This is a genomic window from Geobacillus uzenensis (genome assembly GCF_002217665.1).
In the GTDB taxonomy this organism is placed as follows: domain Bacteria; phylum Bacillota; class Bacilli; order Bacillales; family Anoxybacillaceae; genus Geobacillus; species Geobacillus subterraneus.
The window spans coordinates 624489-680130 of the sequence record NZ_NEWL01000002.1; the positions used below are offsets into that span (position 1 = coordinate 624489).

59 protein-coding genes (2 of these 59 only partly in view) are annotated in these 55642 nt (G+C 55.3%); 56 read left to right on the top strand and 3 right to left on the bottom strand.

What is annotated here, in order from left to right; translation table 11 throughout:
• From cmk to rpsA, 3 genes are all read left to right on the top strand, one after another.
• Positions 1 to 296: the final stretch of a (d)CMP kinase gene (cmk, locus tag B9L21_RS04735; RefSeq protein ID WP_063165450.1), read on the top strand. It extends 379 nt beyond the left edge of the window; only the last 296 of its 675 coding nucleotides appear in the window; its start codon lies off the left edge, out of view; its stop codon occupies positions 294 to 296.
• A complete protein-coding gene (locus B9L21_RS04740; protein WP_063165451.1) occupies positions 293 to 880 on the top strand; it encodes a lysophospholipid acyltransferase family protein in 588 nt (195 codons plus the stop codon). The genes cmk and B9L21_RS04740 overlap by 4 nt, the downstream gene beginning before the upstream one ends.
• Positions 881 to 1019: 139 nt before the next feature.
• Positions 1020 to 2183: a 30S ribosomal protein S1 gene (rpsA, locus tag B9L21_RS04745; protein WP_063165452.1), complete on the top strand. Its 1164-nt coding sequence runs from the start codon at positions 1020 to 1022 to the stop codon at positions 2181 to 2183.
• A 527-nt stretch (positions 2184 to 2710) separates the two neighbouring features.
• Here the strand turns inward: rpsA and B9L21_RS04750 are convergent.
• Positions 2711 to 2845 (bottom strand): YpzI family protein, encoded by a 135-nt coding sequence (locus tag B9L21_RS04750; protein ID WP_082816529.1) that lies wholly within the window; start codon positions 2843 to 2845, stop codon positions 2711 to 2713.
• A 315-nt stretch (positions 2846 to 3160) separates the two neighbouring features.
• On the opposite strand from B9L21_RS04750, the gene B9L21_RS04755 reads away from it, so the two are divergent.
• From B9L21_RS04755 to ypjB, 36 genes are all read left to right on the top strand, one after another.
• Complete coding sequence (locus tag B9L21_RS04755) at positions 3161 to 3757, top strand: hypothetical protein (RefSeq protein ID WP_063165453.1); 597 nt, start codon at positions 3161 to 3163, stop codon at positions 3755 to 3757.
• Positions 3754 to 4656 (top strand): YIEGIA family protein, encoded by a 903-nt coding sequence (locus B9L21_RS04760; RefSeq protein ID WP_063165454.1) that lies wholly within the window; start codon positions 3754 to 3756, stop codon positions 4654 to 4656. Before B9L21_RS04755 ends, B9L21_RS04760 begins: the two co-directional genes overlap by 4 nt.
• Positions 4646 to 4831, top strand: a complete 186-nt coding sequence (locus tag B9L21_RS04765; RefSeq protein ID WP_063165455.1) for a capping complex subunit for YIEGIA — start codon at positions 4646 to 4648, stop codon at positions 4829 to 4831. Before B9L21_RS04760 ends, B9L21_RS04765 begins: the two co-directional genes overlap by 11 nt.
• A 276-nt stretch (positions 4832 to 5107) precedes the next feature.
• Positions 5108 to 6418, top strand: a complete 1311-nt coding sequence (gene der, locus B9L21_RS04770) for a ribosome biogenesis GTPase Der (protein WP_063165456.1) — start codon at positions 5108 to 5110, stop codon at positions 6416 to 6418.
• A gap of 141 nt (positions 6419 to 6559) precedes the next feature.
• On the top strand, positions 6560 to 7591 hold the full coding sequence (locus B9L21_RS04775) for an NAD(P)H-dependent glycerol-3-phosphate dehydrogenase (RefSeq protein ID WP_063167312.1): 1032 nt from the start codon (positions 6560 to 6562) through the stop codon (positions 7589 to 7591).
• A 182-nt stretch (positions 7592 to 7773) separates the two neighbouring features.
• A complete protein-coding gene (locus tag B9L21_RS04780) occupies positions 7774 to 7977 on the top strand; it encodes a DUF2768 domain-containing protein (RefSeq protein ID WP_063165457.1) in 204 nt (67 codons plus the stop codon).
• 19 nt (positions 7978 to 7996) lie between these two features.
• Positions 7997 to 8719 (top strand): hypothetical protein, encoded by a 723-nt coding sequence (locus B9L21_RS04785; protein WP_063165458.1) that lies wholly within the window; start codon positions 7997 to 7999, stop codon positions 8717 to 8719.
• Positions 8720 to 8879: 160 nt separating this feature from the next.
• Positions 8880 to 10358: a stage IV sporulation protein A gene (gene spoIVA, locus B9L21_RS04790; protein ID WP_063165459.1), complete on the top strand. Its 1479-nt coding sequence runs from the start codon at positions 8880 to 8882 to the stop codon at positions 10356 to 10358.
• Positions 10359 to 10945: 587 nt separating this feature from the next.
• Positions 10946 to 11218, top strand: coding sequence for an HU family DNA-binding protein (locus B9L21_RS04800; protein WP_008879623.1), 273 nt, complete (start codon positions 10946 to 10948; stop codon positions 11216 to 11218).
• 133 nt (positions 11219 to 11351) lie between these two features.
• A complete protein-coding gene (gene folE, locus B9L21_RS04805; protein ID WP_063165460.1) occupies positions 11352 to 11918 on the top strand; it encodes a GTP cyclohydrolase I FolE in 567 nt (188 codons plus the stop codon).
• 12 nt (positions 11919 to 11930) lie between these two features.
• The gene (gene mtrB, locus B9L21_RS04810) at positions 11931 to 12155 is read left to right on the top strand and encodes a trp RNA-binding attenuation protein MtrB (RefSeq protein ID WP_063165461.1); all 225 of its coding nucleotides are present in this window, start codon (positions 11931 to 11933) and stop codon (positions 12153 to 12155) included.
• Between the two features lie 113 nt (positions 12156 to 12268).
• Complete coding sequence (locus tag B9L21_RS04815) at positions 12269 to 13048, top strand: heptaprenyl diphosphate synthase component 1 (protein WP_063167314.1); 780 nt, start codon at positions 12269 to 12271, stop codon at positions 13046 to 13048.
• Positions 13049 to 13052: 4 nt separating this feature from the next.
• Positions 13053 to 13757 carry a demethylmenaquinone methyltransferase gene (gene menG / locus B9L21_RS04820; RefSeq protein WP_063167313.1) on the top strand — a complete coding sequence of 235 codons (705 nt, stop codon included), beginning with the start codon at positions 13053 to 13055 and terminating at the stop codon, positions 13755 to 13757.
• A 15-nt stretch (positions 13758 to 13772) separates the two neighbouring features.
• Positions 13773 to 14735: a heptaprenyl diphosphate synthase component II gene (hepT, locus tag B9L21_RS04825; protein ID WP_063165462.1), complete on the top strand. Its 963-nt coding sequence runs from the start codon at positions 13773 to 13775 to the stop codon at positions 14733 to 14735.
• A gap of 98 nt (positions 14736 to 14833) precedes the next feature.
• Positions 14834 to 15283, top strand: a complete 450-nt coding sequence (gene ndk / locus B9L21_RS04830; RefSeq protein ID WP_063165463.1) for a nucleoside-diphosphate kinase — start codon at positions 14834 to 14836, stop codon at positions 15281 to 15283.
• Between the two features lie 78 nt (positions 15284 to 15361).
• A complete protein-coding gene (locus tag B9L21_RS04835) occupies positions 15362 to 16132 on the top strand; it encodes a CheR family methyltransferase (protein ID WP_063165464.1) in 771 nt (256 codons plus the stop codon).
• A 99-nt stretch (positions 16133 to 16231) separates the two neighbouring features.
• Positions 16232 to 17398 (top strand): chorismate synthase, encoded by a 1167-nt coding sequence (gene aroC / locus B9L21_RS04840; RefSeq protein ID WP_063167315.1) that lies wholly within the window; start codon positions 16232 to 16234, stop codon positions 17396 to 17398.
• Between the two features lie 2 nt (positions 17399 to 17400).
• Positions 17401 to 18501, top strand: a complete 1101-nt coding sequence (gene aroB / locus B9L21_RS04845) for a 3-dehydroquinate synthase (protein WP_063165465.1) — start codon at positions 17401 to 17403, stop codon at positions 18499 to 18501.
• Positions 18498 to 18878 (top strand): chorismate mutase, encoded by a 381-nt coding sequence (gene aroH, locus B9L21_RS04850; protein ID WP_063165466.1) that lies wholly within the window; start codon positions 18498 to 18500, stop codon positions 18876 to 18878. Before aroB ends, aroH begins: the two co-directional genes overlap by 4 nt.
• Positions 18879 to 19117: 239 nt before the next feature.
• Positions 19118 to 20644 carry an anthranilate synthase component I gene (gene trpE / locus B9L21_RS04855; RefSeq protein WP_063165467.1) on the top strand — a complete coding sequence of 509 codons (1527 nt, stop codon included), beginning with the start codon at positions 19118 to 19120 and terminating at the stop codon, positions 20642 to 20644.
• Positions 20638 to 21657: an anthranilate phosphoribosyltransferase gene (trpD, locus tag B9L21_RS04860; RefSeq protein WP_063165468.1), complete on the top strand. Its 1020-nt coding sequence runs from the start codon at positions 20638 to 20640 to the stop codon at positions 21655 to 21657. The genes trpE and trpD overlap by 7 nt, the downstream gene beginning before the upstream one ends.
• Positions 21650 to 22426, top strand: coding sequence for an indole-3-glycerol phosphate synthase TrpC (gene trpC / locus B9L21_RS04865; RefSeq protein ID WP_063165469.1), 777 nt, complete (start codon positions 21650 to 21652; stop codon positions 22424 to 22426). Before trpD ends, trpC begins: the two co-directional genes overlap by 8 nt.
• Positions 22413 to 23054: a phosphoribosylanthranilate isomerase gene (locus B9L21_RS04870; RefSeq protein WP_082816530.1), complete on the top strand. Its 642-nt coding sequence runs from the start codon at positions 22413 to 22415 to the stop codon at positions 23052 to 23054. Before trpC ends, B9L21_RS04870 begins: the two co-directional genes overlap by 14 nt.
• Before the next feature lie 112 nt (positions 23055 to 23166).
• Positions 23167 to 24384: a tryptophan synthase subunit beta gene (gene trpB / locus B9L21_RS04875; RefSeq protein WP_063165471.1), complete on the top strand. Its 1218-nt coding sequence runs from the start codon at positions 23167 to 23169 to the stop codon at positions 24382 to 24384.
• Positions 24359 to 25174 carry a tryptophan synthase subunit alpha gene (gene trpA / locus B9L21_RS04880; protein ID WP_172796449.1) on the top strand — a complete coding sequence of 272 codons (816 nt, stop codon included), beginning with the start codon at positions 24359 to 24361 and terminating at the stop codon, positions 25172 to 25174. The genes trpB and trpA overlap by 26 nt, the downstream gene beginning before the upstream one ends.
• Positions 25175 to 25205: 31 nt before the next feature.
• A complete protein-coding gene (gene hisC / locus B9L21_RS04885; protein WP_063165473.1) occupies positions 25206 to 26303 on the top strand; it encodes a histidinol-phosphate transaminase in 1098 nt (365 codons plus the stop codon).
• 88 nt (positions 26304 to 26391) lie between these two features.
• Entirely contained in the window at positions 26392 to 27495 is a 1104-nt protein-coding gene (locus B9L21_RS04890) for a prephenate dehydrogenase (RefSeq protein ID WP_063165474.1), read from the top strand.
• 27 nt (positions 27496 to 27522) lie between these two features.
• On the top strand, positions 27523 to 28806 hold the full coding sequence (gene aroA, locus B9L21_RS04895; RefSeq protein WP_063165475.1) for a 3-phosphoshikimate 1-carboxyvinyltransferase: 1284 nt from the start codon (positions 27523 to 27525) through the stop codon (positions 28804 to 28806).
• A 284-nt stretch (positions 28807 to 29090) separates the two neighbouring features.
• Complete coding sequence (locus tag B9L21_RS04900) at positions 29091 to 30347, top strand: tetratricopeptide repeat protein (protein ID WP_063165476.1); 1257 nt, start codon at positions 29091 to 29093, stop codon at positions 30345 to 30347.
• Between the two features lie 56 nt (positions 30348 to 30403).
• A complete protein-coding gene (locus B9L21_RS04905) occupies positions 30404 to 30937 on the top strand; it encodes a ReoY family proteolytic degradation factor (RefSeq protein WP_063167316.1) in 534 nt (177 codons plus the stop codon).
• A gap of 86 nt (positions 30938 to 31023) precedes the next feature.
• On the top strand, positions 31024 to 31479 hold the full coding sequence (locus B9L21_RS04910; protein WP_063165477.1) for a YpiF family protein: 456 nt from the start codon (positions 31024 to 31026) through the stop codon (positions 31477 to 31479).
• A gap of 145 nt (positions 31480 to 31624) precedes the next feature.
• A complete protein-coding gene (gene qcrA / locus B9L21_RS04915) occupies positions 31625 to 32134 on the top strand; it encodes a menaquinol-cytochrome c reductase iron-sulfur subunit (RefSeq protein ID WP_063165478.1) in 510 nt (169 codons plus the stop codon).
• A 3-nt stretch (positions 32135 to 32137) separates the two neighbouring features.
• Positions 32138 to 32812: a menaquinol-cytochrome c reductase cytochrome b subunit gene (qcrB, locus tag B9L21_RS04920; protein ID WP_020960305.1), complete on the top strand. Its 675-nt coding sequence runs from the start codon at positions 32138 to 32140 to the stop codon at positions 32810 to 32812.
• 50 nt (positions 32813 to 32862) lie between these two features.
• A complete protein-coding gene (locus B9L21_RS04925; protein ID WP_063165479.1) occupies positions 32863 to 33627 on the top strand; it encodes a menaquinol-cytochrome c reductase cytochrome b/c subunit in 765 nt (254 codons plus the stop codon).
• 78 nt (positions 33628 to 33705) lie between these two features.
• On the top strand, positions 33706 to 34326 hold the full coding sequence (locus B9L21_RS04930; protein WP_063167317.1) for a DUF1405 domain-containing protein: 621 nt from the start codon (positions 33706 to 33708) through the stop codon (positions 34324 to 34326).
• Between the two features lie 453 nt (positions 34327 to 34779).
• The gene (ypjB, locus tag B9L21_RS04935) at positions 34780 to 35568 is read left to right on the top strand and encodes a sporulation protein YpjB (RefSeq protein WP_063165480.1); all 789 of its coding nucleotides are present in this window, start codon (positions 34780 to 34782) and stop codon (positions 35566 to 35568) included.
• 110 nt (positions 35569 to 35678) lie between these two features.
• On the opposite strand, the gene B9L21_RS04940 is transcribed toward ypjB, so the two are convergent.
• Positions 35679 to 36551 carry a YitT family protein gene (locus B9L21_RS04940; protein ID WP_063165481.1) on the bottom strand — a complete coding sequence of 291 codons (873 nt, stop codon included), beginning with the start codon at positions 36549 to 36551 and terminating at the stop codon, positions 35679 to 35681.
• 159 nt (positions 36552 to 36710) lie between these two features.
• Between B9L21_RS04940 and B9L21_RS04945 the strand changes: the two genes are divergently transcribed.
• The 17 genes from B9L21_RS04945 (at position 36711) to nth (ending at position 52862) form a co-directional block, all read left to right on the top strand.
• A complete protein-coding gene (locus B9L21_RS04945; RefSeq protein ID WP_063165482.1) occupies positions 36711 to 37046 on the top strand; it encodes a nucleotide pyrophosphohydrolase in 336 nt (111 codons plus the stop codon).
• Entirely contained in the window at positions 37043 to 37840 is a 798-nt protein-coding gene (gene dapB, locus B9L21_RS04950) for a 4-hydroxy-tetrahydrodipicolinate reductase (RefSeq protein WP_063165483.1), read from the top strand. The genes B9L21_RS04945 and dapB overlap by 4 nt, the downstream gene beginning before the upstream one ends.
• A 31-nt stretch (positions 37841 to 37871) precedes the next feature.
• Positions 37872 to 38306 (top strand): methylglyoxal synthase, encoded by a 435-nt coding sequence (gene mgsA, locus B9L21_RS04955; RefSeq protein WP_063165484.1) that lies wholly within the window; start codon positions 37872 to 37874, stop codon positions 38304 to 38306.
• Between the two features lie 5 nt (positions 38307 to 38311).
• Positions 38312 to 39022: a bacillithiol biosynthesis deacetylase BshB1 gene (gene bshB1, locus B9L21_RS04960; protein ID WP_063167318.1), complete on the top strand. Its 711-nt coding sequence runs from the start codon at positions 38312 to 38314 to the stop codon at positions 39020 to 39022.
• Positions 39019 to 40155: an N-acetyl-alpha-D-glucosaminyl L-malate synthase BshA gene (gene bshA, locus B9L21_RS04965; protein ID WP_063165485.1), complete on the top strand. Its 1137-nt coding sequence runs from the start codon at positions 39019 to 39021 to the stop codon at positions 40153 to 40155. Before bshB1 ends, bshA begins: the two co-directional genes overlap by 4 nt.
• Positions 40152 to 41366 carry a CCA tRNA nucleotidyltransferase gene (locus B9L21_RS04970; RefSeq protein WP_063165486.1) on the top strand — a complete coding sequence of 405 codons (1215 nt, stop codon included), beginning with the start codon at positions 40152 to 40154 and terminating at the stop codon, positions 41364 to 41366. Before bshA ends, B9L21_RS04970 begins: the two co-directional genes overlap by 4 nt.
• Positions 41324 to 42313, top strand: a complete 990-nt coding sequence (locus B9L21_RS04975; protein ID WP_063165487.1) for a biotin--[acetyl-CoA-carboxylase] ligase — start codon at positions 41324 to 41326, stop codon at positions 42311 to 42313. Before B9L21_RS04970 ends, B9L21_RS04975 begins: the two co-directional genes overlap by 43 nt.
• Positions 42314 to 42573: 260 nt before the next feature.
• Positions 42574 to 43413, top strand: a complete 840-nt coding sequence (gene panB / locus B9L21_RS04980; protein WP_063165488.1) for a 3-methyl-2-oxobutanoate hydroxymethyltransferase — start codon at positions 42574 to 42576, stop codon at positions 43411 to 43413.
• Positions 43410 to 44279: a pantoate--beta-alanine ligase gene (panC, locus tag B9L21_RS04985; RefSeq protein ID WP_063165489.1), complete on the top strand. Its 870-nt coding sequence runs from the start codon at positions 43410 to 43412 to the stop codon at positions 44277 to 44279. The genes panB and panC overlap by 4 nt, the downstream gene beginning before the upstream one ends.
• Positions 44280 to 44292: 13 nt before the next feature.
• Positions 44293 to 44676, top strand: coding sequence for an aspartate 1-decarboxylase (gene panD / locus B9L21_RS04990; RefSeq protein WP_063165490.1), 384 nt, complete (start codon positions 44293 to 44295; stop codon positions 44674 to 44676).
• A 49-nt stretch (positions 44677 to 44725) separates the two neighbouring features.
• Positions 44726 to 47464 carry an ATP-dependent DNA helicase DinG gene (gene dinG, locus B9L21_RS04995; RefSeq protein WP_063165491.1) on the top strand — a complete coding sequence of 913 codons (2739 nt, stop codon included), beginning with the start codon at positions 44726 to 44728 and terminating at the stop codon, positions 47462 to 47464.
• A 509-nt stretch (positions 47465 to 47973) separates the two neighbouring features.
• The gene (locus B9L21_RS05000; protein ID WP_008879583.1) at positions 47974 to 48144 is read left to right on the top strand and encodes a YpmA family protein; all 171 of its coding nucleotides are present in this window, start codon (positions 47974 to 47976) and stop codon (positions 48142 to 48144) included.
• A gap of 5 nt (positions 48145 to 48149) precedes the next feature.
• Positions 48150 to 48629, top strand: coding sequence for a DUF5590 domain-containing protein (locus tag B9L21_RS05005; protein WP_063167319.1), 480 nt, complete (start codon positions 48150 to 48152; stop codon positions 48627 to 48629).
• Between the two features lie 21 nt (positions 48630 to 48650).
• Positions 48651 to 49832, top strand: a complete 1182-nt coding sequence (locus B9L21_RS05010; protein ID WP_063165492.1) for a pyridoxal phosphate-dependent aminotransferase — start codon at positions 48651 to 48653, stop codon at positions 49830 to 49832.
• 215 nt (positions 49833 to 50047) lie between these two features.
• Positions 50048 to 51340, top strand: coding sequence for an asparagine--tRNA ligase (asnS, locus tag B9L21_RS05015; RefSeq protein WP_063165493.1), 1293 nt, complete (start codon positions 50048 to 50050; stop codon positions 51338 to 51340).
• 67 nt (positions 51341 to 51407) lie between these two features.
• The gene (locus tag B9L21_RS05020; RefSeq protein WP_063165494.1) at positions 51408 to 52115 is read left to right on the top strand and encodes a DnaD domain-containing protein; all 708 of its coding nucleotides are present in this window, start codon (positions 51408 to 51410) and stop codon (positions 52113 to 52115) included.
• A 75-nt stretch (positions 52116 to 52190) separates the two neighbouring features.
• Positions 52191 to 52862: an endonuclease III gene (gene nth, locus B9L21_RS05025; RefSeq protein WP_063165495.1), complete on the top strand. Its 672-nt coding sequence runs from the start codon at positions 52191 to 52193 to the stop codon at positions 52860 to 52862.
• 142 nt (positions 52863 to 53004) lie between these two features.
• Here nth and B9L21_RS05030 read toward each other — a convergent pair whose 3' ends face one another.
• On the bottom strand, positions 53005 to 55642 hold the 3' portion of the coding sequence (locus B9L21_RS05030) for a penicillin-binding protein 1A (protein WP_063165496.1). It continues 14 nt past the right edge of the window; the window shows 2638 of its 2652 coding nt (coding positions 15-2652); its start codon lies off the right edge, out of view — the gene reads right to left on this strand; it ends in the stop codon at positions 53005 to 53007.

Below are 55642 nucleotides of genomic sequence, written 5' to 3' on the forward strand. Positions count from 1 at the left end.
TGGACGGGCGCGATATCGGGACGAACGTGCTTCCGAATGCCGAGGTGAAAATTTTCTTAAAAGCCTCGGTCGAGGAGCGGGCGCGGCGTCGGCACGAAGAAAATATCGCCCGCGGCTTTCCATCTGACCTCGAAAAGCTGAAAGAAGAGATCGCCCGCCGCGACCGGATCGATTCAGAGCGGGAAACGGCGCCGCTTCGCAAGGCGCCGGACGCGGTGGAAATTGACACGACGTCGCTGACGGTCGAGGAAGTGGCGGCGCGCATTATGGAAATTGTCAACGAAAGGATTGGATGAGGGTGGATTTTTATTCGGTGGCTAAAGGAGCGGTAAAAAGCATATTGACTCCTTTGTACCGCATTCAAGTCACAGGGCTTGAGCAATTTCCAAAAGAAGGCGCGGTGCTTCTTTGCGCCAACCATATCAGCAACTTAGATCCGCCGGTCGTCGGCATTACGGCGCCGCGGCCGGTCCGGTTTATGGCGAAAGAAGAATTGTTTCGCACCCCGGTGGTGAAAACGCTCGTCAAAAACTTGCGCGCGTTTCCAGTGAAGCGCGGCATGAACGACCGCCAAGCGCTGCGCACAGGGCTTGAGGTGCTGAAACAAGGCGAAGTGCTCGGCATTTTTCCCGAAGGGACGCGCAGCAAGGACGGCCGGCTGAAACGGGCGCTGCCCGGCGTCGGTTTTTTCGCCTTGCGCACTGATGCGGCTGTCGTCCCGTGCGCCATTATCGGCCCATATCGGCCGTTTGTGCCGCTCAACGTCGTCTACGGGGCGCCGATTGATATGGCGCCGCTGCGTGAGCGGAAGGCCAGCCCGGAAGAAGCGGCCGATTGCATTATGGAGCATATTCGCCGCCTGCTTGAGCAGCATCAGTAAGCATTATAGTACATGTTGATTGAGAAAATATGGTATACTAATTAGAAAAGCGTCCTTATTTTTGCCGACAGCCGGCCGCGGCCTCGGCGCGAGGCGCGCTTTTGCAGGATCGTCAGTCGATGAAGGAGGGGTTTTTACGATGACAGAAGAGATGAATGTGCAAGTGAATGTGTATGAGGTGGGCGACATCGTCCGCGGCAAAGTGGTGAAGCTCGAAGACAAGCAAGTGCTTGTTGAGGTGGAAAACAGCAAGCAAAGCGGCATCATTCCGATCAGCGAGCTGTCCAACTTGCATATCGAGAAGCCGAGCGATGCGGTCGCCGTCGGCGATGAAGTGACGGCCAAAGTGAAAAAAGTGGAAGAAGGCAAAGACGGGGAAGAAGGGCTGCTCATTTTATCAAAAAAAGCCGTCGACGCCGAGCAGGCATGGGAGGAGCTTGAGCGCAAGTTCGCAAGCGGCGAAACGTTTGAAACGGTCATTAAAGACATCGTCAAAGGCGGGCTTGTCGCCGATGTCGGCGTGCGTGGCTTTATCCCGGCCTCGCTTGTCGAACCGCATTATGTCGAGGATTTTTCCGACTACAAAGGAAAAACGCTCGCTGTCAAAGTCGTTGAACTCGACCGCGAGAAAAACCGCGTCATCTTATCGCACCGGGCGGTCGTTGAGGAAGAGCAAGAGCGCCAGCAAAAAGAACTGCTTTCCCGTCTTGAGCCGGGGCAAGTGCTGGATGGCGTCGTCCGCCGCATTGCCGATTTCGGCGTCTTTGTCGATGTCGGCGGGTTTGACGGACTCGTACATATTTCCCAGCTTTCTCATACGCGTGTCGCCCATCCGTCCGAGGCGGTGAAAGAAGGCGATGCGGTAAAAGTGAAAGTGTTGGCTGTCGACCCGGAACAAGGCCGCCTGTCGCTGTCAATTAAAGAAGCGTTGCCGGGTCCGTGGGAAGGCATCAGCGAGAAGGTAAGACCGGGCGATGTCGTCAAGGGTACGGTGAAGCGGCTCGCTTCATTCGGCGCGTTTGTGGAAATCTTCCCGGGTGTCGAAGGGTTGGTTCATGTGTCGCAAATCGCCAACCGCCGCATCGGCTCACCGCATGAAGTGCTGAAAGAAGGCGATGAAGTGAAAGCGAAAGTGCTCGATGTGAACGAATCCGAGCATCGCATTTCCTTAAGCATCCGCGCACTGCTCGAGGAGGAAACGGCCGCTCCGGCGGAAGATTACAGCCAATATACGAAAACGGCGGAAACGCGCGGCTTCCAGCTCGGCGAAGTCATCGGCGAGCAGCTGAAAAAATTAAAATAATCCATCGTCAGTCAACCCCATTTTGGTGGCACTTGCCATCAAAATGGGGTTTTTTGTTTTGCCCGTCCAACACTAGCAAAGATCAATGACTTTCTAGCAACATGGCCGAGCCGCCCTGTCTCCAAACAAAATGAAAGTAAGAGAGGCTAATCTAGTTTGAAGCGGCCATTATCATTTTGTCCCATTGCTTCTTCTATTGATTGCGAAATGGCAAAAACGGGCGGTTTTTTCAAGACAAAATGGGAAATAACGAAGGTGTCCCTGCCGTTTTGGGACACCTTTGTTGGTGAACTACCCGCCACCTACGCTTCGCTTGGAGGTGGAGGCTTCAAGCGACTTGTGCGTGTTCGCCGAACGGTAAGCCACACACAAGAACCCTTTACGCTTTCCTTCGCTCCGAAGGCGTCCGTTCTAACCATAGATGACCACATCAGTTGGCGATCGCCAACCGACATTCATCTCCCATCTACTCATTGGGCTTTGCCCTGCACATTCCTTGAGGAGGGAGACTTCTGTCGGAAATTACGTTAAAATCCGTTCCGTTCGCGCGCTTCTTCCGGCGTATCGAGCCGGCTTGCCCCTTTATAGGAGAACGACTGGTCACGGTCTGACTGAACTTGCCGCGACTGTTTCAGCTTTTTCTCCTGCCGGTCTTTTCCCACCAAACCCCGCTCCTTTCTATGTGAGTATCATTTGTTACTATGGCTGGGCGCGGTTTTTTCTATGCATGTTTCGACAATGGAAAACGCCGATTCATCGCCTGCTTTCGTCCTGAAATAAGGGAGGATCGTGATTTAAGGAGAAATACTGCTCTCCAACAGTGTTTCTCAAACGGAAAAACCTTGCAACGTCATCCTTTCGTTCGTTGTGATTTCTCACCAGTCAAGCGAATCTGTTGTTTTTCACCAGCCTGGAAGGCGTTCCCGATTAGAAGAGGATAAAACATGGCATAATGAACATAATAAGGAGTGGAAAAGATGGAAGGGATGTATTTTTATTTCTTTTTTTGGTCGTTATGGCTTGTGGCAACGTTTTTTATGAAAAAGACCGCCGCCCGAACGAAGCTGGCGGTGTTCGCGCTTGTCATGATCAGTTCGGCCTCGCTGACAGCGGAAGTTGGCCGCATTCATATGGCGTTGTCCTTTTTTGTGCTTTTTTTCTTTTCTTGTTATACGGCGGTCGAGCAGAAGCCATGCCGCCCGCTGCTGATGGCGTTATCGGCGTCCGGCTTGGCGTTTGCTTACGCCGCCTTCCGTTTGCTCGCCTTGTTCGATCCGGTTTGGATTTGGCTCGATGGCCGGTGGATGCTCGCCTGGTGGCTCGCTCTCGTCAGTTGTCTGTTCCACCGCCGCCTTGCCGCCCGCCTTCTTTGTTTGGCGCTCGGCAGCTGTCAAGGGGAAGCGGTGTACGCCGCGGCCATTCACCGGATGGCGCCCGACTATGTGCTCGGTTCGTTTTCGTTTTTAGACGCGACGGCAATCGGTGCGTCATGTTTGCTCGCTTGGGAAACGATTCGCTTCTTCGCGCTTCAACTTGAGGAAAAACGGCCTGTAGGAGGGACGAGGCAGCCGTGAACGAATATACGTTTCCAATTTTATACGGCGTCGCCGCCGGGGTGTTGACACGCCTTTATTTGTTGCGCACTGATTACCGGCAATACCCGACATACTTGCACGGCCGGACGATCCATATCGCGTTGGGGGTCATCGCCGCCGGCTTAGGCACGGTCGCCGTGCCGGCGATTATGGAAAAAGAATTTGCGGCCATTACGTTTTTGGCGTTGGCGGCTTCGCAGTTTCGCGATGTGCGCAACATGGAGCGCAACACGCTGAATGAGCTGGATCAGTATGAACTAGTGCCGCGCGGAAAAACGTATATTGAAGGCATTGCGATTGTCTTTGAAGGGCGGAACTATTTAGTCATTTTCGTTTCCTTTTTATCCACGCTCTTTTATTTAGTCTGGAACGTTTGGGCTGCGCTCGTGGCCAGCGCCATCGGCATGATGGTGGCGCGGCGGTTTATGAGCGGAAGCCGGCTGAAAGATATCGCCGATGTGAAATATGTCAAACCCCATTTTGAGGGGGCAGGGCTGTATGTCGACAACATCTACATTATGAACATCGGCTTGCCGGCGCGGAGGGAAGAAATTTTGCGCTACGGGATGGGCTTTATTTTGACGCCGAAAAACTTCAACGCCCGAACAACGATCGCCAACCTCGGGCAGCGGCAAGCGATTTTGCACGATGTATCGACAGCGCTCGGCATTTATCGGGACTCGGGAACGCCGGCGCTCGTGCCGCTTGCCAAGCGCGATTTAAACGATGGACGCGTCGGCATTTTTATTTTGCCGCAAGTTGAGGATGTCGAGAAGGCGAAGGCGGTCATTGAAAACGTCCCGGTGCTTGAGAGCGCCATTCGCATGCCGGCGAAACGGCGGTGGAAACGGAGAGGGGGCGGCGGTGATGACGCATGAAAAAATGATTTTGGCCATCATTACGACCAACGGCGAAAACGTTGCCGGCGGCGCCCCGATTTTTATTTGCCGCACAAGGGAGGAAATGGAGCGGATCGCTGCCAATTTAGAGGCCATTTTAGACGGCATCGCCCATGAACTGAGCGACGGGCTGCTTGTGATCGTCAAGCATTAAAGCGGTTGTTGGACGTTTCGCTTTTTGATAAAATAAAGCAGTTGTAGCATGTCCTGGTTCATCGCCAAAAGTTATCCTTGATGTGTAAAACGAGGCACGTTCATGCCCCTTCAATGGACAAAACGCGCAAAAGAACGAGGGAGTTTGCCCCCGTAGCTTTAACCGTAAAAGAAATAGACCGTCAAGTGCACTTTGCGGTGATGAACCGATGCCCTAGGAGAAGGGCGTTTTTTTCAAGAGCAAAGCGAGGCAAAAATGAGGATAAAGGGTGGTAGCATGGCAAATCCAGTCGTGGCCATTGTCGGTCGTCCGAATGTGGGGAAATCAACCATTTTCAACCGCATCGTCGGGGAGCGCATTTCCATCGTCGAAGATGTGCCCGGGGTGACGCGCGACCGCATTTACAGCAGCGCCGAATGGCTGAACCATTCATTTTACTTGATTGACACCGGGGGCATTGACATCGGCGATGAGCCGCTGCTTGTGCAAATTCGCCAGCAGGCGGAAATCGCCATCGATGAGGCGGATGTCATCATCTTTATGACGAACGGCCGCGACGGCGTGACGTCCGCTGATGAAGAAGTGGCGAAACTGCTGCGCCGGTCGAATAAGCCAGTCGTGCTCGCCGTCAACAAAATCGACAATCCGGAGATGCGCGAGCTGATTTACGATTTTTACACGCTTGGTTTCGGCGATCCGTACCCGATTTCCGGAGCGCACGGGACAGGACTTGGCGATTTGCTTGACGCTGTCGTCCGCCATTTTCCGAAAGACGGCGGGCAAGAATACGAGGAAGATGTCATTAAATTTTGCCTCATCGGCCGGCCGAACGTCGGCAAATCGTCGCTTGTCAACGCCATTTTAGGGGAAGAACGGGTGATTGTCAGCGATATCGCCGGCACGACGAGAGACGCTGTAGACACTTCGTTTGTCCGCGAAGGCCAGAAATATGTTATTATTGATACGGCAGGAATGCGCAAACGGGGAAAAATTTACGAAAGCACGGAAAAATACAGCGTGTTGCGCGCGCTAAGAGCCATTGAGCGCTCCGATGTCGTGCTTGTCGTTTTAAACGCGGAGGAAGGGATTATCGAACAGGATAAAAAAATCGCCGGGTATGCGCATGAGGCGGGGCGCGGCGTCATTCTCATCGTCAATAAATGGGATGCCATCGAAAAAGACGATAAAACGATGGTGGAATTTGAACGGAAGATTCGCGATCATTTCCCGTTTTTAGACTATGCGCCGATTTTATTTGTGTCAGCGAAGACGAAGCAGCGGCTTCATAAGCTGTTGCCGCTTGTGCAACTCGTCAGCGACAACCACGCGATGCGCGTTCAGACGAATGTGCTCAATGAAGTCATTATGGACGCGGTGGCGATGAACCCGACGCCGACGCATAACGGGCGGCGCCTGAAAATTTATTACATGACGCAAGTAGCCGTCAAACCACCGACGTTCGTCGCTTTTGTCAACGATCCGGAGCTCATGCATTTTTCGTACGAACGGTTTTTGGAAAACCGCATTCGCGACGCGTTCGGCTTCGAGGGTACGCCGATCAAAATCATCGCCCGCCCGCGGAAATAAGAGAAGCGGAGGCGCCGCAACGGGCAAAATGTTCTTTGCTTGCCGAGATTGGCGGTCCGAAAGCGAAGGGGATTGGCCTCGAGCGGGGGCGCGCCGGGCGTTTTTCAGGAAAGCGACAATCGGACAAAGGAAGTGGGAACGATGGAGAATGTCACCGTACTGGGGGCAGGAAGCTGGGGAACGGCATTGGCGCTCGTTTTAGCTGACAATGGACATCGTGTCCGGCTTTGGAGCCACCGGGCTGAACAAGTAAGAGAGATCAACGGGCGGCGGACGAACGAAAAATATTTGCCGGGCGTCCGCCTGCCGGAGGGGATTATCGGTTGCGACGACCTTTGCGCCGCGCTTGATGGCATTTCCATTGCCGTGCTGGCTGTGCCGACGAAGGCGATCCGGGACGTGCTGAAAAGGGCGCGCACATGTTTGGCTGCGCCGATCACGATCGTTGCCGTCAGCAAAGGAATCGAACCGGGGACGCATAAGCGCGTGTCGGAAATTGTCGCTGAAGAAATGGGTGAGTGGCTAGAAGATGTCGTCGTTCTTTCCGGGCCGAGCCATGCGGAAGAAGTGGTGCTCCGCCATCCGACGACAGTGGCGGTGTCATCGCCGAACATGGAAGCAGCACGGCGCATTCAAGATCTATTTATGAACCATCACTATTTCCGCGTGTATACGAACCCGGATTTAGTCGGTGTCGAAGTCGGCGGGGCGCTGAAAAACATTATCGCGTTGGCCGCTGGCATCAGCGATGGGCTCGGCTATGGAGATAACGCAAAGGCAGCTCTGATTACGCGGGGATTGGCTGAGATTGCCCGTCTCGGCCGTGCGCTCGGCGCTAATCCGTTGACGTTTTCCGGGCTGGCCGGGGTCGGCGACTTGATCGTCACGTGCACAAGCGTCCATTCCCGCAACTGGCGGGCCGGCCATATGCTTGGCCAAGGAAAAAAGCTCGATGATGTGCTAGAAAGCATGGGGATGGCTGTGGAAGGGGTGCGAACGACAAAAGCCGCCTATGAGCTGGCGAAAGAGCTTGGCGTGAAAATGCCGATTACCGAAGTGCTCTATGAAGTGCTGTTTGCCGGAAAGGATCCGAAAGAAGCGGTCGATTCGCTTATGGCGCGCGGAAAAAAGCAGGAAATGGACGATTTAATGAACATTTTTGCCGAACAGTAACGCCGAAAATAGGCGGATGGCGGTACAAGTTGTCTTCGTTTTGCATACAATATGACGAACCATCATCGGCTTGAGCTTCCGGAAGGGTATAAGGCGATGCTGAAGTAAAGAAAGCCCCGCTTTACTTCAGCTTTTTTTATGGCGGTGCTATAATAGTAGTTGTCGAAAAAGGAGGAACGACTATGTCAACGGCTTTAGCGAAAATGTGGATCGCCATCGCCTCAATGGTATTTATGTTTATTTCGGTCGGCTTCATTTATTTGAGCCGTTATAAGATCAAGATCAAATGGTTACGCTTTCTTTTGGCGTCCATCGCCTATATTCTGTTAGTTTTAGCCGGCATCATCATCGTTTTCGTCGTGTTCAGCGGACCGACGCCGCAATAGGCAAAGGATGGAGGAACCTATGAAACAGATCGCTCGCTTGCTTTTAGCCTGCTTGTTTCTCGTGCCGCTTTCCGGGTGTTTATATCCGCAAGAGCGGCTAAAACAAAACCAAATTCCTTACAAAGATCAAGTGGCGGCCGTCCAATCGGCGGTCGACGAGTACCGGAAGGCGACCGGCGGACTGTTGCCGATTAAGACCCGCGATATGAAAACGCCGGTTTACTTAAAGTACCCGATTGATTTTCAAAAACTCGTTCCGCGCTACATGCAGGAACCGCCAGGAAACGCCTATGAAAGCGGGGGCGTCTTTCAATATATGATTATTGATGCGGAAACGAACCCGACGGTCAAGCTCCTTGATTTGCGCTTAGCCGAGGGCGTCCGTGACCTGAAGCTGCGGCTGAGAATGTATACGGACGAGCACCGTTATCCGCCGTTTAAAGACGTCGTTGCGCCCGGTGTGTTTACACTCGATTACAAAAAACTCGGCTACAAAGAGCCGCCGTATGCGGTCAGCCCGTTTTCCGGCAACAACTTGCCGTTTGTCATCGATGGCAGCGGTGAAATTTACATTGACTACCGTTCCGATCTATACGCCGCCTTGAAAAAATATCCGCACCGCTACAAGCCAGGGGATGATATCCGTGCTCTTTTGACGGATCACTCGCTCTTTGTGCCGGCGTACTCCCTTCCGTATACGATCGATGCCAAAACGAATGAACCGATTTTTTTCACGAAATAAGTCATCATCCCTTCTCTAGGAAAATACATTCTAGAGAAGGGATTTTTTCATCGCTTTTTAGTCATAACCGAATGGGACAACATCATATGCATATAGTGTCGTATCATACTAGTTGATTCCGTTGCTTCTCATAACGACCGAAGGACTGGAGGGGAGTCATTTGGAAAAGGTCGATCTTTTTAAAGATATCGCCGAGCGGACTGGCGGTGACATTTATTTAGGGGTTGTCGGCGCTGTCCGCACCGGAAAGTCGACGTTTATTAAACGGTTTATGGAGCTCGTTGTCATTCCGAACATTAAAAACGAAGCTGACAAAGCGCGGGCTCAAGACGAACTGCCGCAAAGCGCCGCGGGCAAAACGATCATGACGACGGAACCGAAATTCGTGCCAAACCAAGCCGTGACGGTAAAAGTCGATGACGGTCTCGAAGTCAATATTCGCCTCGTTGATTGCGTCGGCTATGCCGTGCCTGGCGCGAAAGGGTATGAAGACGAAAACGGCCCGCGGATGATTCACACCCCTTGGTACGAAGAGCCGATTCCGTTTCAAGAGGCGGCGGAAATCGGGACAAGGAAAGTCATTCAAGAACATTCGACGATCGGAGTCGTCATTACGACGGACGGCTCGATCGGAGAGATTCCGCGCCATGACTACGTAGAAGCCGAGGAGCGGGTCATTGGCGAGCTGAAAGAAGTCGGCAAGCCGTTTATTATGATCGTCAACACCGTTCGGCCGCATCATCCGGAAACGGAAGCGCTCCGCCGCGAGCTTGCTGAAAAGTACGACATCCCGGTGCTCGCCATGAGTGTGGAAAGCATGCGTGAGACCGATGTGTATAACGTGCTCCGTGAGGCATTATATGAATTCCCGGTGCTCGAAGTGAACGTCAACTTGCCGAGTTGGGTGATGGTGCTGCGCGAGGACCATTGGCTGCGTGAAAGCTACCAAGAAGCGGTGCGCGACACGGTGAAAGACATTAAGCGGCTGCGTGATGTGGATCGGGTCGTACAGCAGTTTGCCGAGTACGATTTCATCGAAAAAGCGCGGCTCGCCGGCATCGAAATGGGGCAAGGGATCGCTGAAATTGATTTGTATGCGCCCGATGAGCTGTACGACCAAATTTTAAAAGAAATCGTCGGCGTTGAAATTCGCGGCAAAGACCATCTCCTTCAGCTCATGCAAGACTTTGCCCATGCAAAAGCCGAGTACGACCAAATCGCTGATGCGCTAAAAATGGTGAAACAAACAGGTTATGGCATCGCTGCGCCCGCTTTGTCCGACATGAGCCTCGACGAACCGGAAATCATCCGCCAAGGATCACGCTTTGGCGTTCGTTTAAAAGCGGTCGCTCCGTCCATTCATATGATTAAAGTCGACGTCGAATCGGAATTCGCGCCGATTATCGGTACGGAAAAACAGAGCGAAGAACTCGTCCGCTATTTAATGCAAGATTTTGAAGACGATCCGCTGTCGATTTGGAACTCCGATATTTTCGGCCGCTCGCTCAGCTCGATCGTCCGCGAAGGCATCCAAGCCAAACTCGCGCTCATGCCGGAAAACGCCCGCTACAAGCTGAAAGAAACGCTCGAACGCATCATCAACGAAGGCTCCGGCGGCCTCATCGCCATTATTTTATAGAAAAGCGGAGGCTCGCGGATCGCCGCGACGGACAATTGTTCTTCGCCTGCAGGGGTGCTTGCCCCTAAAGGCCGTGCGCTCAGCTCCCAATTCGGGGGCTTTTTTTTTGACTGTTGATCTTTCAAAAGAGAAAAAATCGCTGAAACCCTTGAGAAATAAGGATTGGCACTTGATTATGCGCACGGCGTTATGGTAATCTTTTATCTGAAATCGTTGTTTTGGTGAAATATGCCTAAAATTGGCCGTTTTGGCGAAAAAGATGTTGAATTATCGCGATAAATTGGTTAAGATTAGGCATGTCACCGCATCTTGGCGAAGCGAAGGCAGTTTGCCGCCCCTTCCTTCGTCTTGAAGGGGCGGGCGGCGCTTGAACTGTCAAGGGAGCGCCCCGCTCGGCGGCGCGGGCGCATTTCCTGTCAGTCTTGCTGAACGAAAGTACAATCAGCGGCTGCGCCGATGCAGCGCTTGCCCTTCGTGCGCCAGCCTTTTCGCCGCCAAGAGCCGTCAATATCTATGTATAGAAAAGCAGAAAAGTGTGCACAAATGGTAGTAAACAAGATGAGCTCCCTTGGGAGGAGGTGAATGGCATGAACAAGACGGAATTGATCAACGCAGTAGCCGAAACAAGCGGTCTTTCCAAGAAAGATGCAACAAAAGCCGTTGACGCGGTATTTGACTCGATTACAGAAGCGCTGCGAAAAGGCGATAAAGTGCAATTAATCGGCTTTGGGAACTTTGAAGTGCGCGAGCGCGCTGCCCGGAAAGGACGCAACCCGCAAACGGGCGAAGAAATGGAAATTCCGGCAAGCAAAGTTCCTGCATTCAAACCGGGCAAAGCATTAAAAGATGCTGTGAAATAAGCCTACATAGCCGAAGCAGGAGCTTAGGAGGGAAGGGCAGGTAATCCACCGCCCTTCTTTTTTGTTTTTTTTCGCTCCCTATGCTAGAATCGGATTACATGCAGCTTTTATGACGCAGGAGGATGTTGTTTGTATGCCAGAGATCAATGTTGAGCAAATTGAATATGCGGTCCGCCTCATCCTGGAAGCGATCGGTGAAGATCCGAACCGCGAAGGGCTCATCGATACACCAAAGCGGGTGGCAAAAATGTACGCCGAGGTGTTCGCCGGGCTAAAGGAGGACCCGAAGCAGCATTTTCAAACGGTATTTAGCGAGGAGCACGAGGAGCTCGTGCTTGTCAAAGATATTCCGTTTTATTCGATGTGCGAACACCATTTAGTGCCGTTTTTCGGCGTCGCCCACGTCGCCTATATTCCGCGGGAAGGGAAAGTGACCGGGTTAAGCAAGCTCGCCCGAGCTGTCGAAGCGGTGGCGCGCCGTCCGCAATTGCAAGAGCGCATCACGGCGACGGTCGCTGATTCGATCGTCGAGGCGCTCGAACCGCACGGGGTTATGGTCGTTGTTGAGGCGGAGCATATGTGCATGACGATGCGTGGCGTAAAAAAACCGGGGGCGAAAACGGTCACAACAGCGGTGCGCGGCGTGTTTGAAACGGACGCCAACGCCCGGTCCGAAGTGTTTTCGTTAATTAAAGCGTAAGGAGGGCAAACGATGAACACGAACAGCGATTTTGTCGTCATTAAGGCGCTCGAAGACGGAGTGAACGTCATCGGGCTGACGCGCGGCGCGGACACAAGATTCCATCATTCCGAAAAGCTCGATAAAGGCGAAGTGCTAATCGCCCAGTTCACGGAACATACATCGGCGATTAAGGTGAGAGGCAAGGCGTATATTCAAACGCGCCATGGCTCCATCGAGTCGGAAGGGAAAAAGTAACCCGGCAAATTTCTAGCAAACTAGAGCGTTTTCGACAAAATTATGTTATAATGAGTCCGTCATTGCGGTGCGGATATTTTTCGGGGACAAGGGTGATTCGTGTGAATGACATCATGGTGAAATTGGCGTCATTGAAGGAACAAATCGAACAGCTGATTGACCATCCGTATTTGCGCGAGCATGTGCCGACGCCGGTTGTTGACGAGGACCGGCTGCTGTTGGCGCTGTCGATGGTTGCTGACGCTCCGGCGGCGCCAAATGAGACGGATCGGTACATCATCGCCATGATGCTCGTGCAGATCGCCCTTGATACCCATGATGAGGTGACGGATGGCGGCGATGACTTGCGGACGCGGCAGCTTGTCGTCCTCGCCGGCGACTTATACAGCGGACTGTATTACGATGTGCTGGCGCGTTCGGGCGATATCGCGCTCATCCGTTTGTTCGCCGAAGCGATCCGCGACATTAACGAACAAAAAGTGCGTCTTTATGAAAAAAAGGCGGAGCGGATCGATGCGCTGTTTGCGGCGATGGGCACGATCGAATCGGCGCTGCTTGCCAAGCTTGCCGACCGCATGGCGGTGCCGCAATGGGGGCAGTTTGCCTACCATTACTTGCTGCTGCGGCGCCTGCTCTCCGAGCGGGAAGCATTCGCCCGCACCGGGACGTCGATGCTCTTTGAGCAAATGGCGCATATCGCGTTCCCGCGGGCGAAGGGGCTGACGAACGAACAGCGGCGGTATTTGCTTCGCCTTTGCGATCGCTATATCGACCATTGCAAAGAAGCGCTGTTCGCGGCGGAATTGCCGCCGGCCGGCCTGCTGATGCTCCGCGTGACCGAGCTCTCCGGCGGATTTTCAGCCATCGCCAAAAAGACGGTGGAAGAAGGGTAGAATGATGCATCAGTCGAAAGAAGAACGAGTCCATCGTGTATTTGAAAAAATTTCTGCTCATTATGACCGGATGAACTCTGTCATCAGCTTCCGCCGCCATTTAAAATGGCGCGAAGACGTGATGCGACGGATGAATGTGCAAAAAGGAAAAAAAGCGCTTGACGTTTGCTGCGGGACGGCCGATTGGGCGATCGCTTTAGCCGAGGCGGTCGGGCCGGAAGGGGAAGTGTACGGCCTTGATTTTAGCGAAAACATGTTAAAAGTCGGCGAACAAAAGGTGAAAGCGCGCGGCTTGTGCAACGTGAAGCTCATCCATGGCAACGCCATGCAGCTTCCGTTTCCGGACAATTCGTTCGATTACGTGACCATTGGCTTCGGTTTGCGCAACGTCCCCGATTATATGACGGTGCTGAAAGAAATGCACCGCGTCACCAAGCCGGGCGGCATGACCGTCTGTTTGGAAACGTCGCAGCCGACGATGTTTGGTTTCCGTCAGCTTTACTATGTTTATTTCCGGTTTATGATGCCGCTGTTCGGCAAGCTGTTGGCGAAAAGCTATGAGGAGTATTCATGGCTGCAAGAGTCAGCGCGCGAGTTCCCGGGGCGGGATGAGCTGGCGGAAATGTTTCGCGCCGCTGGCTTTGTCGATGTCGAGGTCAAACCGTACACGTTCGGCGTGGCGGCGATGCATTTAGGCTATAAACGATGAGTTAAGGTGAACATCATGAAGTTAAAGGCGATGTATTCGTTTTTAGGCGATGATTTGGCGGCGGTCGAACAGGAGCTCGAGCGGACGGTCCGGTCGGAATATGGGCCGCTTGGGGAAGCGGCGCTGCATTTGTTGCAAGCGGGCGGAAAGCGGATCCGTCCCGTTTTTGTCTTGCTCGCCGCCCGTTTCGGCCATTATGATCTCGAGCGGATCAAGCATGTTGCTGTGGCGCTCGAACTCATTCATATGGCATCGCTCGTCCACGACGATGTGATCGACGATGCCGACTTGCGCCGCGGCCGGCCAACGATCAAAGCGAAATGGAGCAACCGGTTTGCCATGTATACGGGCGATTATTTGTTTGCCCGTTCGCTCGAACGGATGGCGAAACTTGACGACCCGCGCGCCCATCAAGTGCTTGCGAAAACGATTGTCGAAGTGTGCCGCGGAGAAATTGAGCAAATCAAAGACAAATACCGGTTTGACCAGCCGCTCCGCACATATTTGCGGCGCATCCGCCGGAAAACGGCGCTGTTGATCGCTGCCAGCTGTCAGCTTGGCGCTCTCGCCGCCGGCGCTCCGGAATCGGTGGCCAAACGGCTGTATTGGTTTGGCCATTATGTCGGCATGTCGTTTCAAATTACGGATGACATCCTCGATTTTACGGGCACGGAAGAGCAGCTTGGCAAGCCGGCGGGAAGCGACTTGCAGCAGGGAAACATCACCCTCCCGGTGCTGTACGCGCTTCGTGACGAACGAATGAAAGCGGCGATCGCCGCGGTCGGTCCAGAAACAAACGCCGATGAGATGGCGGCCGTCATTTCCGCCATTAAACGAACGGATGCCATCGGCCAGTCATACGCATTAAGCGACCGCTATCTCGAAAAAGCGCTCCGTCTGCTCGGCGAATTGCCCGCCAATCAGGCGCGCGCTTTGCTGCATGACCTCGCCCTCTACATCGGGAAAAGGGATTATTAACGCTTTCAAGGACATTGTTGCCAATGGCGCGAAACAATGATACTATGATGGAGGGGAACCCGTTTCCTAGTACATACGACAGTAGGGGTGGAGAGTCAATGACAGAACGGACATTTTTAATGGTAAAGCCAGACGGGGTTCAGCGCAATTTGATCGGCGAAATTGTCTCCCGCTTTGAAAAAAAAGGGTTCCAGCTTGTCGGCGCGAAGCTGATGCAAGTATCGCGCGAGCTGGCTGAACAGCACTACGCCGAACATAAAGAGCGTCCGTTTTTCGGCGAGCTTGTTGATTTCATTACGTCCGGACCGGTGTTTGCGATGGTGTGGGAAGGTGAAAACGTGATCGCCGCCGCCCGGCAAATGATGGGGAAAACGAATCCGCAAGACGCCGCACCGGGCACGATTCGCGGCGATTTCGGCTTGACGGTCGGCAAAAACGTCATTCACGGTTCCGATTCGCCGCAAAGCGCGGAACGCGAAATCAACTTGTTCTTCAAAGAAGAAGAGCTCGTTGCTTATACGAAACTGATGAACGAATGGCTATATTAATGTTCAGGCAAAGACCGGCCACAACGTGGTCGGTCTTTGCCGTTTTATGAAGGTGAGACAAGGAGAGGGATCGGGGCAATGGATGATTACGCGCAATTTATCGCGAAAGTGAAACGAAAAACCGGCATTGATCTTTCGCTGTACAAAGAGGCGCAAATGAAGCGGCGGCTGGCATCTTTGTACATGAAAAAAGGGCTGAACAGCTTTGCCGAGCTGTTTGCGGCAATGGAAAAAAACCCGGCGTTATGGAATGAGTGTTTAGACCGGATGACGATCAACGTGTCTGAGTTTTACCGGAACGCGAAGCGGTGGGACGTGCTTGAGCGCACCATTTTGCCGCGGCTGTTGGCGGAAAATCCGCGTCCAAAAGTATGGAGCGCCGCCTGCTCTACGGGCGAGGAGCCGTATACGCTCGCGCTGGTGCTTCTAAAACATATGCCGCTTCACCGCGTGTCGGTGCTGGCGACCGACATTGACGAAAACGCGCTCGCCCGCGCGCGTCTCGGGCTGTACAGCGAACGGTCGCTCGCCGAGCTGCCGGAGGAAATGAAAAAAAAGTTTTTTACGAAAGACGGCGAGTATTATAAAATAGACGAAAAGGTGAAACAGGCGGTCACGTTTCAAAAACATAATTTGCTCGCCGACCCGTTTCCAGGGCCGTTTGATTTGATCGTCTGCCGCAATGTGCTCATTTACTTCACCGAAGAGGCGAAACAGATTTTGTACCGGAAATTCCATGATGCGCTTCGGCCGGGCGGTGTGCTGTTTGTCGGCAGCACCGAGCAAATTTTCAATCCCGGCTTATACGGATTTGAAATGGAGGAAACGTTTTTTTACCGAAAAAGATAGCCGGTGCCGGCTTCTTTTTTTCCGGAAACTATTTTCATTTTTCAAATTTATGATATATTTTTACATAAACGCGTTAAAGAGCTGAAGGGAGAGACACATATGCGTTATTTGACAGCAGGGGAGTCGCACGGGCCGCAACTGACGGCGATTTTGGAAGGAGTGCCGGCGGGGCTGGAGCTGCGTGCCGAGCACATTAATAAAGAGCTGGCGCGCCGGCAAAAAGGGTATGGGCGCGGCCGGCGCATGCAAATTGAAAAAGACGAGGTGAAAATCGTCGGCGGCGTCCGCCATGGCAAAACGCTCGGCTCGCCGATTGCGCTCGTTGTTGAGAACCGCGATTTTCAACATTGGCAAACGATTATGGCTGTTGAGCCGATTGATGATGAGAGCGAAGTCAAGCGGAAAGTAACGCGTCCGCGCCCGGGCCATGCTGATTTAAACGGCGCCTTGAAGTATGGGCATCGCGATATGCGCAACGTGCTCGAGCGCTCATCCGCAAGGGAAACGACTGTGCGTGTAGCTGCCGGGGCGGTGGCGAAACGCCTCCTGGAAGAGGTCGGCATCCGCGTCGCCGGGCACGTGCTGGAAATCGGCGGTGTGCGCGCCGAAAACCTCGATTACCGCTCGCTTGAAGAATTGCAAGAAGTGACGGAAGCATCCCCGGTGCGCTGCTTTGACTCGGAAGCCGGGCAAAAAATGATGGAAGCGATCGATTTGGCGAAGAAAAACGGCGATTCGATCGGCGGCATCGTCGAAGTGATCGTCGAAGGCGTCCCGGCCGGAGTTGGCAGTTATGTTCATTACGACCGGAAGCTCGATGCGAAAATCGCTGCCGCCATCGTCAGCATTAACGCTTTTAAAGGCGTCGAGTTCGGCATCGGGTTTGAGGCGGCGCGCCGCCCGGGAAGCGAAGTGCATGACGAAATCATTTGGAGTCCGGAACAAGGATTTTCGCGCCGGACGAACCGAGCCGGCGGCTTTGAAGGCGGGATGACGACCGGGATGCCAATCGTTGTGCGCGGGGTGATGAAGCCGATTCCGACGTTGTACAAGCCGCTTCAAAGTGTCGATATCGATACGAAAGAGCCGTTTACGGCGAGCATTGAGCGCTCGGACAGCTGCGCTGTGCCGGCGGCGAGCGTCGTCGCCGAGGCGGTCGTCGCCTGGGAAGTGGCGGCGGCGATCGTCGAGCAGTTCGGTCAAGACCGGATCGATCTGATCAAAGAAAACATTGAGCGCGCCCGCCGCTATGCAAGGGAGTTTTAACGATGATCGAACGGACGATCGAAACGGCGACGAAACGATACCCGCTCCTGCTGGGCGATGGGGCGGCGCGCGCATTGCCGCGCCTGCTCCGGGCGCTTGCCTGCCCGCCGGGAACCAAGTTGTTTATCATTACTGACGATGCGGTGGCGCCCCTTTATTTGGATGAGGTGCGCGCCATGCTTGCCGCCGCTGAGTATGACGTCTACGCTTATATCATCCCGAGCGGGGAGGCGGCCAAGTCGTTTGACAACTATTACGCCTGCCAAACGGCGGCGCTTCAGTGCGGCTTAGACCGCCGCTCGGTCATGATCGCGCTTGGCGGCGGCGTCGTCGGCGATTTAGCCGGATTCGTCGCGGCCACTTATATGCGCGGCATCCGCTACATTCAAATGCCGACGACGCTTTTGGCTCATGACAGCGCCGTCGGCGGCAAAGTGGCAATCAATCATCCGCTTGGCAAAAATATGATCGGCGCCTTCCACCAGCCGGAAGCGGTTGTGTATGATACGGCCTTTTTGCGCACATTGCCTGAGCGCGAGCTTCGCTCAGGGTTCGCTGAGGTGATCAAGCATGCGCTCATCCGCGACTGCCGCTTTTACGAATGGCTGCGCGCGGAAGTGAAGACGCTCGCCGATTTGCGCGGCGAAACGCTCGCCTATTGTATTGAAAAGGGCATCGATATTAAGGCGTCCGTCGTACGTGAAGATGAAAAAGAAACCGGGGTGCGCGCCCATTTAAATTTCGGCCATACGCTCGGCCATGCGCTTGAAAGCGAACTCGGCTACGGCACGCTTACGCACGGCGAGGCGGTCGCGCTCGGCATGCTGTTTGCGGTGTTTGTCAGCGAACGGCTTTACGGCCGCTCGTTTGCCGAGCACCGTTTCGCCGAATGGTTTGCCGGATACGGTTTTCCGGTATCGCTGCCGGCAGCGGTGGAGGCCGACCGATTGCTCGAGAAAATGAAAGGCGACAAAAAAGCGTACGCCGGGACGGTGCGCATGGTGCTCTTGCGCGAGATCGGCGACGTCGAAGTCGTGGAATTAGAAGATGACAAGCTGCTCGCCTGGCTGGGCGAGTTCGCCGGACAGGGGGGAGGACGATGATTCGAGGCATTCGCGGAGCGATTACCGTTGAACGAAATGAGGCCGAAGAAATCGTGGCCGCAACCGAAACGCTGCTTCGGGAAATGATCCGAGCGAACGGGGTTGTCGCCGATGACGTTTCGTTTGTGCTTATTTCTGTCACCGACGACATCACGGCCGCGTTTCCGGCGCAGGCGCTGCGCCGGATTGACGGCTGGACGTACGTGCCGGTCATGTGCACAAGGGAAATTCCGGTGCCCGGCTCATTGCCGCGGTGCATCCGCGTCATGATGACGGTGGCGACGGAGAAAAAGCAAGATGAAATTTGCCATGTGTACTTAAAGGATGCGGCCGTGCTGCGCCCGGATTTGTCATTGACAAAAAAAACAGAAATGTAATATAGTTAAAATAACTTCTTTGCCCGCCGAATGGCGGGCTGTCAAAAGAAGCGGAGCGAGAGTTGAGAACGAGTGTAGGGTAGATGAGAATGAGCGAGTTTAGCTGAGGTGAGCGTTTGTTTTCTATTCGCTGACATCTGCCCAAAGACGGTCGTCTTTGGGCGTTTTCTTTCCCCTTTTTTCTTTTCGCCTCATAAACCCTCATTCTCCGCCCGCCGATCATGAAGGGAGGAGAAGGGATGTCCACTGAGAGGCTGGCCGCTTTTTTGGCGGATGCCAACAAGTTTCGCACCATCCCGATCGTGCGCAAATTTTTAGCCGATGTCATTGAACCGCTTAGAGTATTTAGCAATTTGCGCGATGAAGCGGTGTTTCTGCTCGAAAGCAAAGACGATGAATCGCCGTGGGCGCGCTATTCGTTTATCGGCGTCGCGCCGTTTTTAACGCTCGAAAGTGAAACAGGCGAGATGTTTTCCGTGAAAGATGAAAACGGAAACGAACAGGCTGCGGTGCCAACGTTGAAAGAGGCGTTTCAATGGGCCGAGCGGGCGCTCGCTGTCCGGCCGTTGGCCGAAGCGGTGCCGTTTACAGGCGGTGCGGTTGGATTTTTAGGGTACGATTTCATTTCCGCCATCGAAAACGTGCCGCGCCACGAAAATCGCGACCTAGCCATGAAAGCCGGCTATTTCGTATTTTGTGAATCGCTGTTTGCTTTTGACCATCAAAGGCGGGAGCTGTTGCTCATTCACTACATCCGTTTAGACGGCAGCGAGACAGAAGATGAGAAAATCGAGAAGTATCGCGCTGCCGAGCAGCGCATCGCCGTGTTGGCAGCGAAAGCGGCGCACGTCCGTACCGAGCAGCCGCTGCTGCCGGCAGAGGGCGAAACGGGGCGTACCGTTTCGTTTGCCGACACTACATCCAATTATGAAAAAGAACAGTTTTTGCGCGACGTGGAAACGGTCAAACAGTATATTGCGGCCGGCGATGTGTTTCAAGCTGTCTTGTCGCAGCGCTTTTGCGTGCCGGTTCGCGCGGGCGGTTTTGTCGTTTATCGGCTGCTCCGCCACATCAATCCGTCGCCGTACATGTTTTATTTTCGGCTGGATGATATGGAAATTGTCGGGAGCTCGCCGGAAAAGCTGATCCAAGTGCGCCATCGGCGCGTGGAAATCGATCCGATCGCCGGAACGAGACGGCGCGGGCGCTCGCCGGAAGAGGATGCGAGGCTCGCCGATGAGCTGTACAACGACCCGAAGGAGCGGGCCGAGCATTATATGCTCGTTGACCTGGCGCGCAACGATATCGGCCGGGTGGCGAAATACGGAACGGTCAAAGCACCGGTCTTGATGGAAATCGGCAAGTTTTCCCACGTGATGCACCTCATTTCGAAAGTCGTCGGCGAGCTGAATGACGATGTCCACCCGATCGATGCGCTGCTTGCCGCCTTCCCGGCTGGGACGGTGAGCGGTGCGCCGAAAGTGCGGGCGATGCAAATTTTGCAAGAGCTCGAGCCGACAGCCCGCGGATTGTACGCCGGAGCGATCGCCTACATCGGCTTTGACGGCAATATCGACTCGTGCATCGCCATCCGGACGGCGGTCATCAAAGAGGGGTATGCATATGTACAGGCCGGCGCCGGCATCGTCGCCGACTCCGTCCCGGAACTTGAGTGGAAAGAAACGCGCAATAAAGCAAGCGCCTTACTGAACGCCATTGAACAAGCGGAACGACTATTTGCCAAAGGGGAGAGGATCGTATGTTAAAGCAGCTGCTTTCCAAATGTGCGGAAGGAAAAACGTTAGGAGAAGAAGAAGCATATGAAGCGATGGCTGCCGTCATGGACGGGGCGGCGACAGACAGCCAAATCGCGAGTTTGTTGTCGATGCTGCGTCTGCGCGGGGAGACGGTCGATGAATTGGCCGGGTTTGTGCGGGCGATGCGCGACCGGATGACGGCGATTGATGCCGGTGACGATGTGATCGACACGTGCGGCACAGGCGGGGACGGAGCGGCGACGTTTAACGTTTCAACAGCAGCGGCCATCGTTATTTCTTCGCTTGGCGTCAAAGTGGCCAAACACGGCAACCGCGCTGTTTCATCAAAAAGCGGCAGCGCGGACGTGCTCGAGCGGCTTGGCATCGATATTCAATCATCGCCGGACGCCGCCAAGCAGGCATTGGAAACGAAAGGGTTAACGTTTTTGTTCGCCCCCTTGTACCACGCGGCCATGAAACATGCCGCCGGGCCGCGGAAGGAAATCGGCTTCCGCACCGTTTTTAACTTGATCGGCCCGCTCGCCAACCCGACGCGCTGCAAGCGGCAAGTCATCGGCGTCTATTCGACCCGCTACGCCGAGAAACTGGCGGAGACGATGCGCCGCCTCGGTTCGGAGCACGTGCTGTTTGTCACCGGCCGCGACGGGCTCGACGAGTGCAGCATCGCCGCCGAAACCGATGTTGTTGAGCTGAAAGATGGAGCGATCCGCCGCTTTGTTATCACCCCGGAACAAGTCGGCTTGCCGCGTGGCGAGCTCGCCGAGGTACAAGTGAGCGATCCGGAAGAAAGCGCTGCGTTGCTTGAAGCGGTCATGATCGCGTCGGCGCCGGAGAGCGCCATCAACATCGTCGCGCTGAACGCCGGCGTCGCCTTGTACGCCGCCGGCAAGACGGAAACGATCGCCGATGGGGTAGCGATGGCGAAAGACGCCATTTTGTCCAACGCTGCTTACAGACAGCTGCAACGCCTGCGTGTAAAGGAAGTGGTCCACGATGCTTGAACAAATTTTAGCGACAAAACGTGAGGAACTTGAGGCGTTGACGTTGCCGGAACCGCTGCCGGAGCCAAAGCGCCGTCCGTTCGCCGCGGCGCTCCGCCGGCCGCGGCGGGCGCTCGGGTTAATCGCTGAAGTGAAAAAAGCGTCTCCGTCTAAAGGCGTCATCCGCCCGGATTTTGATCCGGTCGCCGTCGCCAAAGCGTATGAGCGCGCGGGGGCGGATGCGATCAGCGTGCTGACGGATGAGCGCTATTTCCAAGGGCACCGCCGCTATTTGCAGGCGGTGAAAGAGGCGATCGACATCCCGGTGCTGCGCAAAGATTTCATCATCGACCGCCGGCAAGTAGAAGAAAGCGCCCGGATCGGGGCGGATGCGATTTTATTGATCGGCGAAGCGCTGCCCCCGGAAACGCTCGAGACGCTCTATCACGAAGCGTACAGCATCGGACTCGAATGTTTAGTGGAAGTGCACGCGAAAGAGACGCTGGAGCGGATTTTGGACCGGTTTACGCCCGAAGTAGTCGGCATTAACAACCGCGATTTGCGTACGTTTGTGACGACGCTTGAGGCGACCAAAACGCTCGCGTCCCTCATTCCGCCGTCGTGCGTCATCGTCAGCGAAAGCGGGATCGGCTCCTACCGCGATGTGCAGGCGGTCCGTTCATACGGGGCGCAGGCGATGCTTGTCGGTGAGTCGCTCATGCGCCAAGCCGATGTCGAGCGGGCGGTCTACCGGCTGTTTGGAGAGGGTGACAGCGGTGGTCCGGCTTAAATATTGCGGCAACCGTTCGGCGGGCGATGTGCAAGCTGCGCTCGCGAGCGGGGCGGATTATCTCGGCTTTATTTTCGCTGCAAGCAGGCGGAACGTTTCACCTGAGGAGGTGAAACGATGGTTGGCGCCGGCGTCACTCGGCGATAAGCAGCTCGTTGGCGTCTTTGTCAACGCCTCTGTTGATCGGATCGCTGCTGTTGCCTTGCAGCTGCCGCTTCATGTCATCCAATGCCATGGCCGCGAGACGCCGGCTGAGCTGGCCGCTGTGAAAGAGGCGGCACAGCGCGCCGTTTGGAAGGCGATCCATCACGGCGATGGGGCGCTTGAGGCGATGAAGCAATACGCCGGGGTGGCTGACGGCTACGTTGTCGACAGCCGCGTCGCCGGCGCGTGGGGTGGAACAGGGGTCTCCTTTGACTGGGAGGCGGTGCCGCGCTATTTGGAAGAGGCCGCACGCCAAGGCGTGCCGTGCTTCATCGCCGGCGGCATCACCCCGGACAATGTCGAACGGCTGCTTGCCTATCGTCCCGACGGCATCGACATAAGCAGCGGCATTGAAACAGACGGGCGCAAAGACCCGGCCAAGATGAAGCAGATAGAAGAAAAAGTACAACAATATTTCAAATAGAAAAGGACGTGCAAAGATCGTTCGCGCCGATCCGGTATTGGAATGGGCGCAGGCGGATGCTTTTTCACACGAAATCCGTCATTTAATCTTGGGGAAAAAGAAGGTGGCTTTGATGATCGAACAGATTCCGAATGAACACGGGCGATTTGGCGATTTCGGCGGCAAGTTTGTCCCGGAGACGCTCATGCTTCCGCTTGAGGAAATTGAAGTGGAACTCGACAAAGCGCTTGCCGATGAGTCGTTCAAGCAAGAATATATCCGTATTTTGCAGCACTACTCCGGGCGGCCGACCCCGCTGACGTTCGCCCCCAATTTGACAAGGCAGGTTGGCGGCGCGAAAATGTATTTAAAGCGTGAAGATTTAAACCATACCGGCGCCCATAAAATCAACAACGCCATCGGCCAGGCGCTCTTGGCGAAACGGATGGGCAAGAAAAAGTTGATCGCCGAAACCGGCGCCGGGCAGCATGGGGTTGCAGCGGCAACGGTGGCTGCCCATTTCGGCATGGACTGCATCGTCTTTATGGGCGAGGAAGACATGAAACGGCAAGAACTGAACGTGTTTCGCATGAGGCTGTTAGGCGCCGAAGTCGTGCCGGTGTCAAGCGGCAATCGGACGTTAAAAGACGCGACGAACGAGGCGATTCGTTATTGGGTCGCCCATTGTGACGACCACTTTTATATGATCGGTTCGGTCGTCGGTCCGCACCCGTACCCGAAAATGGTGCGCGAGTTTCAGCGGATCATCGGTGATGAAGCGAAGGAACAGTTTCTCGCCCGCGAAGGGAAGCTGCCGGATGTGATTGTCGCCTGTGTCGGCGGCGGCAGCAACGCCATCGGCATGTTTTACCCGTTTTTGCAAGACGACGTTCGTCTCGTCGGCGTAGAAGCAGCCGGCAAAGGAATCGATACTCCGCACCATGCGGCGACGATTGCGAAAGGGACGAAAGGAGTCATCCACGGGGCGATGACATATTTGCTGCAAGATGAATACGGGCAAATCATTGAACCGTATTCGATTTCCGCCGGTCTCGATTACCCCGGCGTCGGTCCGGAACACGCGTATTTGGCGAGCATCGGCCGCGTCCGTTATGAGAGTGTGACCGATGAGGAAGCGGTCGCTGCATTTCAGCTGCTATCGCAAACCGAAGGCATCATTCCGGCCATCGAATCGGCCCATGCGGTGGCGAAAGCCGTCGAGCTGGCCCGCCGGATGGAGCCGGATGAGACGGTGCTCATTTGTCTGTCCGGCCGCGGCGATAAAGATGTGCAAGCGATGATGCGCCATCTTGGGATGAAAGAAGGTGAAGACGTTGCGTCTGCCCGCTAATCAACCGCTGTTTATTCCGTTTATCGTCGCCGGCGACCCGTCTGCCGACTTGACCGTCGACCTCGCTTTGGCGCTGCAAGACGCCGGCGCTGATGTATTGGAGCTTGGCGTGCCGTACTCTGACCCGCTCGCCGACGGGCCGACGATTCAGCGCGCCGCCGCCCGGGCGCTCGCCGGGCAAATGACGCTGCCGAAAGCCGTTCAGCTTGTCGCCGCAATGCGAAAAAAAGGTGTAAAAATTCCGATTATCATCTTTACGTATTATAATCCTGTGTTACAATTAGGAGAAGAATCCTTTTTTGCTTTAGCGCGAGAAAATGGCGCCAACGGCGTGCTCATTCCCGATTTGCCGTTTGAAGAGAGCGGCCCGCTCCGCGAGCTCGGTGAGCGGTTCGGCCTTCCGCTCATTTCGCTCGTCGCCCCGACGTCAAAGCAGCGAATCGAGCGGATCGCTTCCGCGGCTGAAGGGTTTTTGTACTGCGTCTCCTCGCTTGGCGTCACCGGTGTGCGCGAGACGCTGCCGGAGTCGCTTGGCGGCTTCTTGGGCGAAGTAAAACGGCATAGCCGCGTTCCGGTCGCTGTCGGGTTCGGCATTTCGACGCCGGAACAAGTGGCGATGCTCAAAGGCGTCTGCGATGGCGTCGTCGTCGGCAGCGCGCTCGTGCAAAAAGTGGAACAGCTGCTTGAGCGCCTGCAGACCCCGACGGAAAAGGAAGCGGCCATCGCCGAGTTTGCCGCCTACGCCCGCTCGCTCGCCGCGCCGCTTCACGCGCCGTGTTCTTCGCGCTAAAAGTTCCGATCTAAAGGAGTTGGCAATATCCATGCAAGTGAAGGAACAACTTCGGGGGCTTCCCCCGTACCAGCCGGGAAAATCGATCGAGGAAGTGAAGCGGGAATACGGCCTTTCCGATATTATTAAACTAGCTTCCAACGAAAATCCATACGGTTCGTCACCGGCGGCGAAATCTGCCATCGCCGCTGAGCTTGACCGCCTTGCCGTCTACCCGGATGGCTATGCCCGCGTGTTGCGCGAAAAAGCAGCTACCCATCTTGGCGTTAAGGAAACGCAGCTGTTGTTTGGCAACGGCTCGGATGAAGTCGTGCAAATGTTTTGCCGCGCCTTTTTAGAGCCGGGCACGAATACGGTGATGGCGGCGCCAACGTTTCCGCAATACCGCCATAACGCGGTCATCGAGCGGGCCGAAGTGCGCGAAGTGCCGCTTGCTGACGGGCGCCATGATTTAGAGGCGATGCTTAACGCCATCGACGGGAATACGCGCATCGTCTGGATTTGCAATCCGAACAACCCGACCGGCACGTATGTGAACGAAACGGAGTTGCGCGCCTTTTTGGATCGCGTGCCGCCGCACGTGCTTGTCGTCTTGGATGAAGCGTATTACGAATACGCAACGGCGGCTGATTATCCGCAAACGGTGCCGCTGTTACGGGAATATGAACAGCTTGTCATTATGCGCACGTTCTCGAAAGCGTACGGGCTTGCTGCGCTCCGCGTTGGCTACGGCATTGCCAGCGAGGCCATCATTCGCGCCGTCGAACCGGCGCGCGAGCCGTTTAATACGTCGACCGTCGCCCAAGCGGCCGCAGCGGCCGCGCTTGATGACCAGGCGTTCATCCGCGCCTGCGTCGAGCAAAACCGCGCCGAGCTTGAACGGTATTACCGCTTTTGCGAAGAACACGGCCTGAAGTATTACCCGTCGCAAACGAACTTTTTGTTCATCGACTTCGGCATAGACGGCAATGAAGTGTTTCAATATTTGCTCGAGCGGGGCATTATCGTCCGCTCCGGCAAGGCGCTCGGCTTGCCGACCGGCGTGCGCATCACCATCGGCACGAAAGAGCAGAATGACCGGGTGTTTGAAACGGTTTTGCACATGCTTCGCGAAAAACAGCTCGTCTGACCGGTTTGGCAACGAACCGGACAGGAAGGCCAGCCCGTTGCTTGCAGCAAGCAGCGGGCGCATTTTTACATAAAGAAGGTGGGTTGGGTTGGAAGGAAACGTGTTTATTGTCGGTCTCGGCTTGATCGGCGGATCGATTGCTTTAGCTGTTAAAAAGGCGCATCCTGAGGCAGTGATCATCGGCTATGACGTCAACGATCATCAGCTCGGTTTGGCGCGCTCGCTGAAAGTGATCGACGAAGCCGTCCATTCTGTAGAAGACGGGTTTAGGCAAGCGGATTTGATTGTTCTCGCCACTCCGGTCATGCAGACGGAAGCGCTGCTTTCGTCCATGCCGCTTGAGCGGCTGAAGCGCGGCGTCATCGTCACGGACGTCGGCAGCACGAAGCAGCGCATCGTTCAAGGCGCGCGCCGCCTGTTGGATCACGGCGTGGCGTTTATCGGCGGCCATCCGATGGCCGGGTCGCACAAAAGCGGTGTGGCTGCGGCGCGGGCGCATTTGTTTGAAAATGCCTTTTACGTTTTGACGCCAACAGACGGCGTGCCGCCACAGCAGGTCGAGAAGTTGAAACAATGGCTGTCCGGAACAAGAGCGCAGTTTGTCGTCTTAACGCCGGAAGAACATGACCGCATCACTGGGGTGATCAGCCATTTTCCGCACTTGATTGCGGCAAGCCTCGTCCATCAGGCGCGCGAGTATGAAAACGAAAACGCCCTCGTCAGCCGGCTGGCGGCCGGCGGTTTCCGCGATATTACCCGCATTGCGTCGAGCAATCCGGAAATGTGGCGCGACATTTTTATCCATAATAAGCGCGAGCTGCTCGCCCTTTTTGAGCGTTGGATCGCCGAAATGGAACGGCTCCGCTCGTTTGTCGAGGAAGAAAACAGCATCGCGATTTACCATTATTTTCTTGAAGCGAAACAGTTTCGCGACGGGCTGCCGGTGCGGACAAAGGGGGCGATTCCGTCGTTTTACGATTTGTATGTCGACGTGCCCGACTATCCGGGCGTCATTTCCGAGGTCACCGGCTATTTGGCCCAGGAAAAGATCAGCATTACAAACATCCGCATTATCGAGACGCGCGAGGAAATTTACGGGGTGCTCCGCCTCAGCTTCCAAAGCGAAGATGACCGGGCGCGGGCGAAAGCGTGCCTCGCCAAACATACGAACTATGCGACATATGAAGGGTAGCAACGAAAAACAGTGGAGGGATGTTGCATGCAGCTGCCAACGAACGTATCATCGCTTCGGGGAACGATTGAAGTGCCCGGCGACAAATCGATTTCCCATCGCGCTGTCATGCTCGGGGCGCTCGCTTCCGGACGGACGGTGATCGATCATTTTTTGCCTGGCGCAGATTGTTTAAGCACGATCGACTGCTTCCGCAAGCTCGGTGTCGACATTCGCCAAGACGGGATGAATGTCATTGTCGAAGGGGCGGGGCCCAGCGGACTTCGCGAGCCGGCCGCCGTGCTTGATGTCGGCAATTCCGGCACGACGGCGCGCCTTTTGCTCGGCATTTTGGCCGGTCAGCCGTTTCACGCTTGCCTTGTTGGCGACGAGTCGATTGCCAAACGGCCGATGGCGCGGGTGACGAAGCCGCTTCGCGAGATGGGAGCGCATATTGACGGGCGTGAGGGCGGCAATTATACGCCGCTTGCGGTCCGCGGCGGCGCGCTCCGCCCGCTCCGCTACAACTCGCCGGTGGCGAGCGCCCAAGTGAAGTCGGCCATTTTGCTCGCCGGTTTGTTTGCCGATGGCGCAACGTCCGTCACTGAGCCGCACCGTTCGCGCGACCATACAGAACGAATGATCCGGCTGTTTGGCGGTGAGGTGAACGTCGACGGCCCAACCGTCTCAATTGCCGGCCCGCAGTCCTTGCGCGGGACGCACATTTACGTTCCCGGCGATATTTCATCGGCCGCCTTTTTCCTCGTCGCCGGCGCCATTGTGCCGAACAGCGAAATTACGCTGAAAAACGTTGGCTTAAATCCGACGAGAACCGGGATTATCGATGTGCTCGAACAAATGGGAGCCGACATTGCGGTTGACCATGTCCGCAATGAGGAAACGGAGCCGATCGGCGATATCACGATTCGCACATCGGCGCTTCAAGCGGTCGAAATTGGCGGCGATCTCATTCCAAGGTTGATCGATGAAATTCCGATCATCGCCTTGCTGGCGACGCAGGCCGAAGGGACGACCGTCATTAAAGATGCCAGTGAGTTGAAAGTAAAAGAAACGAACCGAATCGATACGGTCGTCACGGAGCTGAAAAAATTTGGCGCCGATATTGAAGCGACCGATGACGGCATGGTCATTCGCGGCAAAACGGCGCTTTATGCCGACGCGATTGTCGTCGACAGCCATGGGGATCACCGGATCGGCATGATGCTCGCTATCGCCGCCTGCTGCGCGAAAGGAACGGTCCGCCTTGAGCGTCCGGAAGCGGTCGCGGTCTCCTATCCGGGCTTTTTTGCCGATCTTCGTTCTTTGCTGTAGCTGAAAAACGCCCCCGCCCCAAGCGGGCGGGTGGTTATATTTCGCTTTGTTCATTCATATGTTGTCAATAAGAGGAAAGGCTTTTCCATTCCTTTTGAAAGCGGATACATCTGTTGTGGGACGGCACGCTGTCGGGCGGCGAGCGGTTCGGTTGCTGAAACGGCCATTGTCGATTATGATTAATCATGTTCCCGCTGCAGCAGTACATAACTATTCAGACAGTGAGGGCGGATGTCCCCGCCCTAACTAGGAACGATCTGTCGCGATAAGAGAGGTTCACGGACATGACACGTGTTGAACAAATCATTCGTCTAGTAGAAAACGGAAATGTTGACAAAGCGTTGGCGCTCGTGCCGAAAGTAAAAAAATATGGAAGCGACGAAGAGAAATATGCGCTTGCGGACTGTTTGTACGCATGGGGGATGCCGGAGGAGGCAAAAGGGATGCTTGAGGAGCTTGCCGCCCGCTATCCGGACGATGGCGACATCCGCCTGTTTTTAGCCGAAGTGTATACGGAACTTGAGGCTGAAGACGAAGCGCTTGCCCTTTTAGCCGAGGTCGGGGAGGATGATCCGCAGTTTGTCCGGGCGTGCCTGCTCGCCGCCGATTTATACGAAATGCAAGGACTGACGGAAGTGAGCGAGCGAAAGCTGCGTCAGGCGTATAAAAAAGCGCCGGATGAGCCGATCGTCCAATTCGCCTTAGCGGAATTGTATTTTTCGCTCGGCGAATATGCAAAAAGCGTGCCGTTTTATGAACAAGTGCAAAAGAATGCGCGCGAGCTGGCCGGCGTCCTCGTGGTGGAGCGGCTGGCCGAGGCGCTCAGCCGCTCCGGGGAGTTTGAGGCGGCACTTCCATATTATGAGGAAGCGCTCAACGAAAAAACGGACAGCCGGACATTGTTCGCCTACGGATTCACAGCCTTGCAGGCCGGCTACACGCAAACGGCCATCGACAAGCTCAGCGCCTTAAAAGAGCTCGATCCGGATTACGCCCCCCTTTACTTATATTTGGCAAAAGCCTATGAGCAGGAAGGACAGCTCCGAAAAAGCTACGAAACGGTGCTCGAAGGGATGAAAATCGATGAGTGGAATAAAGAGCTCCGCCTTTATGCCGGCAAATTGGCATTAAAGCTGAACAAACCGGCCGAAGCGGAAGAGCAGCTGAAAAAGGCGCTCGAGATCGATGGCGGCTACATTGAGGCACTTACCGTTTTATCAGCGCTTTGGCTTCACGAGCAGCGCTATGACGACGTGGTGGCGCTTTTGGAACAGGCGATGGCTGACGGTGAATACGATCCGCAGTTTGAATGGGATTTAGGGCGCGCCAAACATCGGCTTGAGATGTATGGTGATGCATTAAATCATTACGCTGAGGCATATAATTTCTTTAAGAATAACGTCGATTTTCTCGAAGAGTACGGATATTTTCTCATCGAGGAAGGAAATCGGGCGGCAGCAAGAGAAATATTTCAACAAATCGTCGGTCTGGACCCGAGCCATACGGAGGCGGCCGAGATGCTGCTTGAGCTCGAGGAGTAGGGGAGACGCGGTGACCGAACCTCTTTCTTGGAAACCGATCGAGGGGGAAGCGCATGATGACGCACGTATCCGTCAATGAAAAAAAAGAGTTCATCCGTTGGTTTTTAAGCCATTATCAGTTGAAGCGACGCGAATGTGTGTGGATTTTAAATTATTTGATGAGCCATGATCAGCTGATGCAGAAGGTGCATTTTGTCGAGAACGCCCAATATTGCCCGCGCGGCATCGTCATGTCGACCCACTGCGTGGATGATGTGCCGTTCCGTTTTTACAAAGGGAATGTGATGACGACCGATGCGGAGAAATCGTTCCATGACATCCGCTTGAACCGCGACGAAGATATTTACATTCAACTCAATTTCCGCGCTTCTTTTCACTCGCCGCAATATGTTGCTGTGCTTGAGGAAAACCCGTACGCACCGAAGCAGGCGCAAGTAAGCGAAAACGACCAGCGCCTTGCCGAGCAATTTTTGGAACGGTCCATTTACGAGTTCCGGCGCGGGCGGCTGATGAAGCTGATCGACGAGGCGCTCGACCGCCACGATGAAGAGGCGTTTCGCCGGCTGACCGATGAATTAAACAAATTGTAACACCTTGCCCGCAGGCAAGGTTTTTCTTTTGCCGAAAAATATGGTATCGTGATAAGGAACGAACTTTATGGCAAAGGGGAGTAACGATGAAATGGACAAGCGGGGACGTCGCCACCTATGAAAAAGAGCGCGACTACATTGATACGGCACTCATTCCGCTTTTGCCGGTGGCCATCGGCCAAGGCGCGAGGCGGCTCGCTTCTGGAGGAGAGCTCGTCGGGCTCGTCGCCGCTGAGGTCGAGCGCCAGCTGAGGGGGCGCGTGTTTTTGTTGCCGCCATTTGTTTATTTTGCGGATGAAGGGCGGAGCCAGTTGCTAGAAAGGCTGACGAATTGGACAAACCGCCTCAGGCAGGAAGGGATGGACCATGTGTTTTATGTGACGTGCGATCGCGCGTGGCAAGAGGAGACGGAGGCCAGCCGCATTTGGCTCGTTCCGGCCGTTCCGCTCGAGAGCATGGGCGAGCCGTACAAGCATGAGCTCGTTCGCGAGCAGGCTGCTGAGCTTCTCCGCTTTTTTGTCAGCCGCTGGACGAAAGGATAGGCAAAGCAAAGTCTCGCGTTTTGCCGTTTTGTGATATTGACCTTGTCCAGCAATTGAGCTATCATTAGAATGTCCTAGTTTTCCATATGTGTTATACATACAACTGTCCGGTGTGGACTTGACTTTGCATAGAGGGGGGAAGACGATGAGCGACAACAAACATCGCGTAACGAGACGTCAATTTTTAAACTACACGCTGACCGGGGTCGGCGGCTTTATGGCAGCAGGAATGCTTATGCCGATGCTCCGCTTCGCCTTTGACCCGATCTTGAGAGAGACGGCGGGCACAGAGATGGTCGCGGTGGCGGACGTCAAAGAAATCACGACCGAACCGAAGCGCTTCGACTTTAAAGTGAAGGTGAAAGACGCTTGGTACGAGTCGGAAGAACCGAGATCAGCTTGGGTGTACAAGGATGAAAAAGGGGACATTATCGCCCTGTCACCGGTTTGTAAACACCTTGGCTGTACGGTCGACTGGAATACGGACAAAAACAATCCGAATCATTTCTTCTGTCCGTGCCACTACGGGCTTTATACGAAAGACGGCACGAACGTTCCGGGGACGCCGCCGCCAGCTCCGCTTGACCGCTACGAATTGGAAGTGAAAGACGGAAAGCTGTACTTAGGCAAGGCGAAACCACGAGGGGAGGCGTAATGCGTGTTAAACAAGCTGTATGACTGGGTCGATGAACGCTTAGATATTACGCCTTTATGGCGGGATATCGCCGATCACGAAGTTCCGGAGCACGTCAACCCGGCCCACCATTTTTCCGCCTTTGTCTATTGTTTCGGCGGGCTGACGTTTTTTGTCACGGTCATTCAAATCTTGTCGGGCATGTTTTTAACGATGTACTACGTCCCGGACATTAAAAACGCGTGGGAATCGGTTTATTACTTGCAAAACGAAGTGGCGTTCGGCCAAATCGTGCGCGGCATGCACCACTGGGGGGCAAGCTTAGTCATCGTCATGATGTTTTTACATACGCTGCGCGTCTTTTTCCAAGGGGCGTATAAAAAGCCGCGCGAGATGAACTGGATCGTCGGCGTATTGATCTTCATGGTCATGATGGGGCTTGGCTTTACCGGCTATTTATTGCCTTGGGATATGAAAGCGCTGTTTGCGACAAAAGTCGGTCTGCAAATCGCTGAAGCGACGCCGCTTATCGGACCGGCGATCAAAACGCTGTTGGCCGGGGATCCGGAAATTGTCGGCGCTCAAACGCTGGCGCGTTTCTTTGCGATTCACGTCTTCTTCTTGCCGGCGGCTTTGCTCGGCTTAATGGCAGCGCACTTTTTAATGATTCGCAGACAAGGCATTTCCGGTCCGCTATGATCGGTCGGCTGGACGTTCTGAGGCGATAGAAAAAAGGAGGGAATCACGCAATGCATCGCGGAAAAGGAATGAAATTTGTCGGCGATTCCCGTATTCCCGCGGTAAGAAAACCGAATATTCCGAAGGACTATTCAGAGTACCCCGGGAAAACGGAAGTGTTTTGGCCGAACTTCCTCTTGAAGGAATGGCTTGTCGGTTCGGTCTTTCTCGTCGGTTTTTTAAGCTTGACGGTCGCCCACCCGTCGCCGCTTGAGCGGATCGCCGACCCGACGGACACGACGTATATACCGCTGCCTGACTGGTATTTCTTGTTCTTATACCAATTGCTCAAATATTCGTATGCATCCGGTCCGTATACGGTCATCGGTGCGATCGTCATGCCGGGGCTGGCGTTTGCTGCTTTGCTGCTGGCGCCGTTTTTGGATCGCGGTCCGGAGCGCCGTCCGTGGAAGCGCCCGGTGGCAACCGGCATGATGTTGTTGGCGCTCGCTTCTATTGTTTATTTGACATGGGAAGCGGTCGTCACACACGACTGGAAAAAAGCAGCTGAGCAAGGGAAAATTCGTGCGGAAGTGGAAATTGATACGAACGCGGAAGGCTATAAAATCGCCCAAGCGAACACATGTATATCGTGTCACGGACAAAACTTGTCCGGCGGCGCCGGCCCGTCGCTCATCGGCACCGGCTTGACGCCGGAAGAGATCGCGAAGATCGCCAAAGAAGGGAAAGGCAGCATGCCAGGTGGCATTTTTAAAGGCACGGATGAAGAGCTGAAAAAAATGGCGGAATTCATCGCCGGCTTAAAAGCGGAATAATTCGTTCGGCACGGAAAAGCTGACTCGCGTTAGTCAGCTTTTTTCGTGCCAACATGAAACCGAGGCGAGGTGCAGATGATGGCATGGCTTTATGCGCTGTTGGCTTCCCGGCCGGTTGTTTGGCTGCTCTTGTTCGTCAACGCGGCCGGCACCATCTATGGATATTATTGGTATCGTTATCAACTTGCCGATACGCCGCCCGTCTTTTTGCCGTTTGTTCCCGACAGCCCGACGGCGAGCCTTTTTTTTCTTGTCGTCCTTGTGGCATGGCTTTTCGGCAGGTCGGCGCCGCTTTTTGAAGCGTTGGCTTTGGTGACGCTTGTTAAGTATGGAATTTGGGCGGTCGTTATGAATGTGCTCGTTTGGCGCGTCACCGGCACGCTCGATTGGGCCGGGTGGATGCTGATCGTTTCGCACGGGGCGATGGCGATCGAAGGAATGCTGTACGCCCGGTTTTATCGATTCCGCTTCCTTCACCTTATGCTGGCGGCCGTGTGGACGCTGCATAACGATGTCATCGACTACGTTTTTGGCATGATGCCGCGCTATAGTGTGCTGGCTGACTACGTCAACGAAATCGGCTATTTTACGTTTTGGTTGAGCATCGCATCGATTGCCGCTGCGTATCAGCTTGGCGTCCGCCTCCGGCGCCAGCCGCTTCTGCCGGGCGGCATGTCTTTCCGGCAGGCATCAGAGTAGAGCGTTGAACACAAGGAGGAACGTTGGGCGGCAGCTTTCTATTATAGATGCAACGAAGAAGTTTAACATATCCTTGACGGAAAAGCGGTTTGTCCATTTTCGACTGTCGAAGGCAAGCCACAGGCTTGCCTCCGTCACGCCAAGGCGTGACGGAAGACCGAACAACCGCCTGCCCTAAAGACCCATATATGGGTCTTTAAGCGGCGTTGTTCGGTCCCCCGACAGTCGATCAGATACTCGGTAAAAGCTGCAAATGGTAAAGCTTCGAATTGCATCTATCCTGAAAATACCCGAACTTCAAAATGTGCAAGGTTTCAGAGTTCGACATAGCGGCATTTTCATCCCTTCGATGGTGACGAAATCTTTTTGTCATGGGAGTCTATATAGCAGTTGCTTGGTCTACTCTTGTCCACTCCTTCATACATTGTAATAGTGAGTGAGGGAGGGACGATGATGAAACGAATCGGGCTGGCCATGTTGTTATCGCTCGCCTTTTTATGGCCAGCGCTCGTTGGCGCGGCCGGACAAACGGATGATTGGAAACAGCTTGACGACATTTCCGACGAAGCGCTGCAATTGGCGAAAAATGAGCGGTTTGCCGAGGCAAAAGAAGTGCTTCTTTATTTTTCCGAGCGGTTTTTTGCCCTTGGGGCGAGAGAACGGTTGAAATCGGCTGACGAGCTGAGAGCGGTGACGGTGACGCACGAGCAGGCCGTAAAGGCCATGACGGCATCGATTCCCGTGGAAGACAAAATCGCTGCTCTCGCGCAATTCCGTCTTGTCGTTGACGCCGTCCAATCGACGCACCAACCGCTTTGGACGGAGATGGAGCCGGCTGTCATGGAAGCGCTCGCCGCGATGGAAAAGGCGGCGGAACGCGGGGAGAGAGAGGCGTATGACGCTGCCCTTCGCCAGTTTATTGAGCGCTATACGTTAATTGAGCCGAGCTTGAAGATCGATGTGCCGCCAAAAGCGGCCAAAAAGGCCGACAGCCATCTTGAAGCGCTGCAGGCCGCCTCGTTTTGGCAGCTGGCCAAAAGCGAGCGACGCGAGCAGCTCGCCGCCGCTCGCCGCGATGTCGAAGCGCTGTTTGATGGAGTGAAAAAAGATGAAGCCGATCCGTCGCTCATTTGGGTGATGATTTCGACCGGCGGAGTGATCGTGTTGACGCTGACATACGTCGGCTGGCGGAAATACAAAGGGGAAAAAGAAGAAAAACGGGCGCGGCAGCCGGAAGAATAGGCGCCGCCTCGCCTTTGGAGGGGGGACGGGTTTCCCCCTCCTTTTTATTGTCCGGCTGAATGGCATTAGGTAAACCGGACATGCGCCGCCCGTGCGGGCATCGTTGGCAGCTATGGCTCAAGCGGCCGCTTTTGTTCATCAAGCGTAAACCCTTCTCCAAGCACATCGTGCACATCGGTGACCGCGACAAAGGCGTGCGGGTCGACGGACATAATGACGTTTTTTAAGCGCGGCAGCTCGTTTTTGGCGACGACGCAATATAAGACATCGCGGTCGCGCTTCGTATACGAACCGCGTCCTTTTAACACGGTGACGCCCCGTTCCATTTCTGTTAAAATGCGGTTGGCGATTTCTTCGCTTTGTTCAGAGATGATCGTCGCCCCTTTCGCTGCATAACCGCCTTCCTGCATAAAATCAATAACCCGCGCGGCGATAAAGACGGCGACTAACGTATACATCGCCTCGCGATACGAAAGGTAAAGAAGAAGAGACAGTGTAATGACGGCGGCATCAAAGGCAAACATCGTTTTGCCCATGCTGATGCTTTTATATTTATAGACGAGACGGGCGATAATGTCGACGCCCCCGGTCGTGCCGCCGTAGCGGAAAATGATGCCGAGGCCGACGCCGATGAAAACGCCGGCGAACAGCGCCGCGAGCGTCATATCATGCCGCAGCGGCATATGAATCATATAGCGTTGAAAAATGGATAAAAACATCGAAACAGCGACCGTGCCGAGTACGGTATAAAGAAACGTCTGGCGGCCGAGCAGCTTCCAGCCGATAAAAAAGAGCGGGATGTTAAGGGCCAGGTTGGTGATGGCCGGATCAAAACCGAACAAAAAATAAAGAAGAAGTGTAATGCCGGTAAAGCCGCCTTCTGCCAAATTGTTTTGCATATTGAAATGAACGAGCCCGAAGGCAAAAATAGCGGCGCCGAGCAAAATAAACAAACTGTTTTTCACCTTTAAGCCGAAAATCATATCGTCCCTCCGTCCGCAAAAATAGTCGGCGTCCTTAATTATAGAGGAACTTGTCTGCGCAGGCAATGATGGGCGAAAACGGACGGAATTGGCGGCCGACGAAAACATTTGTCAAATGCGCCGCTTTTCGCTAACATGGAAACAGGCGAGGTGATGGCCATGCAGGAGAAAACGATGAAGCAGATGCAACGCGAAGTGGACGAATATATCGGACAGTTTAAAGAAGGCTATTTCAGCCCGCTCGCCATGCTTGCGCGGTTGACGGAAGAGCTCGGCGAACTGGCGCGCGAGGTGAACCATTATTACGGGGAAAAGCCGAAAAAGGCGACGGAAAAAGAAAACACAGTGGAAGAAGAGCTGGGCGATCTGTTGTTTGTGCTCATTTGTTTCGCCAATTCGCTCGGCATTGATTTGCAGGCGGCGCACGACCGGGTGATGGACAAGTTCCGGACCCGCGACCGCGACCGCTGGACACGGAAGGAGGGTGCTGAATGACGATCCGCATCGTCATTGCCGGACCGCGCGGCCGCATGGGCCGCGAAGCGGTGGCGCTTGTGCAAAAAACCGAGCATTTTGAACTGGCCGCGGTCATTGACCGCCGCTATGACGGGCAACGTTTGGCTGACATCGGCGGGTTTGCCGGTGCCGACGCCCCGATTTATACCGATGCCGCCCGCTGTTTTGCCGAGGTGAAGCCGGATGTGCTCATCGATTTAACGACACCGGAAGTGGGAAAACGGCATGCGGAGCTGGCGCTGCGCCATGGCGTCCGCCCCGTCGTCGGCACGACCGGGTTTACGCCGGAAGAGATCGAGCGGCTGACCGAGCTGGCCGAGGAAAAAGAGCTCGGCGCCATCATCGCGCCCAACTTTGCTGTCGGCGCGGTGTTGATGATGAAGTTTGCCCGCATGGCGGCAAAATATTTCACTGATGTGGAAATTATCGAACTGCATCATGACCAAAAGCTTGACGCTCCATCCGGAACGGCGCTGAAAACGGCGCAGCTCATCGCTGAAGTGCGCCCATCGAAAAAACAAGGCCATCCGGATGAAAAAGAAACGCTCGCGGGCGCGCGCGGCGCCGCGTACGACGGCATTCCGATCCATAGCGTCCGTCTGCCGGGGTTTGTCGCCCATCAGGAAGTCATTTTCGGCGGCGATGGACAGACGCTGACGATCCGCCACGATTCGCTTGACCGCCGCTCATTCATGTCCGGCGTGAAGCTGGCGGTGGAAACGGTCATGCATTTACATACGCTCGTCTACGGGCTTGAACATATTTTAGAATAGCGCGGACTGCGCAAACGGGGGAGAGAACAAGATGAAAATCGCGTTAATTGCCCATGACGAAAAAAAGGCGGAGATGGTCGCGTTTGCGACCGCCTACGCGCCTGTTTTGGCAAACCATGAACTGTACGCCACCGGCACGACCGGCTTGCGCATTCAGGAGGCGACCGGCCTCGCCGTCCACCGCTTCCAGTCCGGACCGTACGGGGGCGATCAGGAAATCGGAGCGATGATCGCCCGCAACGAGATGGACCTCGTCATTTTTTTCCGCGACCCGCTCACCGCCCAGCCGCATGAACCGGACATCAGCGCCCTCATGCGCCTTTGCGACGTCTATGCGGTGCCGCTCGCGACGAACATCGGGACGGCGGAGCTGCTCATTCGCGGGTTGGAGCGCGGCGATTTGGCATGGCGCAACATCGTCCGCGGCCGGGCGAAAAGCGGGGAGGAAGAGGAAACAGAAAGGTGACAGCGATGGTGGAAACATGTGATCTATTGGCGTTTGGCGCCCATCCGGATGATGTCGAAATCGGCATGGGGGGGACGATTGCCAAATATGTGCGGCGCGGGTATCGCGCTGTCATTTGCGATTTGACGAAGGCGGAGCTGTCGTCCAACGGAACGGTCGATGAACGGCAGAAAGAGGCGGCCGAAGCGGCTCGCCGGCTTGGCGTATCGGAACGGCTGAATCTCGAACTCCCCGACCGCGGCCTTTCTGTTGAAGAGGAGGCGATTCGCCGCATCGTTGCAGTCATTCGCCGCTATCGGCCGCGGGTTGTATTCGCTCCGTACTGGGAGGACCGCCATCCGGATCACGGGCAATGCGCCCGCCTTGTCGAGGAGGCGGTCTTTTCCGCCGGCATCCGCCGTTACGGTGCGGGGGAGCTTGGTGACGCCCACCGCGTCCGCTCGGTGTATTACTATATGATCAATGCCTTTTGCCGCCCGCATGTTCTTATCGATATTAGCGAAACGGTGCATGACAAGCTGGCGAGCTTGCGCGCCTATGAAAGCCAGTTTGAAAAGCGGCCCGGATCGGTTGAGACGCCGCTGACAAACAACTACATTGAGATGATCGAAAGCCGCGAGCGCTGGTTCGGCCAGCAAATCGGCGCGGCATATGCCGAAGGGTTTTTGACAAAAACACCGATTCATCTTTTCGACTTATTTGAGGGAGCGCGATGAAGCTGAAAATAGGAATTGTCTGTTATCCGACGGTCGGAGGCTCAGGAGTCGTCGCCACCGAGCTTGGCAAACTGCTTGCCGAAAAAGGGCATGAGATTCATTTTATTTCGTCAAGCATGCCGTTTCGGCTGAACAAAGTATACGGAAACATTTATTACCATGAAGTGAGCGTCAATCAATACTCTGTCTTTCAATACCCGCCGTATGATTTGGCGTTGGCAAGCAAAATCGCCGAGGTGGCGAAGCGGGAACAGCTTGATGTGCTTCATGCCCATTACGCCGTGCCGCACGCTGTCTGCGCCGCGCTGGCGCGCCAAATGGTCGGCGAACTGCCGATCGTCACGACGCTGCACGGCACCGACATCACGGTGTTGGGCTACGACCCGTCGCTTTCCGATATGATTAAGTTCGGCATCGAGCAGTCCGACATCGTCACGGCGGTGTCTAACGCCCTCGTCCGGCAGACGTACGAGCTTCTTGAGGTGCAAAAGCCGATCCACACGGTTTACAACTTTGTTGACGAACGCGTCTACCGCCGCCGGGAGGCAAGCCATTTGCGGCGGGAGTACGGCATCGGTGAAACGGACAACGTCATCATTCACGTTTCTAATTTCCGGAAAGTGAAGCGCGTGCCCGATGTGGTGCGCGCGTTTGCCATCGTGCGCCGGCACGTGCCGGCCAAGCTCTTGCTTGTCGGCGACGGCCCGGAAATGACCGTCGTCTGCCGGCTCGTCAAAGAGCTCGGACTTAGCGGCGACGTCCGGTTTTTAGGAAAACAGGACAAGCTTGAAGAGCTGTATTCGATCAGCGATGTGATGATGCTACTGTCGGAAAAAGAAAGTTTCGGGCTTGTCCTGCTCGAGGCGATGGCGTGCGGCGTCCCGTGCATCGGTACGGCGATCGGTGGCATCCCGGAAGTGATTGAAGACGGAAAAAGCGGCTTTTTATGTGCGCTTGGCGATGTCGAGGAAGCGGCTCAAAAAGCGCTCGCGCTGCTGACCGACCGCCGCCTGCATGACGAAATGGCAAAAGAGGCGGTGCAAACCGTTCATCGAAAGTTCTGCTCGTCCGATATCGTCGGGCAGTATGAACAGCTGTATGCTTCACTGGCGGCAAGGAAGGTGAGAGGATGAAACCGCCGTTCCAACAGGCGCTTGGCATCGTCCGGCAGCTGAAGCGGCATGGCCATGAGGCGTATTTTGTCGGCGGCGCGGTGCGCGACTTGCTGCTTGGGCGCCCGATCGGCGACGTCGACATTGCGACGAGCGCCTTGCCGGATGAAGTGATGGCGATTTTCCCGAAAACGATCGATGTCGGTTCAAGGCACGGCACGGTCGTCGTCGTGCACGAAGGAACGGCGTACGAAGTGACGACGTTCCGCACCGATGGCGACTATGAAGACCACCGCCGTCCTGAGTCGGTGACGTTCGTCCGCTCGCTTGAAGAAGACTTGAAGCGGCGCGATTTTACAATGAATGCGATCGCCATGGACGAGCACGGGACGGTCATTGACCCGTTCGGCGGGCAAGAGGCGATCGAAAAGCGGCTCATTTGCACCGTCGGAGAAGCGGACGCGCGGTTTCGGGAAGATGCGCTCCGCATGATGCGGGCCGTCCGTTTCGTCAGTCAACTTGGATTTTCGCTCGCTGTCGCTACGAAGCGGGCGATCATCGCCAACGCGCCGCTTCTCGCCCATATTTCGGTTGAGCGGATGACGATGGAGATGGAAAAGCTGCTTGCCGGCCCGTTTGCTGCCGAAGCGCTGCCGCTTTTGGCCGAAACAAGGCTGTCCGCCTACTTGCCGGGGCTGGCCGAAAAAGACGGGCAGCTGCGGCGGGCAGCTGCGTACCGCTGGCCGTGGCTCACATCGCGCGAAGAGCGGTGGGCGCTTTTGTGCCAGGCGCTTGGCATCACGGAAAGCCGGCCGTTTTTGCGCGCATGGAAGCTGCCGAACAAGGTGATCGATGAAGCTGGAGCCATATTGGCGGCGCTCGCTGCCGTCCCCGAACCGGCCGCGTGGACGAACGAGCAGCTGTTTTTGGCCGGCCTCAAGCGGGCGCTCTCGGTTGAAATGGTGCGCGCCGCGTTGATCGGAAAGCCGCCTGAGCCGCAGCATGAAACGCTGCGCCGCCGTTTTGCCGCCTTGCCGATCAAAACGAAAGGCGAGCTTGCGGTCAACGGAAAAGAGGTCATTGAATGGATCGGGAAACCGGCCGGCCCGTGGGTGAAAGAGACGCTGGACGCCATATGGCGGGCGGTTGTCAACGATGAAGTTGAAAACGAGAAGGAGCGGATTTACGCATGGCTCATGGAGCGCAGTCGGACACAAGAAAAAAACTGTTAGAACTGTTTGCCGAGGCAAACGGCGAGTTTCTGTCCGGACAAAAGATCAGCGAGCAGCTCGGCTGTTCGCGGGCGGCCGTATGGAAACATATCGAGGAGCTGCGCAAAGAAGGGTTTGAACTCGAAGCGGTGCGCCGCCTCGGCTACCGGATCGTGAGCACGCCCGATAAGGTGACGGCAAACGAAATCCAGCTTGGCTTGAAAACCGAAACGCTCGGCCATATGATCCATTTTTTTGAGGAAGTCGATTCGACGCAGCGCATCGCGGCGAAGCTGGCGTATGAAGGGGCGCCGGAAGGGACGCTTGTCGTCGCCGAAGAGCAGAAAGCCGGGCGCGGGCGCCTGGACCGGAAATGGTTTTCCCCGCAAGGAACCGGCATTTGGATGAGCCTGATTTTGCGGCCGCCCATCCCGCCGCAGCAGGCGCCGCAGTTGACGCTGCTCGTTGCCGTGGCGGTCAGCCAAGCCATTCAAGAAGTGACCGGGCTCGTTCCGGATATTAAATGGCCGAACGACATTTTGCTTCACGGCAAAAAATGCGCCGGCATTTTAACGGAGCTGCAGGCCGACCCCGACCGCGTCCGTTCGGTCATCATCGGCATCGGCATGAACGTGAACCAGACAAGCACGCAATTTCCGGAGGACATTCGCGCCATTGCCACATCGCTCGCCATTGAAAAAGGGGAGCGCATGAAGCGTGCGCCGCTCATTCAAGAAATTTTACTTCAGCTCGAGCGGTTATATAAGCAATATTTGGAGCACGGTTTCCGTCCGATTAAGCTTCTTTGGGAAGGGTACGCCGTTTCGATCGGCAAACCGGTGACGGCAAGGACGCTGGACGGGGTGATGCGCGGCATTGCCCGCGGCATTACCGATGATGGGCTGCTGATCCTTGAGGATGAGCAAAACCAACTCCATTATATTCATTCAGCGGATATTCAACTGTAAATTCCCACTAGAAAAATTGTGACAATTTTGTTAAAATACAAGGCGAGGAAAAGGGCAGTATCTTTGTCGAAAAGAACTGCACCGAGCCGACAATACGAAAGAATAAAGATGATCTGCCTTGATCCTTGCAGAAGGACTGGGACAGAGGGGTGAACGAAACCGACGGCGGTTCATGGCGTCCTTCTTTCTCAAGGCGGGAAAGAGGGACGTTTTGTTTCGGTCGCGTCATCTCCTCTGCAATGAAAGAGGAGGGAACAAAAGTGAAGACGAAAGCCGATTTTTTTCGCATGAAGCAGGCGGATGAGCCGATCGTGATGGTGACCGCTTACGACTTTCCGTCGGCGAAGCTGGCCGAACAGGCCGGGGTGGATATGATTTTAGTCGGCGATTCGCTCGGCATGGTCGTGCTCGGCTACGACTCGACGATCCCGGTGACGGTCGATGACATGATCCATCATACGAAGGCGGTCCGCCGCGGTGCGCCGAATACGTTTATCGTTACGGACATGCCGTTTATGTCGTACCATGCGTCCAAAGAAGAGGCGCTGCAAAACGCCCGGCGCATCATGCAGCAGTCGGGGGCGAACGCCGTCAAAGTCGAGGGGGCGGATGACGTCGTTAAGGTGATCGCCGCACTGACGAAAGCCGGGGTGCCGGTCGTCGCCCACCTCGGGCTGACGCCGCAGTCCGTCGGCGTGCTTGGCGGCTATAAAGTGCAAGGCAAAGATGCGGAAAGCGCCAAAAAGCTGCTTGATGATGCAAAACAGTGCGAGCAGGCAGGAGCGATGGCGCTCGTCTTGGAGTGCGTGCCGAAGCAGCTCGGGGCGGCTGTGGCTCAAGCGCTCACCATTCCCGTCATCGGCATCGGCGCGGGGGCGGAAGTCGACGGCCAAGTGCTCGTCTATCACGACTTGCTTGGCTACGGCGTCAGCCGCGTGCCGAAGTTTGTCAAACAATACGCCGCCGTTCAAGAGACGATCGTCGAGGCGCTGGCGAACTATGTCGCTGATGTCAGGCTGCGCCAGTTTCCGGAGCCGGCGTACACGTTTACGATGAAGGAAGAGGAATGGGTGGCCTTATACGGAGGAAACCAATCATGATCATCGTCGATCGGATTAGTGAAATGCAGGCGCTGATGCGCCAATGCCGCCGTGAAGGAAAAACGATCGGGTTCGTCCCGACGATGGGCTATTTGCACGAAGGGCATGCCGCTCTCATCGATCGGGCGCGCGAAGAGAACGACATGGTCGTCGTCAGCATTTTTGTCAATCCGCTTCAGTTTGGACCGAACGAAGATTTTGCCCGTTATCCGCGCGATTTCGCCCGCGACCGGCACATCGCCGAACAGCGCGGAGTCGACGTGCTGTTTCATCCGGAAGCAGGCGAGATGTACCCGGGGCCGCTCACGGTGCAAGCGGTCGTCAAAGCGCGCACCGATGTATTGTGCGGACGGTCGCGGCCCGGCCATTTCGACGGCGTAGCGACGGTGCTCATTAAGCTGTTTCACATCGTTATGCCTGACCGCGCCTATTTCGGCATGAAAGATGCTCAGCAAGTGGCTGTTGTTGACGGCTTGATTCGCGATTTCAATTTTCCGATTGAGCTCGTGCCGGTGCCGACGGTCCGTGAGGCCGACGGGCTGGCGAAAAGCTCGCGCAACGTCTATTTATCGTCGCAAGAACGGAAGGAGGCGCCGGCGCTCTATCAAGCGCTGCAGGCGGCAGCGGCGGCCGTTGAGGAAGGGGAGCGGAGCGGTGATGCTCTTCGCCGTCTCGTCAAAGAGCATATTGAAGCGCATACGCATGCCGAGATCGATTATGTCGAAGTGTGCTCGTACCCGGATTTGACGCCGCTTGAAACGCTTCACGGAACGGTGCTCGTCGCGGTTGCCGTCCGGTTTACGAGCGCCCGCTTGATCGACAATGTCATCCTTAGGCTGCCCGAGGCGCCAAGACAAGAGGAGTAAGGGGGGATCGCCCATGTTTCGTACACTCATGAACGCGAAAATTCACCGCGCCCGCGTAACGGAAGCGAACTTAGATTATGTCGGCAGCATTACGATCGACGAAGATATTTTAGATACGGTCGGCATGGTGGCTAATGAAAAAGTGCAAGTCGTCAACAATAATAACGGGGCCCGCTTTGAAACGTACATCATCCCGGGCGAGCGCGGCAGCGGCGTCTTTTGCCTAAACGGCGCCGCCGCCCGCCTCGTGCAAAAGGGGGACATCATTATCGTCATTTCGTATGCGCTCGTTCCGGAAGAAAAAATCGCCGCACACCGGCCGAAAATCGCCATTATGGACGAAAACAACCGCATCGCGCAGCTCATCGCCGAAGAGCCGGCGCATACGATTTTATAACGGGGCAAAAAGGGGCTTTCCGCCCCTTTTCGTTTTGAGGTGATCGTTTATGGCAATGCGCTTTGTCATTATCGACTTAGAGACAACCGGAAACGGACCGAAAAAAGGCGACCGGATCATCCAGCTCGGCATGGCGGTCGTTGAAGACGGCTCGATCGTCGAGCGATTTGCCAGCTTCTTTAACCCGGAACAACCGATTCCGCTGTTCATCCAACAGCTGACGAACATCGACGAAGAGACGGTGGAAGGAGCGCCGCTGTTTGCCGACAAGGCGGCGGAGATCGCAGCGATGATGGATGGCGCGTATTTTGTCGCCCATAACGTCGATTTTGATTTGCCGTTTTTGCAAGCCGAACTCGAACGGGCCGGACGGCCGCCGTTTGCCGGTCCGACGATCGATACGGTCGAGCTTGCCCGCATCGTGCTGCCGACAGCGGAAAGCTATAAGCTCGGCGACTTGGCGAAACAGCTTGGCCTCCGCCATGACCGTCCGCATCAAGCGGACAGCGATGCGGAAGTGACGGCCAAGTTGTTCATCGCTTTGCTTAGGCGACTTAGCCGCCTTCCGCTTGTGACGCTCGAACAGCTGCGGCGCCTTGCCCGCCATTTGAAAAGCGATATTTACTCGCTTCTTGATGTCGTCATCGCTAAAAAACAGAAAGAAGCGCCAACGGACAATACGGTCGCCCTCTACCGCGGCATCGCGCTAAAAAAACCGGGCGGCGGAAAACCGGAGCAGGATAATGGCGAGGAGCGCCCCGCTTCGGTTTCGTTTGCCGCTTTTTACGAGCAAGCGCCGCCCCTTCCGCTTCCCGGCTACAAGCGGCGTGAAGGGCAATGGGAAATGATGCAGCTCATCTATGAGGCGTTATCCACGTCCCAGCATGCGCTCATTGAGGCGGGAACCGGGCTTGGAAAGTCGCTCGCCTATTTCATCCCGGCCGCCTTTTTTGCCTGCGAGCGGCAAGAACGGGTCGTCATCAGCACACATACGCTCCAGCTGCAAGAGCAGCTCATCCGCCGCGATTGGCCGGTGCTGCGGCAAGTTGTGCCGGCCCCGCTCCGCGTCGCCGTCTTGAAAGGGAAGCAAAACTACCTTTCCCTTGACAAGTTCGCTTCGTTTTTGCCTGAGCCGAACGACACGTACGATGCGGCGCTTTTGAAATGCCAGCTGCTTGTCTGGCTGCTTGAGACAGACAGCGGCGATTTGGATGAGTTGAACGTATCGTCCGGCGCCCGTCTCTCGCTGTCAGCGCTCGCCATCGGCGAGGAGGAGGACGGCGGGCGGCATCATTTTTTCGCGCAGGCGAAACGGCGGGCCGAACAGGCCGATCTCGTCATTACGAACCATGCGTTTTTGCTTCATGACTTGACTGCTTCAACGCCGCTTTTGCCGCCGTTTCGTTATCTCGTCATTGATGAGGCGCATCGGCTTGAGGAGATCGCTGCCCGTTATTTTGGTGAGCGGATCGACTATGTGTCCTTTCGGCTGTCAACCGCTAAAATGGCGCAAACGATCACGAAATGGCTGGAAGCGGAGCAAGGCGAAACGAGAGACGTTCTCGCCCGCTGCCAGCGGCGCCTTGAAGGGCTGCAATTTGAAGGGGACGAGCTGTTTCGCTTGCTGCGCCGCTATGCGCTACGGAAAAAGCCGGCGCGGGCCGGGCGTTGTCGCTGCCGTTTTTCGCCGGCGGACGAGCACGGGCGGACGTGGCAGGCGGCCGTTGAGCTATGTTGGCGTCTGCGTGATCTGACGGCGGCGCTGCTTGGGGAGGCAAAACCGCTTCTGGCATCCGCTGCAACCGACGATGGAACACCGTCCGCCTCGCTCGCAGCCGACCTTGTGGCGCTAAACCGGCAAATGGATGTCCTCGTTCGGCTGCTGACTGAAGCAGAGCCGGGGACCGTCCGCTGGATCGAAGCCGATGAAAAAGGAGCGGCGAACGCGGTCCGGCTTTATTCGCAGCCCGTCGATCTTGCTGATTTTTTCGCTGAGCGGCTGTTTATGAAAAAACGGAGCGTGATTTTGACGTCAGCGACGCTCGCCGTTCGCGGCCGGTTCGCTTATATGGCGGCGCGCCTCGGCCTGGACGATTTTTACCCGCTCTGCCGCTCGTTTCCGGCGCCATTTCGCTATGAGGAGCAAGCCGCGCTCTTTGTGCCGACGGATCTGCCGCTCGTTTCCGCCGTGCCGCTTGAGGCGTACGCTGAAGCGGCGGCCGCGGCCGTGCTCTCGATCGCCCGGCGCGTCGGCCGGCGGACGCTTGTGTTGTTCCCATCGTATGAGCTGTTGAAAATGACGGCTGAGGCGCTGAAAACGGAAGAAGCGGATGAGCCGTTCGTGTTGATTGCCCAAGGGATACAAAGCGGCAGCCCGGCAAAGCTTTTGCGGACATTTTTGCAGTTTGATCACGCCGTGCTGTTTGGGACGAGCGGCTTTTGGGAAGGGATTGATTTGCCGGACTCAGCGCTCGATGCCCTCATTATCGCCCGCTTGCCGTTTGCGCCTCCGGACGATCCGGTGATGGAGGCGAAAAGTGAGCGGATTCGCGCCGCCGGCGGCGATCCGTTTTACGAGTTGTCACTTCCCGAGGCGGTGCTCCGCTTTAAGCAAGGATTTGGCCGCCTCATCCGCACCGAGCGCGACAAAGGAGCCGTATTTGTGCTCGATCGCCGGCTGACCGCCGCTTCGTACGGGACCGATTTTCTCGCTTCACTGCCGCCGCTTTCGGTATATGAGGGGGCGCTTTCCGAGCTGCTTGATAAAGCAAGCGACTGGCTTTTATGAGACAAGCTAGGTGAACGGCGGGCTAGTTTTCGGAAGGCGAAAAGGCGGCGCTCGATGACGGGAGTTTCGCTTTGATCACACAAGCAAGGCGGATGGCTAAGCCACCGGCTTCGTTTTTAGAAACGGGCAGGGGGGATGACTGCACAAGGGGAAGTTCGCTTTCACCAAGCAGCGGTTTTGTCCTCATAAAGTGAAATGAAACGGTGCAATCTAAAGATGGCGGTCGGCAAAAAACGCCCCGCGCGCGGCGGGGCGGGAAAGAGGCAAATTTGCGTTGGTGGTGTAGGCGGGCAAATTTGTTATGAAATGGTCGGATAAACCTGCTATAATAGGGAAGAAGCACAACTGCGATGGCAGCTTGCGGCCTCGCTGTTTGGCTTCGCCGGCTCGGCCGCAGAGGCGTGAAGAAGCGCAACTGTGATCATCATCTTACTGTATTTGTATTGTTGCCGGAGCCGCCGGCGTGTATAAGTAACAAAATTTGCGCCGCACAGGAGGAAACAACGAAAATGGAAAGCAAAATTGAAGTGCTCGCCACCGTCAAAATCCAGCACTCGGACGATTTGTACAAAATCGTTGACTGCTTGAACCGAACGCTGAAGCGCGACAATTTGATGTTTGGCCTTGCTTTGGATGAAAACGACAAACGCCAAGCGGTCTTTACGATTTATCGGACGTGATCGCCATGAAAAAGTGGGGATGGTTCGCTCTCATTGTTTTTAGTTTTCTCACTTGGCAGGCATGGTCGATTTACGGTGAGGCGATGGCGCCAAAACGATCCATGGTGGAAAAAGCGCTCGCGCGAGCGAAGGAAGCAGCCGGACTCGTCGACGTGAAGAAAGTCTATACATATTATGGGGAGGAAGCATGCACCGTATTCATCGGCCGGACGAAGCAGGGGGAAACGGACACCGTTGTTTGGGTGCCGGAAAAAGAGGGGGATATCGTCGTCAAGAGAGCGGACAGCGGCATTAGCGAGGCGGAAGCGCGCGCCATTTTACAGCGCGACCGACATCCGCGGCAAGTGATTGACGCGACGCTTGGCATGGAAAAAGGCGTGCCTCTTTGGGAGTTGACATATATTGATGCAGAAGGAAGGTATTCGTTTTATTACCTCCATTTTGCGGATGGCGCGTTTCTGAAGAGGTATAGTTTTCAACGTTGAGCATACGAGGGGGAAGAAACGATGAAATTGGCAAAACGGGTGGCGTCGCTGACCCCATCGGCGACATTGGCCATTACGGCAAAAGCAAAAGAACTGAAAGCGGCCGGACATGACGTGATTGGCCTCGGAGCCGGTGAACCGGATTTCAATACGCCGCAGCACATTCTGGAGGCCGCCATCAAGGCGATGAACGAAGGGCATACGAAATATACGCCATCGGGCGGGTTGCCGACGTTAAAGGCGGAAATTATCAAAAAATTCGCTCGCGACCAAGGTTTGGATTATGAGCCGGCTGAAGTGATTGTGTGTGTCGGGGCGAAGCACGCCCTTTACACGCTGTTTCAAGTGTTGCTTGATGAAGGCGACGAAGTGATCATTCCGACGCCGTATTGGGTGAGCTACCCGGAACAAGTGAAGCTGGCGGGCGGCGTTCCGGTTTATGTCGAAGGGCTTGAACAAAACGATTTTAAAATTACGCCGGAGCAGCTGAAACAGGCGATCACGCCGCGGACGAAGGCGGTCATCATCAACTCGCCGAGCAACCCGACCGGCATGATTTACACGGCCGAAGAGTTGAAGGCGCTTGGTGAGGTGTGCCTGACGCATGGCGTACTGATCGTTTCCGACGAAATTTATGAAAAATTGATTTACGGCGGGGCGAAACATGTGTCAATCGCCGAGTTGTCGCCGGAGCTGAAGGCGCAGACGGTCATCATCAACGGCGTGTCGAAGTCGCATTCGATGACGGGCTGGCGCATCGGCTATGCGGCGGGGCCGAAAGACGTCATTAAGGCGATGACTGATTTGGCGAGCCATAGCACGTCCAACCCGACGTCGATCGCCCAATATGCGGCCATTGCCGCTTACAGCGGGCCGCAGGAGCCGGTGGAACAAATGCGCCAGGCGTTTGAACAGCGGCTGAACATCATTTACGATAAGCTCGTGCAAGTTCCGGGGTTCACGTGCGTCAAGCCGCAAGGGGCGTTTTACTTGTTCCCGAACGCGCGCAAAGCGGCCGCGATGGCCGGCTGCCGCACGGTCGACGAGTTTGTCGCCGCCTTGCTCGAAGAGGCGAAAGTCGCCCTTGTGCCCGGCTCTGGATTTGGGGCGCCGGATAACGTTCGCTTGTCATATGCGACATCGCTCGATGCACTCGAAACTGCGGTCGAACGCATCCGCCGGTTTATGGAAGCGCGCGCTTAACAGGCGGCGGCTTTGCCTCAAGCAAAGCCGCTTTTTCCGCGCCCGCTGTATTTCGCGAGGCACAGCTAGGTGTGCGGGTTTCACCGGCGGCCGCTGCGCACCGTTTTCTATCGTTGTGCCGAGCCGGTTAAGAGGGGCATGGCCGTTGCCGCTGTTTCGGCAGAACGGTATAATAGCGAATGATGGACGTGTCGATTATTGGAGGGAATGGGTACGTGAAAACGACGATTGCTGAAGTGAACCAATATGTAGATCAAGAAGTGACGATCGGCGCTTGGTTGGCGAACAAGCGCTCGAGCGGAAAAATCGCCTTTTTACAGCTGCGTGATGGGACGGGCTTTATTCAAGGTGTAGTTGAAAAAGCGAACGTCTCAGAAGAGGTGTTTCAACGTGCGAAAACGCTGACGCAAGAAACATCGCTTTATGTGACCGGCACGGTGCGCGTCGATGAGCGTTCGCCGTTCGGTTATGAGCTGTCGGTGACGAATTTAGAGGTGATCGATGAAGCGGTCGATTATCCGATTACGCCAAAAGAGCACGGTGTTGAATTTTTAATGGATCATCGCCACCTTTGGCTCCGTTCGCGGCGCCAGCATGCGATCATGAAAATCCGCAACGAGCTGATTCGGGCGACGTATGAGTTTTTTAACGACCGCGGCTTCGTCAAAGTCGATGCACCGATTTTGACCGGCAGCGCCCCGGAAGGAACGACCGAGCTGTTCCATACGAAATACTTTGATGAGGATGCGTATTTATCGCAAAGCGGCCAGCTATATATGGAAGCAGCAGCCATGGCGCTCGGCAAAGTGTTTTCGTTCGGCCCGACGTTCCGCGCCGAAAAGTCGAAAACGCGCCGCCATTTGATCGAATTTTGGATGGTCGAGCCCGAAATGGCGTTTTATCAATTTGAAGACAATTTGCGGCTGCAAGAAGAGTATGTCTCCTATCTCGTCCAGTCGGTGCTTAGCCGCTGCCGGCTCGAGCTTGGCCGTCTTGACCGCGATGCCGCCAAACTCGAGCTTGTTAAGCCGCCGTTTCCGCGCCTGATGTATGACGAGGCGATCAAGCTGCTGCATGACAAAGGGTTTACCGACATCGAATGGGGCGATGACTTCGGCGCGCCGCATGAGACGGCCATTGCTGAAAGCTTCGACAAGCCGGTGTTTATCACTCACTACCCGACATCGTTAAAGCCGTTTTACATGCAGCCGGATCCGAACCGCCCGGATGTCGTATTGTGCGCCGATTTAATCGCGCCGGAAGGATACGGGGAAATTATCGGCGGCTCCGAGCGCATTCACGATTATGAGCTGCTAAAGCAGCGCCTTGAGGAGCATCATTTGCCGCTTGAAGCATATAAATGGTATTTAGATTTGCGCAAATACGGTTCCGTGCCTCACTCCGGGTTCGGGCTCGGCCTCGAGCGCACCGTCGCTTGGATTTGCGGCGTTGAGCATGTGCGCGAAACGATCCCGTTCCCGCGGTTGCTCAACCGTCTCTATCCGTAAAAACCCCCCTGCAAAAAGGGGGTTTTTTCGCCAGTGTCATGTTATACTATAGTTGAGGTGCATCGGCATGGAAAAGAAAAAGGTGGCCGAATGGCTGGCGCAAGGAAGCGTTGTCGTCCCGAAACTGTTGCTGAACCATTACAAGCGGCTCGGTTTGAGTGAAGGGGAGCTCGTCTTGCTTTTGCACATGCAATCGTTTTTTGAAGAAGGCGTCGTCTTCCCGACACCGGCCGAGCTGGCTGAGAAAATGACCGTTCCGGCAGCGGAATGCATGGAGATGGTGCGCCGGCTGCTGCAAAAAGGAATGGTCGGCATCGAGGAGCATACGGACGAACGCGGCGTTCGCGGCGAAAAATATACGCTGGAGCCGCTTTGGGAGCAATTGGTGCACCATTTGTATGCACAGGCCGCCAAGGACGGGCAGATCGGCCAGCAGGAAGAAGAGGAAAGCTTGTATACGATATTTGAGCAGGAATTTGGCCGTCCGCTTTCCCCATTTGAGTGCGAAACGCTCTCGATGTGGATCGACCAAGACGGCCATGAGCCGGCCATCATTAAGGCGGCGCTGCGCGAGGCGGTGCTGTCAGGGAAATTGAATTTCCGCTACATCGACCGCATTTTGTTCGAGTGGAAAAAAAACGGCATCCGGACGATCGAACAGGCGCACGATTACGGCAAAAAATTCCGCAAGCCGAAACCGCCCGCGCGCCCGGAGAAACAGGCGACAGGGGAATTTCAGCAGACGATTCCGTTTTTTAACTGGCTTGACTCATAGACGAGAGGCGCTGTCTCTCGTTTTTGTTTGGCCAACGATCAGTTGACCAAGCGTTGTGAAAGGAGGAGGAGGCCGGTGTTGACGAAGCAGCAAATCCGCTACTGTTTGGATGAGATGGCCAACATGTTTCCGAATGCCCATTGTGAGCTCGTGCACCGCAACCCGTTTGAACTGTTGATCGCGGTCGTCCTATCGGCGCAATGCACCGATGCGCTCGTCAATAAAGTGACGAAGCGGCTGTTTGAAAAATACCGAACGCCTTACGACTACATCGCCGTGCCGCTGGAAGAGCTGGAGCAGGACATCCGTTCGATCGGCCTGTACCGGAACAAAGCGAAAAACATTCAAAAGCTGTGCGCGATGTTAATTGAGGAGTATGACGGCGAAGTGCCGCGCGACCGCGACGAATTGATGAAGCTGCCCGGCGTCGGGCGGAAGACGGCGAACGTCGTTGTGTCTGTGGCGTTTGGCGTGCCGGCCATTGCCGTTGACACGCACGTCGAGCGCGTCAGCAAACGGCTTGGTTTTTGCCGCTGGAACGACTCCGTTCTCGAAGTCGAACAAACGCTGATGAAAAAAATTCCGAAAGAGGAATGGTCGATCACCCACCATCGGATGATTTTTTTCGGCCGCTACCATTGCAAGGCGCAGTCTCCGCAATGTCCGTCATGTCCTCTTCTTCATTTATGCCGTGAAGGAAAAAAACGGATGCGAAAACGGGAGGAAAAAGCGGCAAATCAGAAGTGAACGGAACCGCGAAAGGGCTTGGTGAAGAAGGGCCAGCAGCATGCCGGTCGGTCATGAAAAAACGGATGGCGCAAAAGCCATCCGTTTTTTAGGAATGCAGCTGTTATGGACGGGTGCCAAGACCCGCTCCGGATCCGTTTTTTTACGGCGGGGAGACAGGCGGCGTTCCGCTGTTTGCACCTGTTCCGCCGTTCGTTCCGTTCGTTTGGCCGCTGTTGTTCGTTCCTTGGTTGTTTGTTCCATCCGTTTGGCCATTGTTTTGGTTGGCCCCGCCGCTGTTGCCATTTTCTTGTCCGCCGCTTGCGCCGCCGTTTTGTTCATTGTTGTTTCCCTGACCGTTTTCGTTTCCGTTATTCCCGCTGTTGCCTTGATCGGTGCCGCCGTTTTGCCCGCCGCTGCCTTGGCTGTCATCCCCCGGTTGTTGTGGCGCGGGAGTTTGATCTTCTCCGCCGGGGACATGAACGCTGGCTATGGCCGGTTTGCTCATTCGTTCGCCGTCTTTTGCGTACACGGCGATTGTGTACGTCCATCCTGGCGTCGGATTGGAAATCGTGATCGAACGGTCTTTTGTGGTGATCGTATTCGTTTGACCTTGGCCATCTTTGACGCGCACCTCGAAGATCGTCTCATCGGTTTGCTCATCGTATGACCACGAAACCGCGATGGCGTTCGCCGCTTGGTCGTACACAGCGGTCAACCCTTTCACCGCCGGCAGTTCTTCCGGCGCGTCGTTCGCCGTCTCCGTCGGCTCAGTGCCGCGCACGAACAATTCATACGTAATTTCGCTTTCCGGCGTGTATTTGCCGGCAAGTTTCGGCGGATTTGTGCCTTTTTTAATCGGCAGTCTGACGACGCTCTCCGGCTGCTTGAAGCTTCCGCTGCCGTCATCGATATGGGACATTAAGTTTTTCAACAAGTATTTCGGGATTTTTTGTTCCTCTATACTAAGCTTTGCCGTGCTGCTTCGCTTGCTGAAGCCGACCCAAATGGCCGCCGTATAGTTTGGCGTATAGCCGACAATCCAGCTGTCCGGCACATCGTCTCTTTGGAGGCCAAATTTGGCGCCGTCTTCGCCGTAGTTTGTCGTTCCTGTTTTGCCCGCGAGCTCAAGCCCTGGGACATTAGCCAACACGCCGGTTCCGGAGCGGATGACCGTTTTCAGCACATCGGTGATCATATAAGCGGTATAGTCGTGCATCACCCGTTTCGGCTTTGGCTGCAAATCCATTTCCGTGCCGTCTGGGAAGACGATTTTCGTCACGGCATACGGCTTTGTGTAAATCCCGTTGTTGCCAAAGGCGGTGTAGGCCCCGGCCATTTGCAACGGTGACACATAGTTGGATACTCCCCCGATCGCATATGGCTCATATACTTCACTAAAGCCCATCCCAAGACGATTGGCAAACTCCATCGCCCGTTCTTTGCCGACGGCTTGGAACGTTTTTAACGCCGGGATGTTGCGTGATTTTGCCAGTGCCGTCCGCAAGGTGATCGGCCCCATATATCCCCCGCCGGCGTTGCGGATCGGCGTGCCGTCCGAATACGTATACGGCTCGTCAACAAGAATGTGCGCTGTTGACCATTTTAAATATTCGATCGCTGGACCGTAATCCAAAATCGGTTTAATCGCCGAGCCGGGCTGGCCGACCGGCTGAATGGCATAGTTGAAGCCGAACTCGACGTCATCGCGGTTGCGCCCGCCGCCTAAGGCGCGAATGGCGCCTGTTTTCGTATCGACGAGGGCGATGGCCGACTGCAAGTCTTTTTTATTAGTAAAGTATTGCTTCGAGTTTAATAAGTTTTCGACGTACGACTGTGCCTCTTGATCAAGCGTTGTGTAAATTTTCAATCCGTCTTCAAAGACGTTGACGTTCGCTTTGTCGGTCACTTCTTTGATCACTTCGTCAATAAAGGCGTCATACGGCACGGAGCTTTGCGGTTTTTTCCGTTCAGCAAGCATCGATTTGATCGGCACTTGTTTCGCCTTCTCCGCCTCTTCTTGGCTGATGAAGCCGTGTTTCGCCATGAGCGATAAAACGGTATCGCGCCGTTTTTTCGCCGCCTCCGGTTGATCGTACGGATTGTATCGGTTCGGGCTTTGCGGCATGCCGGCTAAGAGCGCCGCTTCCGGGAGCGTCAACTCTTTTAAATTCGTCTTGCCGAAGTAATATTCCGCTGCCCGAGCGACGCCGTAAATGCCGTCCGAATAATAAATTTTGTTCAAGTACATTTCTAAAATTTCATGCTTGGAATATTTTTGCTCAAGCTGCAGGGCGAGCCACGCTTCTTGCGCTTTCCGTTCTAGCGTTTTTTTCGATGACAGGAACGTCATTTTCACCACCTGCTGGGTGATCGTGCTGCCGCCTTCCGCCCCGAATCCTTCTTGAATATTGGCGACGACAGCGCCAGCCAAGCGGACGATATCGATGCCGTGATGTTCGTAAAAGCGGGCGTCTTCTGTTGCCAACACCGCGTTTTCGAGCACTTTCGGCACGTCTTTATATGAAATGTACGTTCGCTTGTAACCGCCAAGTTCGGCGACTTTTTTCCTGTTCATATCGTATACGGTTGAAGAGAGCGGGTCTTTAATCTTTGCTTCATCGAGCGGGGGGGCGTCCTTGACGAAGTAGGCGAACGCCGCTACGCCGCCCGCTGCTCCGATGGCGATCATAAGCAATATGGCAATGGCGATCGTTTTCAACCACGATGCTCCTTTTTTCTTTTTCGCTTTCTTTTGTTTCGCCTGTTTCGCTGCCTGCTTTCGTTCCAAACGAGAACGA

What these genes read in the sequence shown, in the direction of transcription:
- panD (WP_063165490.1), top strand. Translation starts at nt 44,293, where the DNA reads ATGTTTCGTACACTCATGAACGCGAAAATTCACCGCGCCCGCGTAACG.
- der (WP_063165456.1), top strand. Translation starts at nt 5,108, where the DNA reads ATGGCAAATCCAGTCGTGGCCATTGTCGGTCGTCCGAATGTGGGGAAA.
- B9L21_RS04945 (WP_063165482.1), top strand. Translation starts at nt 36,711, where the DNA reads ATGCAGGAGAAAACGATGAAGCAGATGCAACGCGAAGTGGACGAATAT.
- aroA (WP_063165475.1), top strand. Translation starts at nt 27,523, where the DNA reads ATGCAGCTGCCAACGAACGTATCATCGCTTCGGGGAACGATTGAAGTG.
- B9L21_RS04835 (WP_063165464.1), top strand. Translation starts at nt 15,362, where the DNA reads ATGGATGATTACGCGCAATTTATCGCGAAAGTGAAACGAAAAACCGGC.
- B9L21_RS05010 (WP_063165492.1), top strand. Translation starts at nt 48,651, where the DNA reads ATGAAATTGGCAAAACGGGTGGCGTCGCTGACCCCATCGGCGACATTG.
- ypjB (WP_063165480.1), top strand. Translation starts at nt 34,780, where the DNA reads ATGAAACGAATCGGGCTGGCCATGTTGTTATCGCTCGCCTTTTTATGG.
- trpD (WP_063165468.1), top strand. Translation starts at nt 20,638, where the DNA reads ATGTTAAAGCAGCTGCTTTCCAAATGTGCGGAAGGAAAAACGTTAGGA.
- B9L21_RS04780 (WP_063165457.1), top strand. Translation starts at nt 7,774, where the DNA reads ATGTCAACGGCTTTAGCGAAAATGTGGATCGCCATCGCCTCAATGGTA.
- hepT (WP_063165462.1), top strand. Translation starts at nt 13,773, where the DNA reads ATGAAGTTAAAGGCGATGTATTCGTTTTTAGGCGATGATTTGGCGGCG.
- trpE (WP_063165467.1), top strand. Translation starts at nt 19,118, where the DNA reads ATGTCCACTGAGAGGCTGGCCGCTTTTTTGGCGGATGCCAACAAGTTT.
- B9L21_RS04755 (WP_063165453.1), top strand. Translation starts at nt 3,161, where the DNA reads ATGGAAGGGATGTATTTTTATTTCTTTTTTTGGTCGTTATGGCTTGTG.
- bshB1 (WP_063167318.1), top strand. Translation starts at nt 38,312, where the DNA reads ATGGTGGAAACATGTGATCTATTGGCGTTTGGCGCCCATCCGGATGAT.
- B9L21_RS04800 (WP_008879623.1), top strand. Translation starts at nt 10,946, where the DNA reads ATGAACAAGACGGAATTGATCAACGCAGTAGCCGAAACAAGCGGTCTT.
- menG (WP_063167313.1), top strand. Translation starts at nt 13,053, where the DNA reads ATGCATCAGTCGAAAGAAGAACGAGTCCATCGTGTATTTGAAAAAATT.
- B9L21_RS05005 (WP_063167319.1), top strand. Translation starts at nt 48,150, where the DNA reads ATGAAAAAGTGGGGATGGTTCGCTCTCATTGTTTTTAGTTTTCTCACT.
- B9L21_RS05000 (WP_008879583.1), top strand. Translation starts at nt 47,974, where the DNA reads ATGGAAAGCAAAATTGAAGTGCTCGCCACCGTCAAAATCCAGCACTCG.
- B9L21_RS04785 (WP_063165458.1), top strand. Translation starts at nt 7,997, where the DNA reads ATGAAACAGATCGCTCGCTTGCTTTTAGCCTGCTTGTTTCTCGTGCCG.
- dapB (WP_063165483.1), top strand. Translation starts at nt 37,043, where the DNA reads ATGACGATCCGCATCGTCATTGCCGGACCGCGCGGCCGCATGGGCCGC.
- B9L21_RS04925 (WP_063165479.1), top strand. Translation starts at nt 32,863, where the DNA reads ATGCATCGCGGAAAAGGAATGAAATTTGTCGGCGATTCCCGTATTCCC.
- B9L21_RS04970 (WP_063165486.1), top strand. Translation starts at nt 40,152, where the DNA reads ATGAAACCGCCGTTCCAACAGGCGCTTGGCATCGTCCGGCAGCTGAAG.
- panC (WP_063165489.1), top strand. Translation starts at nt 43,410, where the DNA reads ATGATCATCGTCGATCGGATTAGTGAAATGCAGGCGCTGATGCGCCAA.
- hisC (WP_063165473.1), top strand. Translation starts at nt 25,206, where the DNA reads ATGCAAGTGAAGGAACAACTTCGGGGGCTTCCCCCGTACCAGCCGGGA.
- ndk (WP_063165463.1), top strand. Translation starts at nt 14,834, where the DNA reads ATGACAGAACGGACATTTTTAATGGTAAAGCCAGACGGGGTTCAGCGC.
- bshA (WP_063165485.1), top strand. Translation starts at nt 39,019, where the DNA reads ATGAAGCTGAAAATAGGAATTGTCTGTTATCCGACGGTCGGAGGCTCA.
- aroC (WP_063167315.1), top strand. Translation starts at nt 16,232, where the DNA reads ATGCGTTATTTGACAGCAGGGGAGTCGCACGGGCCGCAACTGACGGCG.
- mtrB (WP_063165461.1), top strand. Translation starts at nt 11,931, where the DNA reads ATGAACACGAACAGCGATTTTGTCGTCATTAAGGCGCTCGAAGACGGA.
- B9L21_RS04905 (WP_063167316.1), top strand. Translation starts at nt 30,404, where the DNA reads ATGACGCACGTATCCGTCAATGAAAAAAAAGAGTTCATCCGTTGGTTT.
- folE (WP_063165460.1), top strand. Translation starts at nt 11,352, where the DNA reads ATGCCAGAGATCAATGTTGAGCAAATTGAATATGCGGTCCGCCTCATC.
- B9L21_RS05020 (WP_063165494.1), top strand. Translation starts at nt 51,408, where the DNA reads ATGGAAAAGAAAAAGGTGGCCGAATGGCTGGCGCAAGGAAGCGTTGTC.
- B9L21_RS04975 (WP_063165487.1), top strand. Translation starts at nt 41,324, where the DNA reads ATGGCTCATGGAGCGCAGTCGGACACAAGAAAAAAACTGTTAGAACTG.
- B9L21_RS04900 (WP_063165476.1), top strand. Translation starts at nt 29,091, where the DNA reads ATGACACGTGTTGAACAAATCATTCGTCTAGTAGAAAACGGAAATGTT.
- aroB (WP_063165465.1), top strand. Translation starts at nt 17,401, where the DNA reads ATGATCGAACGGACGATCGAAACGGCGACGAAACGATACCCGCTCCTG.
- qcrA (WP_063165478.1), top strand. Translation starts at nt 31,625, where the DNA reads ATGAGCGACAACAAACATCGCGTAACGAGACGTCAATTTTTAAACTAC.
- B9L21_RS04740 (WP_063165451.1), top strand. Translation starts at nt 293, where the DNA reads ATGAGGGTGGATTTTTATTCGGTGGCTAAAGGAGCGGTAAAAAGCATA.
- B9L21_RS04775 (WP_063167312.1), top strand. Translation starts at nt 6,560, where the DNA reads ATGGAGAATGTCACCGTACTGGGGGCAGGAAGCTGGGGAACGGCATTG.
- B9L21_RS04930 (WP_063167317.1), top strand. Translation starts at nt 33,706, where the DNA reads ATGGCATGGCTTTATGCGCTGTTGGCTTCCCGGCCGGTTGTTTGGCTG.
- aroH (WP_063165466.1), top strand. Translation starts at nt 18,498, where the DNA reads ATGATTCGAGGCATTCGCGGAGCGATTACCGTTGAACGAAATGAGGCC.
- B9L21_RS04765 (WP_063165455.1), top strand. Translation starts at nt 4,646, where the DNA reads ATGACGCATGAAAAAATGATTTTGGCCATCATTACGACCAACGGCGAA.
- rpsA (WP_063165452.1), top strand. Translation starts at nt 1,020, where the DNA reads ATGACAGAAGAGATGAATGTGCAAGTGAATGTGTATGAGGTGGGCGAC.
- dinG (WP_063165491.1), top strand. Translation starts at nt 44,726, where the DNA reads ATGGCAATGCGCTTTGTCATTATCGACTTAGAGACAACCGGAAACGGA.
- B9L21_RS04910 (WP_063165477.1), top strand. Translation starts at nt 31,024, where the DNA reads ATGAAATGGACAAGCGGGGACGTCGCCACCTATGAAAAAGAGCGCGAC.
- mgsA (WP_063165484.1), top strand. Translation starts at nt 37,872, where the DNA reads ATGAAAATCGCGTTAATTGCCCATGACGAAAAAAAGGCGGAGATGGTC.
- trpB (WP_063165471.1), top strand. Translation starts at nt 23,167, where the DNA reads ATGATCGAACAGATTCCGAATGAACACGGGCGATTTGGCGATTTCGGC.
- trpC (WP_063165469.1), top strand. Translation starts at nt 21,650, where the DNA reads ATGCTTGAACAAATTTTAGCGACAAAACGTGAGGAACTTGAGGCGTTG.
- B9L21_RS04815 (WP_063167314.1), top strand. Translation starts at nt 12,269, where the DNA reads ATGGTGAAATTGGCGTCATTGAAGGAACAAATCGAACAGCTGATTGAC.
- B9L21_RS04940 (WP_063165481.1), bottom strand. Translation starts at nt 36,551, where the DNA reads ATGATTTTCGGCTTAAAGGTGAAAAACAGTTTGTTTATTTTGCTCGGC.